60 protein-coding genes and 5 pseudogenes (2 of these 65 only partly in view) are annotated in these 57,080 nt (G+C 46.8%); 52 read left to right on the plus strand and 13 right to left on the minus strand.

Annotated elements, in window-relative coordinates; genetic code table 11:
* From DW739_RS06445 to DW739_RS06510, 12 genes and pseudogenes are all read left to right on the plus strand, one after another.
* Window positions 1-1,119: the 3' portion of an acyl-CoA dehydrogenase family protein gene (locus DW739_RS06445; protein ID WP_107000754.1), read on the plus strand. It extends 795 nt beyond the left edge of the window; only the last 1,119 of its 1,914 coding nucleotides appear in the window; its start codon lies beyond the left edge, outside the window; its stop codon occupies window positions 1,117-1,119.
* Window positions 1,120-1,141: 22 nt separating this feature from the next.
* Window positions 1,142-2,353, plus strand: a complete 1,212-nt coding sequence (locus DW739_RS06450; protein ID WP_107000753.1) for an FprA family A-type flavoprotein — start codon at window positions 1,142-1,144, stop codon at window positions 2,351-2,353.
* Window positions 2,354-2,518: 165 nt separating this feature from the next.
* Window positions 2,519-5,035: a ribonucleoside-diphosphate reductase subunit alpha gene (locus tag DW739_RS06455; RefSeq protein WP_181357201.1), complete on the plus strand. Its 2,517-nt coding sequence runs from the start codon at window positions 2,519-2,521 to the stop codon at window positions 5,033-5,035.
* Window positions 5,036-5,045: 10 nt separating this feature from the next.
* Window positions 5,046-6,089 (plus strand): ribonucleotide-diphosphate reductase subunit beta, encoded by a 1,044-nt coding sequence (locus tag DW739_RS06460; RefSeq protein WP_117796824.1) that lies wholly within the window; start codon window positions 5,046-5,048, stop codon window positions 6,087-6,089.
* 37 nt (window positions 6,090-6,126) lie between these two features.
* The gene (locus tag DW739_RS06465; protein WP_118742809.1) at window positions 6,127-7,308 is read left to right on the plus strand and encodes an MBL fold metallo-hydrolase; all 1,182 of its coding nucleotides are present in this window, start codon (window positions 6,127-6,129) and stop codon (window positions 7,306-7,308) included.
* 161 nt (window positions 7,309-7,469) lie between these two features.
* A complete protein-coding gene (locus DW739_RS06470) occupies window positions 7,470-7,793 on the plus strand; it encodes a thioredoxin family protein (RefSeq protein WP_107000750.1) in 324 nt (107 codons plus the stop codon).
* 14 nt (window positions 7,794-7,807) lie between these two features.
* Complete coding sequence (trxB, locus tag DW739_RS06475) at window positions 7,808-8,737, plus strand: thioredoxin-disulfide reductase (RefSeq protein ID WP_117796825.1); 930 nt, start codon at window positions 7,808-7,810, stop codon at window positions 8,735-8,737.
* 294 nt (window positions 8,738-9,031) lie between these two features.
* Window positions 9,032-9,193 carry a hypothetical protein gene (locus DW739_RS15095; protein ID WP_227589447.1) on the plus strand — a complete coding sequence of 54 codons (162 nt, stop codon included), beginning with the start codon at window positions 9,032-9,034 and terminating at the stop codon, window positions 9,191-9,193.
* A gap of 582 nt (window positions 9,194-9,775) precedes the next feature.
* Entirely contained in the window at window positions 9,776-10,198 is a 423-nt protein-coding gene (locus tag DW739_RS06490) for a type II toxin-antitoxin system PemK/MazF family toxin (RefSeq protein WP_118742810.1), read from the plus strand.
* A complete protein-coding gene (locus DW739_RS06495) occupies window positions 10,191-10,421 on the plus strand; it encodes a DNA-binding protein (protein ID WP_118471502.1) in 231 nt (76 codons plus the stop codon). Before DW739_RS06490 ends, DW739_RS06495 begins: the two co-directional genes overlap by 8 nt.
* A gap of 71 nt (window positions 10,422-10,492) precedes the next feature.
* Window positions 10,493-11,701 (plus strand): annotated as a pseudogene (locus DW739_RS06500) (site-specific integrase).
* 147 nt (window positions 11,702-11,848) lie between these two features.
* Entirely contained in the window at window positions 11,849-13,060 is a 1,212-nt protein-coding gene (locus DW739_RS06510) for a site-specific integrase (protein WP_118742811.1), read from the plus strand.
* Between the two features lie 338 nt (window positions 13,061-13,398).
* Here DW739_RS06510 and DW739_RS06515 read toward each other — a convergent pair whose 3' ends face one another.
* Complete coding sequence (locus DW739_RS06515) at window positions 13,399-14,094, minus strand: site-specific integrase (RefSeq protein WP_243023742.1); 696 nt, start codon at window positions 14,092-14,094, stop codon at window positions 13,399-13,401.
* A 623-nt stretch (window positions 14,095-14,717) separates the two neighbouring features.
* Here DW739_RS06515 and DW739_RS06525 point away from each other — a divergent pair.
* Both DW739_RS06525 and DW739_RS06530 read left to right on the plus strand, forming a co-directional pair.
* On the plus strand, window positions 14,718-16,034 hold the full coding sequence (locus DW739_RS06525) for a hemolysin family protein (protein ID WP_107000749.1): 1,317 nt from the start codon (window positions 14,718-14,720) through the stop codon (window positions 16,032-16,034).
* 211 nt (window positions 16,035-16,245) lie between these two features.
* Window positions 16,246-16,383: a hypothetical protein gene (locus DW739_RS06530; protein ID WP_233430213.1), complete on the plus strand. Its 138-nt coding sequence runs from the start codon at window positions 16,246-16,248 to the stop codon at window positions 16,381-16,383.
* Between the two features lie 336 nt (window positions 16,384-16,719).
* Here the strand turns inward: DW739_RS06530 and DW739_RS06540 are convergent.
* The 4 genes and pseudogenes from DW739_RS06540 to DW739_RS14875 form a co-directional block, all read right to left on the minus strand.
* Window positions 16,720-16,962 (minus strand): annotated as a pseudogene (locus tag DW739_RS06540) (peptide-methionine (R)-S-oxide reductase); the annotation flags it as partial.
* Between the two features lie 89 nt (window positions 16,963-17,051).
* Complete coding sequence (locus DW739_RS06545; protein WP_182427955.1) at window positions 17,052-18,002, minus strand: TlpA disulfide reductase family protein; 951 nt, start codon at window positions 18,000-18,002, stop codon at window positions 17,052-17,054.
* 11 nt (window positions 18,003-18,013) lie between these two features.
* Window positions 18,014-18,907 carry a 4Fe-4S binding protein gene (locus tag DW739_RS06550; protein ID WP_182427956.1) on the minus strand — a complete coding sequence of 298 codons (894 nt, stop codon included), beginning with the start codon at window positions 18,905-18,907 and terminating at the stop codon, window positions 18,014-18,016.
* A gap of 25 nt (window positions 18,908-18,932) precedes the next feature.
* Entirely contained in the window at window positions 18,933-19,079 is a 147-nt protein-coding gene (locus DW739_RS14875; protein WP_182426666.1) for a CD1871A family CXXC motif-containing protein, read from the minus strand.
* Between the two features lie 147 nt (window positions 19,080-19,226).
* Between DW739_RS14875 and DW739_RS06555 the strand changes: the two genes are divergently transcribed.
* The gene (locus DW739_RS06555) at window positions 19,227-19,904 is read left to right on the plus strand and encodes a response regulator transcription factor (protein ID WP_118481845.1); all 678 of its coding nucleotides are present in this window, start codon (window positions 19,227-19,229) and stop codon (window positions 19,902-19,904) included.
* Window positions 19,901-21,052: a HAMP domain-containing sensor histidine kinase gene (locus tag DW739_RS06560; protein ID WP_118742814.1), complete on the plus strand. Its 1,152-nt coding sequence runs from the start codon at window positions 19,901-19,903 to the stop codon at window positions 21,050-21,052. The genes DW739_RS06555 and DW739_RS06560 overlap by 4 nt, the downstream gene beginning before the upstream one ends.
* On the opposite strand, the gene DW739_RS06565 is transcribed toward DW739_RS06560, so the two are convergent.
* Both DW739_RS06565 and DW739_RS06570 read right to left on the minus strand, forming a co-directional pair.
* Entirely contained in the window at window positions 21,038-21,328 is a 291-nt protein-coding gene (locus DW739_RS06565; protein ID WP_182427950.1) for a hypothetical protein, read from the minus strand. The two genes, DW739_RS06560 and DW739_RS06565, sit on opposite strands and share 15 nt — an antisense overlap.
* 370 nt (window positions 21,329-21,698) lie before the next feature.
* A complete protein-coding gene (locus tag DW739_RS06570) occupies window positions 21,699-23,459 on the minus strand; it encodes a diguanylate cyclase (protein ID WP_118742815.1) in 1,761 nt (586 codons plus the stop codon).
* Window positions 23,460-23,783: 324 nt separating this feature from the next.
* On the opposite strand from DW739_RS06570, the gene DW739_RS06575 reads away from it, so the two are divergent.
* Both DW739_RS06575 and DW739_RS06580 read left to right on the plus strand, forming a co-directional pair.
* Entirely contained in the window at window positions 23,784-24,047 is a 264-nt protein-coding gene (locus DW739_RS06575) for a hypothetical protein (RefSeq protein WP_333489792.1), read from the plus strand.
* Window positions 24,048-24,059: 12 nt separating this feature from the next.
* Window positions 24,060-24,374 (plus strand): hypothetical protein, encoded by a 315-nt coding sequence (locus DW739_RS06580; RefSeq protein WP_333489793.1) that lies wholly within the window; start codon window positions 24,060-24,062, stop codon window positions 24,372-24,374.
* 411 nt (window positions 24,375-24,785) lie between these two features.
* On the opposite strand, the gene DW739_RS06585 is transcribed toward DW739_RS06580, so the two are convergent.
* Complete coding sequence (locus DW739_RS06585; RefSeq protein WP_107000743.1) at window positions 24,786-25,124, minus strand: helix-turn-helix domain-containing protein; 339 nt, start codon at window positions 25,122-25,124, stop codon at window positions 24,786-24,788.
* Window positions 25,125-25,243: 119 nt separating this feature from the next.
* Between DW739_RS06585 and DW739_RS06590 the strand changes: the two genes are divergently transcribed.
* From DW739_RS06590 to DW739_RS06600, 3 genes are all read left to right on the plus strand, one after another.
* Complete coding sequence (locus DW739_RS06590) at window positions 25,244-25,639, plus strand: pyridoxamine 5'-phosphate oxidase family protein (protein WP_107000742.1); 396 nt, start codon at window positions 25,244-25,246, stop codon at window positions 25,637-25,639.
* Between the two features lie 142 nt (window positions 25,640-25,781).
* Window positions 25,782-25,892, plus strand: coding sequence for a DUF2200 domain-containing protein (locus tag DW739_RS15100; protein ID WP_147341939.1), 111 nt, complete (start codon window positions 25,782-25,784; stop codon window positions 25,890-25,892).
* Between the two features lie 83 nt (window positions 25,893-25,975).
* Entirely contained in the window at window positions 25,976-26,569 is a 594-nt protein-coding gene (locus DW739_RS06600; protein ID WP_118742863.1) for a sugar O-acetyltransferase, read from the plus strand.
* 126 nt (window positions 26,570-26,695) lie between these two features.
* On the opposite strand, the gene DW739_RS06605 is transcribed toward DW739_RS06600, so the two are convergent.
* The 4 genes from DW739_RS06605 to DW739_RS06620 form a co-directional block, all read right to left on the minus strand.
* Window positions 26,696-27,718, minus strand: a complete 1,023-nt coding sequence (locus DW739_RS06605; protein ID WP_118742816.1) for an AraC family transcriptional regulator — start codon at window positions 27,716-27,718, stop codon at window positions 26,696-26,698.
* The gene (locus DW739_RS06610; protein ID WP_107000740.1) at window positions 27,715-28,101 is read right to left on the minus strand and encodes a metalloregulator ArsR/SmtB family transcription factor; all 387 of its coding nucleotides are present in this window, start codon (window positions 28,099-28,101) and stop codon (window positions 27,715-27,717) included. Before DW739_RS06610 ends, DW739_RS06605 begins: the two co-directional genes overlap by 4 nt.
* 53 nt (window positions 28,102-28,154) lie before the next feature.
* Window positions 28,155-28,517, minus strand: a complete 363-nt coding sequence (locus DW739_RS06615; RefSeq protein WP_107000739.1) for a CGGC domain-containing protein — start codon at window positions 28,515-28,517, stop codon at window positions 28,155-28,157.
* Window positions 28,518-28,761: 244 nt separating this feature from the next.
* Window positions 28,762-29,205: an Rrf2 family transcriptional regulator gene (locus tag DW739_RS06620; RefSeq protein ID WP_118481841.1), complete on the minus strand. Its 444-nt coding sequence runs from the start codon at window positions 29,203-29,205 to the stop codon at window positions 28,762-28,764.
* A gap of 125 nt (window positions 29,206-29,330) precedes the next feature.
* Between DW739_RS06620 and DW739_RS06625 the strand changes: the two genes are divergently transcribed.
* The 7 genes and pseudogenes from DW739_RS06625 to DW739_RS06660 form a co-directional block, all read left to right on the plus strand.
* On the plus strand, window positions 29,331-30,287 hold the full coding sequence (locus DW739_RS06625; RefSeq protein WP_182427951.1) for an NAD-dependent protein deacetylase: 957 nt from the start codon (window positions 29,331-29,333) through the stop codon (window positions 30,285-30,287).
* 60 nt (window positions 30,288-30,347) lie between these two features.
* Window positions 30,348-31,184: an NAD-dependent protein deacetylase, SIR2 family gene (locus DW739_RS06630; RefSeq protein WP_118481839.1), complete on the plus strand. Its 837-nt coding sequence runs from the start codon at window positions 30,348-30,350 to the stop codon at window positions 31,182-31,184.
* A pseudogene (locus DW739_RS06635) lies at window positions 31,178-31,282 on the plus strand (DNA-3-methyladenine glycosylase I); the annotation flags it as partial. The gene DW739_RS06630 and the pseudogene DW739_RS06635, both read left to right, overlap by 7 nt.
* A gap of 247 nt (window positions 31,283-31,529) precedes the next feature.
* Entirely contained in the window at window positions 31,530-31,748 is a 219-nt protein-coding gene (locus DW739_RS06640) for a cation transporter (RefSeq protein ID WP_107000734.1), read from the plus strand.
* Between the two features lie 98 nt (window positions 31,749-31,846).
* Window positions 31,847-33,847 (plus strand): heavy metal translocating P-type ATPase, encoded by a 2,001-nt coding sequence (locus DW739_RS06645; RefSeq protein ID WP_117796834.1) that lies wholly within the window; start codon window positions 31,847-31,849, stop codon window positions 33,845-33,847.
* Between the two features lie 316 nt (window positions 33,848-34,163).
* Window positions 34,164-34,301: pseudogene (locus tag DW739_RS15105) on the plus strand (LysR family transcriptional regulator); the annotation flags it as partial.
* A gap of 127 nt (window positions 34,302-34,428) precedes the next feature.
* Window positions 34,429-34,680: pseudogene (locus DW739_RS06660) on the plus strand (flavodoxin); the annotation flags it as partial.
* A gap of 328 nt (window positions 34,681-35,008) precedes the next feature.
* Here the strand turns inward: DW739_RS06660 and DW739_RS06665 are convergent.
* Complete coding sequence (locus DW739_RS06665) at window positions 35,009-35,245, minus strand: helix-turn-helix transcriptional regulator (RefSeq protein WP_005341369.1); 237 nt, start codon at window positions 35,243-35,245, stop codon at window positions 35,009-35,011.
* A 129-nt stretch (window positions 35,246-35,374) separates the two neighbouring features.
* On the opposite strand from DW739_RS06665, the gene DW739_RS06670 reads away from it, so the two are divergent.
* The 24 genes from DW739_RS06670 to DW739_RS06785 form a co-directional block, all read left to right on the plus strand.
* Complete coding sequence (locus DW739_RS06670; RefSeq protein ID WP_225877015.1) at window positions 35,375-35,767, plus strand: hypothetical protein; 393 nt, start codon at window positions 35,375-35,377, stop codon at window positions 35,765-35,767.
* Between the two features lie 40 nt (window positions 35,768-35,807).
* A complete protein-coding gene (locus tag DW739_RS15110; RefSeq protein ID WP_005341391.1) occupies window positions 35,808-36,140 on the plus strand; it encodes a DUF5720 family protein in 333 nt (110 codons plus the stop codon).
* Between the two features lie 187 nt (window positions 36,141-36,327).
* Complete coding sequence (locus DW739_RS06680; RefSeq protein ID WP_044912250.1) at window positions 36,328-37,236, plus strand: ParM/StbA family protein; 909 nt, start codon at window positions 36,328-36,330, stop codon at window positions 37,234-37,236.
* Window positions 37,233-37,523, plus strand: a complete 291-nt coding sequence (locus tag DW739_RS06685; RefSeq protein ID WP_006426993.1) for a hypothetical protein — start codon at window positions 37,233-37,235, stop codon at window positions 37,521-37,523. The genes DW739_RS06680 and DW739_RS06685 overlap by 4 nt, the downstream gene beginning before the upstream one ends.
* 154 nt (window positions 37,524-37,677) lie before the next feature.
* Window positions 37,678-38,229, plus strand: coding sequence for a hypothetical protein (locus tag DW739_RS06690; protein WP_007884604.1), 552 nt, complete (start codon window positions 37,678-37,680; stop codon window positions 38,227-38,229).
* Between the two features lie 85 nt (window positions 38,230-38,314).
* Window positions 38,315-39,595: a DNA (cytosine-5-)-methyltransferase gene (gene dcm / locus DW739_RS06695; RefSeq protein WP_338126111.1), complete on the plus strand. Its 1,281-nt coding sequence runs from the start codon at window positions 38,315-38,317 to the stop codon at window positions 39,593-39,595.
* A gap of 2 nt (window positions 39,596-39,597) precedes the next feature.
* A complete protein-coding gene (locus DW739_RS06700; RefSeq protein WP_006426990.1) occupies window positions 39,598-40,554 on the plus strand; it encodes an amidoligase family protein in 957 nt (318 codons plus the stop codon).
* A 12-nt stretch (window positions 40,555-40,566) separates the two neighbouring features.
* A complete protein-coding gene (locus tag DW739_RS06705; RefSeq protein WP_006426989.1) occupies window positions 40,567-41,049 on the plus strand; it encodes a gamma-glutamylcyclotransferase family protein in 483 nt (160 codons plus the stop codon).
* A gap of 73 nt (window positions 41,050-41,122) precedes the next feature.
* Window positions 41,123-45,499, plus strand: a complete 4,377-nt coding sequence (locus tag DW739_RS06710) for a SpaA isopeptide-forming pilin-related protein (protein ID WP_055247154.1) — start codon at window positions 41,123-41,125, stop codon at window positions 45,497-45,499.
* An 88-nt stretch (window positions 45,500-45,587) separates the two neighbouring features.
* Entirely contained in the window at window positions 45,588-46,748 is a 1,161-nt protein-coding gene (gene metK, locus DW739_RS06715) for a methionine adenosyltransferase (protein WP_171027942.1), read from the plus strand.
* Window positions 46,748-47,725: a DUF3991 and TOPRIM domain-containing protein gene (locus DW739_RS06720; RefSeq protein WP_110102380.1), complete on the plus strand. Its 978-nt coding sequence runs from the start codon at window positions 46,748-46,750 to the stop codon at window positions 47,723-47,725. The genes metK and DW739_RS06720 overlap by 1 nt, the downstream gene beginning before the upstream one ends.
* A 6-nt stretch (window positions 47,726-47,731) precedes the next feature.
* Window positions 47,732-48,478: a hypothetical protein gene (locus DW739_RS06725; RefSeq protein WP_007884619.1), complete on the plus strand. Its 747-nt coding sequence runs from the start codon at window positions 47,732-47,734 to the stop codon at window positions 48,476-48,478.
* Window positions 48,479-48,489: 11 nt separating this feature from the next.
* Entirely contained in the window at window positions 48,490-49,302 is an 813-nt protein-coding gene (locus tag DW739_RS06730) for a site-specific DNA-methyltransferase (protein WP_007884620.1), read from the plus strand.
* Between the two features lie 81 nt (window positions 49,303-49,383).
* The gene (locus DW739_RS06735) at window positions 49,384-49,707 is read left to right on the plus strand and encodes a hypothetical protein (protein ID WP_015513330.1); all 324 of its coding nucleotides are present in this window, start codon (window positions 49,384-49,386) and stop codon (window positions 49,705-49,707) included.
* A gap of 138 nt (window positions 49,708-49,845) precedes the next feature.
* A complete protein-coding gene (locus DW739_RS06740) occupies window positions 49,846-50,022 on the plus strand; it encodes a DUF3789 domain-containing protein (protein WP_015513331.1) in 177 nt (58 codons plus the stop codon).
* Window positions 50,001-50,309: a plasmid mobilization relaxosome protein MobC gene (gene mobC, locus DW739_RS06745; protein ID WP_015513332.1), complete on the plus strand. Its 309-nt coding sequence runs from the start codon at window positions 50,001-50,003 to the stop codon at window positions 50,307-50,309. The genes DW739_RS06740 and mobC overlap by 22 nt, the downstream gene beginning before the upstream one ends.
* A 6-nt stretch (window positions 50,310-50,315) precedes the next feature.
* Window positions 50,316-51,599, plus strand: coding sequence for a relaxase/mobilization nuclease domain-containing protein (locus DW739_RS06750; protein ID WP_110102386.1), 1,284 nt, complete (start codon window positions 50,316-50,318; stop codon window positions 51,597-51,599).
* A 2-nt stretch (window positions 51,600-51,601) separates the two neighbouring features.
* Window positions 51,602-52,408, plus strand: a complete 807-nt coding sequence (locus tag DW739_RS06755; protein ID WP_004614511.1) for a PcfB family protein — start codon at window positions 51,602-51,604, stop codon at window positions 52,406-52,408.
* A complete protein-coding gene (locus DW739_RS06760; protein WP_110102387.1) occupies window positions 52,408-53,400 on the plus strand; it encodes an ArdC family protein in 993 nt (330 codons plus the stop codon). Before DW739_RS06755 ends, DW739_RS06760 begins: the two co-directional genes overlap by 1 nt.
* Before the next feature lie 83 nt (window positions 53,401-53,483).
* Window positions 53,484-53,795 (plus strand): hypothetical protein, encoded by a 312-nt coding sequence (locus DW739_RS06765; RefSeq protein WP_004614509.1) that lies wholly within the window; start codon window positions 53,484-53,486, stop codon window positions 53,793-53,795.
* Window positions 53,796-53,835: 40 nt separating this feature from the next.
* Window positions 53,836-54,090 (plus strand): DUF4314 domain-containing protein, encoded by a 255-nt coding sequence (locus DW739_RS06770; protein ID WP_227084817.1) that lies wholly within the window; start codon window positions 53,836-53,838, stop codon window positions 54,088-54,090.
* A 24-nt stretch (window positions 54,091-54,114) separates the two neighbouring features.
* Window positions 54,115-55,839, plus strand: a complete 1,725-nt coding sequence (locus DW739_RS06775; protein ID WP_179976722.1) for a VirD4-like conjugal transfer protein, CD1115 family — start codon at window positions 54,115-54,117, stop codon at window positions 55,837-55,839.
* Between the two features lie 87 nt (window positions 55,840-55,926).
* Entirely contained in the window at window positions 55,927-56,244 is a 318-nt protein-coding gene (locus DW739_RS06780; RefSeq protein WP_006426976.1) for a hypothetical protein, read from the plus strand.
* An 87-nt stretch (window positions 56,245-56,331) separates the two neighbouring features.
* A protein-coding gene (locus tag DW739_RS06785) for a hypothetical protein (RefSeq protein WP_171027960.1) crosses the window boundary here: on the plus strand, window positions 56,332-57,080 show its 5' portion. 94 nt of this gene lie beyond the right edge of the window; the window shows 749 of its 843 coding nt (coding positions 1-749); it begins with the start codon at window positions 56,332-56,334; its stop codon lies beyond the right edge, outside the window.

The raw sequence follows: 57,080 nt of genomic DNA on the forward strand, positions 1-57,080 counted from the left end.
AAGGAGCGCGTCCAGTTCGGCAAGCCCATCGCGGCCCAGCAGAGCATCGCCTTCAAGCTGGCGGATATGGCCACCAAGCTGCGCTGCGCCCGGTTCCTCATCTACTCCGCGGCGGAGCTGAAGGAGCAGCACGCGCCTTACGGCATGGAGTCCGCCATGGCGAAGATGTACGCCTCGGACATCGCGCTGGAGGTCACCAACGATGCCTTGCAGATCCACGGCGGCAGTGGCTTCCTCAAGGGCATGGAGGTGGAACGGGCCTACCGCGACGCCAAGATCACCACCATCTACGAGGGCACTAACGAGATCCAGCGGGTGGTCATCGCCTCTCATCTGGTGGGCAGGCTGGGCAAGAGCTCCGGCGGCGAGAGCCGTTCGGCGGCCAAGAAACCCGCGCCCATCACCGGCATTCGCAAAAAGACCATCTTCCGGGAAGGGGATGCTGCCCAGCAGGTGGCCGACCTTGTAGCGGCGCTGAAGAAGGATGGTCACGACTTCTCCGTGGGCATCCCTATGGATACGCCCATCCCGCAGGCGGAGCGGGTGGTCTCCGCGGGCAAGGGCATCGGGGAGAAAAAGAACATGAAACTGGTAGAGTCGCTGGCCAAGGCTGCCGGCGCGGCCATCGGTTCTTCCCGCCCTGTGGCGGAGACTCTCAAATATCTGCCGCTGAACCGCTATGTGGGTATGTCCGGTCAGAAGTTCACCGGCAATCTGTACATCGCCTGTGGCATCTCCGGCGCATCCCAGCACCTTAAGGGCATCAAGGACGCCTCCACCATCGTGGCCATCAATAAGAACGGTAACGCGCCTATCTTCAAGAACTGCGACTACGGCATCGTGGGCGATGTGGAGGAGATCCTGCCCCTGCTCACTGCTGCGCTGGATAGCGGCGAAAAGCTGCCCGCGCCGCCTATGGTAAAGATGAAGCGGCCCACACCGCCGAAGCCCGCCCCCATCGGCGACCGTTACGTCTGCAGCGGCTGCGGCTACGAGTATGTGCCGGAGTTGGGCGACGAGGACGGCGAGATCGCGCCGGGTACGCTCTTTGAGCAGCTTCCCGCCGAGTGGGTGTGCCCGGAGTGCGCGGAGACGAAGGATCAATTTGTAAAGGCTTGAGCCGTGAAGGAGGTAAGATAAGATGTATTGCGTGCGTAAAGTAACAAACGACCTCTACTGGGTGGGCGCCAACGACCATCGCCTGGCCCTGTTTGAAAACTGCTTTCCCATTCCCCGGGGCGTAAGCTACAACGCTTACTGCCTGCTGGATGAAAAGACGGTGCTCTTTGACACGGTGGACTGGTCTGCCTGCCGCCAGCTTTTGGAAAATCTGGCGTATGTGCTGGATGGCCGCGAGCTGGACTACCTGCTGGTCAACCATCTGGAGCCGGATCACGCCGCCTGCATCGAGGAGATCCTGCTGCGCCATCCTAAGGTGAAGCTGATCTCCAACGAGAAGGCATTCATGCTCATGCGGCAGTTCGGCTTCCATGTGGACGGACATGAGTGCATCGAGGTGAAGGAGGGCGACACCTTCTCCTTTGGCAAGCACACCGTCACCTTTGTGGGCGCGCCTATGGTTCACTGGCCGGAGGCCATGGTGACCCTCGACGTCACCGACGGCGTCCTCTTTTCCGCCGACGCCTTCGGCACCTTCGGCGCGCTGGACGGTAAGCTGTTCGCCGACGAGGTGGACTTCGAGCGGGACTGGCTGGACGACGCCCGCCGCTATCTCACCAACATCGTGGGCAAGTACGGCCCCCACATCCAGCTCCTGCTGAAAAAGGCCGGCGGCGTTTTGGATCAGATCCAGTACATCTGCCCGCTCCACGGCCCCGTGTGGCGCAAGGATCTGGGCTGGTTCATCGAAAAGTACGACACATGGAGCCGCTATGCCCCTGAGACCCAGGGCGTGCTCATCGTCTACGCCTCCATGTACGGCAACACGGAGAACGCGGCGCAGGCGCTGGCGGCGTCGCTCTGCGATAAGGGCATGAGCAAGGTGGCGATGTACGATGTGTCCTCCACTCATGTCTCCCAGCTGATTTCCGAGGCGTTTAAGTACAGTCACATTGTCCTGGCCTCTGTGACCTACAATCTCGGCATCTACCCCGCCATGCATGACTTCCTCATGGATATGAAGGCACTGAATCTGCAAAACCGCACCTTTGCCATCATTGAAAACGGCTCATGGGCGGTGAAGTCCGGTGACCTCATGCAGAAATTTGTCAACGATGAGCTTAAGAACATGACGGTGCTCAACGAGCGGCTCAGCCTCGCCTCGTCCATGGGCACGGACAAGCGCACTGAGCTGGAAGCACTGGCGGACGCCATTCTGGAATCTATGAAGTAACTGGCAGGAAAGCCAAAACCAAGACAACAGACAACAAACAGCCCCGCCGTGTCGGCTGCAGAAAAACCGGCTTTCAAAAATAGAGCGGGCAAGCGTGATACTGCGCTTGCCCGCTCTTTGCCCAAAAGGACATGAAAAGTGACCGGAGAAGATGAGAGGATCGAAATGGAGATCAGAAAACGAAACGGGAAGTCTGTTCCTTTTCAACAGGAGAAAATTTTCAACGCCATGAAAAAAGCGTTTGATGGACAGGGAAGGGAGATTGGGGGCGGAGAACTGGAGGAGATCCTCGCCGCCGTTCTCAACAATCTCTCCGTCACAGTACCGCTCACCGTGGAACGTGTGCAGGACGAGGTGGAGCGGACGCTCATGGAGCGCGGACACTATGAGGTGGCCAAGGCGTACATCCTCTATCGCGAAAAGCGGTCTGCGCTGCGCCGCGTCCGGCATACCATCGCGCAGACGGTGGGGGATAACTCGCTTGACGAGGTGCTGCGCCGTATCCAGATGGATTTTACCGAGGAAATCTACTCCCTCGCGGCGCTTCAAATGAAGTTTGAGAGCTTCTGTCGCCCGGGCATGACGGAGGATGAGAGGGCTGAGGCACTGACCAAGGCAGCGGTAGAGCTGACTACGGCAGAGGCACCCAAGTGGGAGTTCATCGCGGCGCGGCTTCTGAACCACTCCTTTCGCTGTCGCAACGCACAGGAATGGGAGGGGCGCGGCGTCGGCGACCTCTATGGCAGGCTTCGCTATCTGACGGATAAGGGACTCTACGGTGACTATATTCTTGCCCACTATACCCACGAGGAGATCGCTATGGCGGAGGACTTTCTCTGCCCGGAACGGGACGAGTTGTTCACCTACTCCGGCCTTGACCTGCTGCTCAAACGCTATGTGATCCAGTCACGCAGCCGCGTGCCGCTGGAAACACCGCAGGAGATGTTTTTGGGTATCGCGCTGCATCTTGCTATGAACGAAGGCTCTGACCGCATGGGGTGGGTAAAACGCTTTTACGATATGCTCAGCCGTATGGAGGTCACGATGGCGACACCTACCATGTCCAACGCACGAAAGCCCTACCATCAGCTTTCAAGCTGCTTTGTGGACACTGTGCCGGACAGTCTGGACGGCATCTACCGCTCGCTGGACAACTTCGCAAAGGTCTCTAAATTTGGCGGTGGAATGGGGATGTACTTCGGTAAGGTGCGCGCTGCAGGCAGCACCATCCGCGGCTTTCAAGGGGCGGCGGGCGGTGTTATCCGCTGGATCCGGTTGGTCAACGACACCGCCGTGGCGGTGGATCAGTTGGGGATGCGGCAGGGCGCTGCGGCGGTTTACTTAGACGCATGGCACCGGGATCTGCCTGAATTCCTTCAACTGCGCACCAACAACGGCGACGACCGCATGAAGGCGCATGATGTGTTTCCCGCCGTGTGCTATCCGGATCTCTTCTGGCGACTGGCGGAGGAGAACATAGACGCGCCGTGGCATCTCATGTGTCCGCATGAGATCCTCACGGTCAAGGGCTACGCACTGGAGGATTACTGGGGTACGGAATGGGAGAAGCGGTATCTGGACTGCGTCAATGACCCGCGCATCGAAAAGCGCAGCGTCACCGTCAAGGACATCGTGCGGCTGGTGCTTCGCTCGGCAGTGGAGACCGGCACGCCCTTCGCCTTCAACCGCGACAGCGTAAATCGTATGAACCCAAACGGCCACACGGGAATGATCTATTGCTCCAATCTCTGCACGGAGATCGCACAGAACATGGCGCCCATCGAGCATATCAGCACTGAGGTGCACACGGAGAACGGCGACACAGTGGTGGTGACGGCCACACTCCCCGGTGAGTTTGTGGTCTGCAACCTGGCGAGTCTGTCTCTCGGTAATCTGGCGGTGGAGGACGAGGCCTATATGGAACGCACGGTGGAAACGGCCATCCGCGCACTGGATAATGTGATCGACCTCAACTTCTACCCGTTGGAATACGCGCGGCTTACCAATCAGAAGTACCGCAGCATCGGCCTGGGCGTCAGCGGCTACCACCACATGCTGGCAAAGCGCGGCATCCGATGGGAGAGCGATGAGCACCTTGCCTTCACCGATGCGGTATTCGAGCATATCAACTACGCCGCCGTCAAGGCGGACACAGCACTGGCACGGGAAAAGGGCCGCTATGCGCTCTTTGAGGGCAGCGACTGGCAGACAGGCGCGTATTTTGAAAAGCGAGGTTATACCTCAGAAAAGTGGCGGGCGCTTGCGGAAACGGTGGCGGTGCAGGGAATGCGCAACGCCTATCTGCTGGCTGTCGCACCCACTTCCAGCACATCCATCCTCTCCGGCACGTCGGCGGGCATCGATCCAATTATGAAGAAATTCTTTTTAGAGGAAAAAAAGGGCAGCATGCTGCCCCGCGTTGCTCCGGAGCTTTCTATGGATACATGGTGGTACTATAAGGCGGCGCATCTGATCGACCAAAGCTGGTCGGTACGCGCCGCGGGCTTTCGCCAGAGACATATTGACCAGGCGCAGAGCATGAATCTCTATATCACCAACGACTATTCCATGCGTCAGGTGCTCAGACTGTATTTGGAGGCGTGGAGGGCCGGCGTCAAGACCATTTATTATGTCCGCAGCAAGGCCCTTGAGGTCGAGGCCTGTGAAAGCTGCTCGTCATAAGGAGGATAGCATGATGGAACTGAAGAAAAAGCCCCTCTTTAACCCGGAGGGCGACCTTGATGTGCGCCTGCGGCGCATGATCGGCGGCAATACCACCAACCTCAACGACTTCAACAATATGAAGTACGCTTGGGTCAGCGACTGGTACCGGCAGGCCATGAACAACTTTTGGATCCCTGAGGAGATCAATCTCTCGCAGGATGTGAAGGACTATCCCCGCCTGCTGTCAGCCGAGCGCAGCGCCTACGATAAAATTCTGAGTTTTCTTGTCTTTTTGGATTCCATTCAGACAGCGAACCTGCCTAATATCGGCGCCTACATTACAGCCAACGAGGTCAATCTCTGCCTGTCCATTCAGGCGTTTCAGGAGTGTGTCCACTCACAGAGCTACAGCTATATGCTCGACACCATCTGTTCCCCCGTGGAGCGCAATGACATCCTCTACCAATGGAAAACGGACGAGCATCTGCTGCGCCGCAACACCTTCATTGGGGACTGCTACAACGAGTTTCAGGAGCGGAAGGACGCTCCCACGCTGCTGCGCGTGATGATGGCGAACTATATTTTGGAGGGCATCTATTTTTATAGCGGCTTTATGTTCTTCTACAATCTCTCCCGAAACGGGAAGATGCCCGGCTCGGCGCAGGAGATCCGCTATATAAACCGCGACGAGAACACGCACTTGTGGCTGTTCCGCAATATCATCACGGAGCTGCAAAAGGAGCAGCCGGAGTTGTTCACCGCCGAGAGCGTACAAGCGCTGCGCGAGATGATGCGTGAGGGCGTGGAGCAGGAGATCGCATGGGGGCATTATGTGATCGGCGACGACATCCCGGGGTTGAACCGGCAGATGATTAGCGATTACATCCGCTATCTCGGGAATCTTCGCTGGACGAGCCTTGGCTATCCGGCATTGTATCCGGGCTTTGAGAGCGAACCGGAGAGCATGGAATGGGTCAGCCAGTACGCTGACGCCAATATGGTCAAGACCGATTTCTTTGAGGCACGCAGTACCGCCTACGCCAAGAGCACCGCACTGATAGACGATTTATAAGAAAACCAAAGACATCAGAATAGGAGGTATTTTTTATATGGATATCCGAACGGTAACAGATGCCATCCGCTATGTAGGGGTGGATGATAACACATTGGCACTCTTTGAAAACCAGTACCCCGTCCAGCCTATGGGAGTGAGCTACAACTCCTATGTCATTCTGGACGAGAAAATCGCCGTGATGGACAGCGTGGACGCACGGGCGGCGGAGGAATGGCTTTCCAATGTAGCGCAGGTGTTGGGGGGGCGCAACCCCGATTATCTTGTGGTCACACACATGGAGCCGGATCATTCCGGCAGCCTCATGCGGATAGCGCAAGAGTACCCGGAGATGAAGATCGTGGGAAACGCGAAAACATTTACCCTGATCAAGCAGTTCTTTGGCACGGGTGCATTGTCGGAAGACCGTATGCTGGAGGTTGGCGAGGGCAGCACGATCTCTCTGGGCTCACACCGGCTGCGCTTCCTGCTGGCACCGATGGTACACTGGCCGGAGGTGATGACGGCGTATGAGGAAACGGAAAAAATCCTGTTCTCGGCGGATGCCTTCGGACGCTTTGGCTCACTGGAACGGACTGCCCGTGCCCCCTGGGTGCCGCAGGCCCGACGGTATTATTACAATATTATCGGGAAATATGGCGCACAGGTGCAGGCTCTGCTGAAAAAGACCTCCGCGCTGGAGACCCAAACGATCTGCCCGCTCCATGGTCCCGTGCTTACAGAAGGGCTGGAGGAGTGTCTGCGGCTCTATGATCTCTGGTCACAATGGGAACCAGAAGAATCGGAGAGCATACTGATTGCCCACGCATCCATCCATGGAAATACTGCCCATGCGGCGAAGACCCTCAAGGGTAAATTAGAGAAAAAAGGCGTGCAGGTCAGCATATGTGATCTCACTGTGACAGATCTTTCCTACGCTGTTGCCAGTGCGTTCTACTGCGGGAAACTGGTGTTGGCCTGCTCCACTTATGACGGAGGACTGTTCCCGCCCATGAAGGCCTTTTTGGATCATTTACAGACAAAGGGATTCCGAAACCGCCGGATCGGCCTCATGGAAAACGGCTCATGGGCCCCTGCTGCCGCGCGGCTGATGCGCGCCGAGTTGGAAAAGATGAAGGAACTCCGACTGTGTGAAACGGAGGTATCGCTGCGCGGCGCACTGAACCAAACCAGCGAAGCGCAGATGGACGCTCTTGTGGCGGAGCTCTGCGCGGAATAAGCTGCAACAAACCGCAGCTATTCTCGTACAGATGATGGTCTTACTCATCTGCTTTATGTCCCAAGGGCAGAGTACCGTCATCTCAGGTTGAGGTCACGATGTGGTGTGGGGCGAGAACGGAGTCTTGAGAATACCCAAACAAAAGAAAGGAGCTGACAGATATGGCAGCTATGAATATGAATCAGGAGCAGTTTGAGCAGGCGACCCGGGGCGAAAAGCCCGTTTTGGTGGATTTCTGGGCGCCCTGGTGCGGCTATTGCCGGAGGATCGGCCCTGCGTATGAGAAGATTGGAGAGGAATACGCGGACAGCCTCGTTGTCAGCAAGATCAATATTGACGAGGAGCCGCGGCTGGCGGGGGCCGAGGGGATCGAGGTCATCCCAACTCTGGTGCTGTACCGGAACGGAAAGGCCGTGGATTCCATCACCGCGCCCGGCTCAAAGGCAGAGATCGACCGCTTCATTCAGGAAGCCTTGGCGAAATAACGGAGGATTCAGATATGAACAACAATCATGTTTATGATATGCTCGTGGTGGGCGGCGGCCCGGGCGGCTACACCGCCGCCCTGTACGCGGCCCGGGCGGGGCTGGACACCGTCGTGCTGGAAAAGCTGTCTGCTGGCGGGCAGATGGCCCTGACCGAGCAGATCGACAACTACCCCGGCTTTGAGAACGGGATCGACGGCTTCTCTCTGGCGGAGAAGATGCAAAAGCAGGCGGAGCGTTTTGGGGCACGCAGCGAATACGCGGAAGTTCTCCGCATGGATCTGACGGCGGTTCCCAAGCTCGTGGAGACCAGCGAGGGGATCTTCCGGGGGAAAACCGTGGTGCTGGCCACCGGCGCAGACCCCAGAACGCTGGGCGTTGCCGGAGAGACGGAGCTGTTGGGCCGGGGCGTGGCCTACTGCGCCGCCTGCGATGGGATGTTTTACAAGGACAAAACGGTGGTCGTGGTGGGCGGCGGCAATTCCGCCGCGGCAGATGCCCTCCTTCTCAGCCGCGTGGCGAAAAAGGTGATCCTCGTCCACCGCAGAGACACCCTGCGGGCCACCAAGATCTATCACGAGCCACTGGAACAGACCGAAAATGTGGAATTCCGCTGGAACAGCACCGTTTCCGCGCTGCTTTCCGGGGACAGGCTGACCGGCGTACGCCTGCGGGACACCGTCACCGGTGAGGAAAGCGTGGTGGACTGCGACGGCGTATTTGTCAGCGTGGGCCGACAGCCCGCCACGGCGCTGGCGGTGGGTCAACTGGCGCTGGACGGCGGCGGCTATATCGTGGCCGGAGAGACCACGGAAACCAGTATTCCCGGCGTTTACGCCGTGGGCGACGTGCGGACGAAGCCCCTCCGTCAGGTGGTCACCGCCGTGGCGGACGGCGCGGTGGCAGTCCACATGGCGGAGAAATATATCGCGGAAAACCGATAAGGAAGGTAGATTGAAAAAGCCATGTTTAAGGTCAGGCCGGATACGACCGCAGTGGGGATGCCGACATATCTGCAAGGAAAACTGCCAGAGTGATGGCAGATAAGATCACCCATGTAAGATCGGGAGATATGTTGTCTCTCCATATCCAGTCCACGCAACAGTGAGCAACTGAACACAAAACACAGCCACAGATGTACTCTGCGGCTGTGCTTTTATGCATAGTACTTACGGAAAGGATTCGATGAGCAGATTTCTGTGATACGGATTTTGGATTCTCGCAGAGAGGAATTTCGATTGAGTAAAGCATATGAGCAGAAAATTGACGTGGTAAATGTCATTACTGCTCCAGAAATTGAAATGCTGATTATTCATGCAGAAGGAGCATATGATCAGTTTAAGCGTTCTGGAAAAAAACAAGCGAATTTTGTAAAAGAAATCTTCGGATGCATGATGTGAAGTCGTATGAGATAGAATCGTCTTCGATGCCTCGTTGGGAAACCAACGAGGTATTTTTTTTGCCCCAATCCGACTGCATAGGACACTGAAAAAATCAAAACAAACCATATGTAGTCCTGCAAGGACAACCAAAGTGCGCCTACGAGGCCAACGCGAAACCGGAGGATTCTTGTTAAACTTACTTTGTAAGGACGAAAGTCCGGATGTCCCTTGAAAACTGAATACTCATTCTTCAGGTACATTCCTGTTTGGTCGAGCCATCGACTGCACGCCATGAAGCCCATCGGGGCGATAGCGGTTTCGCAGAAGCAAATGCCGGATTGCAACCGGCGGCGGTGCTAAAGCCAGACAGGGACAATGATACTTCCGTAATTCGCGGTCCGGCCATAAGGAAGGCGGGATGGTTAAATTCCAATGGAGCAGTGAAGCACACTGCCGCCTGTGAGAAATCCTACATCTCTGGGGTGATAAGAAAAAGTACAGAGAAACCATATTTTCAGAAAGCACTGCTGGGTGCTGTATCAGCATGATACCTGGCAGGCTTTATCCATATCAGTGTATGGAGATTGGAGACAACAGCAAATGAAAGAAAAATGGGTTTATCGGCGAGGTGATTTATATCTCGCCAATCTCGGTGTTCCGGTTGGATCAAAGCAGGGCGGTGTTCGTCCTGTTGTGGTTCTTCAGAACGATGTCGGCAATTATTATGCGCCGACGATCACGATTGCTCCGCTGACATCGAAAATTGAGAAGAAGCGAAAGCAGCCAACGCATTTCTTTCTCCGTAAAGCAAAGGGACTGGCAAAACCTTCTATGGTATTGGCAGAACAGCTCGACACCTGCGACAAGATATGCGTGATTCGCTATCTTGGACGGGTAAGTAAGGGGCAGATGCGTGGGATTGATGAAGCTGTAAGGATTCAGCTTGGTTATTACATTCCGGAACAGGCAGAGAAAAAAAGACAGGGCAAATGCCGAAAGGAAGGCGAAGAAGGCGATGGATAAACTGATTACAAGGAAGGAAGCAGCCAGTATACTGGGAATCAGCGTAAAAACACTGGATGCTGCAAGAACAGACGGTTTGATCTCCTATGTTCAGTATGTGGAAAACGGCTGCGTTTATTTCACGGAAGTGGGGCTTCAGGAGTACATTGCAAAATGTACACACCGTGCAAAACCGATGGAACGTGCTGCGACATATCGCAAACCTCGAAGCTTTCGGCGGTGAAAATCGACATCGTTGAGTATGGACGATGAATCCGCAATAATGAAAGCAACAACAGAATTGGAGGTAATGATATGGCGGCAAGAAGAATGATGATTCCCGATTATGGTACGGTGAGTATGAAGGGAACACAGTATTATCGAACCCGTGTAACAGATCAGCAGGGGCGGCGGGTTTCCTTATATGCAAGAACGAGAGAGGAACTGTACCAGAAGGAACAGGAAGCGATCCAGCAGATTGAGAACAAGACGTATCGCCGCAGTACACCTACAGTGGAGGAGTATTGCGAGAAATGGTTGCTGATGTAGTCGGCACAGATCAGGATGACAACGCTGATTGACTATACATCGAAAGTGAAGAACTACATCATTAAGCCATTGGGCGATATGCATATGGGAGATGTAACAGCAGATGACATTCGCCTGGCACTGCTGGCGGCATCAAAAAAGTCGGCATCCGTGTACAAATCGGTGAGCGTTATATATAAGTGTATTTTTACGGCAGCAATGGAGAGCAAGATCATTGATGAGAATCCGACCATCTATCTGAAGAAGAATGTGGGAGGAATTCCCCAGAAGGAACGCCTCCCGCTTACGGATGAGCAGGTGGATAAGCTGCTGGATGCCATTTACGGCTTGCCGCCGTATGTGTTTGTAATGCTGGGGCTGTACGCAGGATTGCGGAGAGAAGAAATCCTCGGACTTCAATGGGATTCGGTGTATCTTGATTGCGAGGCTCCGTACCTTACCGTTCGGAGAGCCTGGCATACGGAGCATAATCGTCCGGTGATTCTGACAGAGCTGAAAACAAAGGCAGCGCATCGGAATGTCCCTCTGCCGGACAATCTTCTGGAATGTCTGAAAGAGGCGAAGAATACATCGACATCGGATTATGTGGTTGCAAACCGGGATGGAGACCCGTTGTCCTATACGCAATTCAAGAGATTATGGCAGTATATCGTAACCCGTACCACCAAGGAACGCTGCTATTATCGCTATGAAGATGGCAAGAGGGTAAAGCATACGGTGAAGCCGGTTCTGGGGCAAAAGGCGGCACACAATGGAAATGTGGTTTACAGTCTGGACTTTGAGGTGACTCCGCATCAGCTGCGGCACACCTATATTACGAATCTGATTCATGCTTCGGTTGATCCGAAGACAGTTCAGTATCTTGCCGGTCATGAAAGCAGCAAGATCACCATGGATATTTACGCCAAGGTGAAATACAATCGCCCAGAGCAGCTCGCAGGAGTGCTGGAAGATGCTTTTGCATCGTGGGATTAAGAGTAAATCAGAAAAAACTTAGGGCAGGGATGGTCAAAAATCCCTGCCCTTTTTACATACATTCGACATCCTTGAAGGAAGTGGTGTACGCCATGATAATAAAAGTGACAACACGCAATATATGAAGATAGACGAGGAGGAGAACACATGGCTAAAGGAAAAAAGCGTCCTGCTGAACTTCCGGAATACGGAACAGTGATGATGAAAGGGGTACAGTATTATCGTACCCGAATTACAGATGCAGACGGAAAGAGAGTGGCAATCTATGGGCTGACACGCGAAGAATTGTATGACCGGGTGGAAGATGCCCAGAAGAAAATTGCAGAAGTGGTTTTCCACAGAGAGAATCCGACCGTGGAAGAGTACTGCGAAAAATGGCTGCTGATGCGGTCTGGAACGGTAAGAACCAATACGTTGGAGGGATACGAGCGGATGGTGAATCGGTACATCGTGGGTCCAATTGGACAGATGTATATGGACGAGGTAACTACAGATGACCTGCGGCTGCTGATGGTTCCACTATCAAAAGGCTCTTCCGGAATGTATGGTCAGCTCAATATGCTGATTAAGAACATTTTTAATTCGGCAGAAGAGAGCAAGGTGATCAAAGAGAATCCATCCAAAACGATTTGCACAAGAGGAGGAAAGCCTGCGAAACGGCGCGAAGCTTTGACGGATGAACAGACTGCCATTTTGCTGGATAGCATTCGTGAGCTACCACCGTATGTTTTCGTAATGATTGGCTTGTACGCGGGATTGCGTAGAGAAGAGATTCTTGGATTGAAATGGGACTGCGTATTCCTGGATGAAAAAACGCCGTGCATTTCTGTAAGGCGTGCATGGCATGTGGAAGGCGGTGAGCCGGTGGTCAACACACTTTTGAAGACTCCGGCAGCGAAGCGAGATGTTCCGATTCCCAAATGCCTGGTAGCCTGTCTCAAGGAAGCAAGGGAAAAATCAGAATCGGAATATGTGATCTCCAATTCAAAGGGAACTGTTTTGACGGAAGCACAGTTTGTGAGGGTCTGGAAGTACATAACAGTCCGTTCCACCGCAGAACGCTGTTATTACACCTATGTAAATGGGCAGTCCATCAAGCATAGAATAAAGCCAAGGCTTGGTGAGCATCAGCCGAACAATCCCAAGCTGGTGTATACGATGGACTTCAAGGTGACTTCGCACATGCTGCGGCACACCTACATCACCAATCTGATTTACAAAGGTGTTGATCCAAAGACGGTGCAGTATTTGGCAGGCCATGAGAACAGCAAAACGACTATGGACATCTATGCGAAAGTCAAGTATAATAAACCTGAGAAATTAAGCAGCGTTGTGAATGCTGCATTCGGGCTGCGTTAAACGGCACCAAAAATCTCGCGATTTCGTGGGTTTACCTATGGGTTTACTGAGAGAGGGAAGCCCGAAAAAACGCATGAATACTGGACTTTTGGGATCAAGGTCAGGTGAATACGGTCTTAAAGCAGCTCGTCGCGCTCCGCAGTTCAGCAAGCGATAATCTACAGAACTCGAATTTACGTTCAAATTCTTGTTTTACAAGGGTTTGTGGAGTTGTCAGATGTGGTGAAAAGCGGTGGAATTTACTCAGTTCGCAACGCATTTGCAACACGTTTGCAACAAAAATATCTAAAAAATATAGGACACTTTTCGGTGATAGGCACTGGAGAGTGTCCTTTTTGCTATGCAGATTTTGTATTGGCAGTTACGCTGTCCTCATTTTCTAAGGTTTTGTTGATTGCGTCTACAAGAACCTGCATATCTAAGTGAGTATAAACTTTTTCTGTCAAAGTCATAGCACCGGAGTGCCCCACAATTTTCTTGATTGTTGTATCCTGAACACCAGCTTCCGATAACATGGAAATGCAGGTATGTCGAGTATAATGTGGTGTACGGTCAATTCCAATCTGTTCCACAAGAGGAGTCCAATAGCTGTCATAGTAATTGAGATAAAGAAATCTTTTGCCATCCTCTGTATGAAGAAGATATTCGCAATCATGACAAGAATTATACCAGTCTTTATAGTAGGGAAGGAGCTTGTCAGCAATCGGAACTTTTCGGATTCCGTTTTCTGTTTTACTGTCAATTACATCAAAATATTGTTCTTCCAAATGCACATTTTCTTTCTTCAAATCAAGAAATTCAGAGATACGTGTGCCATTATAGAGCAGCATGAGGATAATCTGATAGTATTTATCCTCTTTCATTGTCCAGACTTTTGCGACTTCTTCTTTCGTGAATTTTGTACGTGTATGCTTGTTTGGATTGCGGTCTTTGTACTGGGTGATTTCAACAAAAGTAGAATAATCTTTGTTGCAGATGTCATTCTTCAATGCAAATTCATATAACTGGTTGAACAGGATTTTGATTTTCTTCAATGTGGGAAAATTCTTTCCGCAGGTGTCAATAACCTGTTGTAAAGACGAATTATCATATTCATCTGGTATTTAGTGAACGGAAAATGTTGGAACAACCCGAAGTAAAGGTTGCTACCCGAAATATGTTTTATGATGAGCAGGGAAAGCATAGACGCACAAAGAAAGAGGTTTTAGACGAGAATGAGTGATATACAAGCATGTGCAAGGGAGATTGTGAATAAAGAAATGATTTATCAATAAGGAAGATGATATGGTGGAAAGCAAGTCTGAAAATGGCTTGCTTTTTACTTTAAAATGATGTTAAGTGATGATAAAGAAAATTGAATTTCCCAAAGAAATTAAAAATAATCGGATTTTATGTTTTACATAAATTTAACACACTTTTGCTTTTTTCGAATTGATTATGTTAGGTCTTTTTGTTATACTGTACTACAATACTATTTGAGAGGAGGAATATTTAACATGGACGAAAGTGATAATGATTCTGAAGCGAACCAATTCAATAGAATTTTTATTTATATATCGCAAGGCATGGACTATGTATTCGGAACATAGACCATGTCTTTTGTTGCTTTTAAGTAAGTGTGATATTTAGATAATTTTATTGTAGAAAGGTTTTATTTATGAGTACATCAATTTTTATTCTTTTAGTAGTGCAGATTATTTTAATTATATTAAACGCGATTTTTGCGAGTGCAGAGATCGCTGTTTTATCAATGAATGAAACAAAGCTAGAACGAATGGCAGAACAAGGTAATGGTCGGGCAAAGAGATTAGTACGATTAACGCAAGAGCCGGCACGATTTCTTGCGACAATTCAGGTTGCAATCACATTGTCGGGATTTTTAGGAAGTGCTTTTGCAGCAGATAATTTCTCAGAACCTTTAGTTGATTGGGTTGTTGGGATGGGTGTGAATATTCCACGTTCTACTTTAGATACCATAGCTGTTATATTGATTACATTGATTTTATCATATTTCACGTTGGTTTTTGGCGAATTAGTTCCAAAGAGAATCGCAATGAAAAAATCTGAAGAACTGGCAATGGGGATTTCAGGATTGGTTACGGGAATCTCTATCCTATTTAAGCCAATCGTTTCATTTCTTTCAATATCAACAAATATTGTCTTGAGGATTTGTGGTATTGATCCAAATGAAGCGGAAGATCAAGTGGGTGAAGAAGAAATACGTATGCTTGTTGATGCGGGAAGTGAAAAAGGAACAATAGATCATCAAGAAAAAGAATTTATTCAAAATGTTTTTGAATTTAATGATATTATGGCTGGTACGATTGCTACACATCGAACAGATGTGACAATATTATGGATGTCTGATGATGTGAAGGAGTGGGATGAAACAATCCACAATACACGACATACCCTTTATCCCGTCTGTGGAGATTCGATAGATCATGTTATTGGCATTTTAAATGCAAAAGACTATTTTAGATTAAAAGAAAAAAGTAAGGATATGGTTATAGATTCTGCAATTTCTGCACCATACTTTGTTATGGAAACTACAAAAGCAGATGTGCTTTTTAAAAATATGAAACAATCGAAGCAATCTATGGCGATTGTATTAGATGAGCATGGTGGAGTGGTTGGAATAGTAACTCTTTTTGATTTATTAGAAGAAATTGTTGGCGATTTAAACGATATTGAACCAATATCGTCGGAAGAAGAAACTGTTATTATAAGAATAAGCGATAACAAGTGGGAAGTGAAAGGAAATATACGATTAAGTGATATTGAAGACGCTATAGGTGTTACATTTACAGCAGAAGATTGTGACACATTTACTGGATTTGTATTTCAAAAATTTGGTATGGTACCAAAGGATGGGGATACAAAAATAGAATTAGAAATAGAAAATATGCATATAATCATTGACAAAATAAAAGAACATCAAGTTGAACATGCAATTATAGAAATTTTAGAATAAAATTTTGAAATGCATTTGAAAATTATTTTAGAAACAAGGGGATATATCAGAAGAGTACATATACATTTTCAAATACAACAGGGATAGAATGATGTTGCGATAAAAAAGAGGGAGACACACATTTGTTTAATCCATGAAGTCCAATTTTGCCGTTGACGGACGAACACATGCAGAGTACCGCAAGACCAAATCGGAAATGCAGGATTGGCTTGTGGCGCAGAAGATTATGCAGGAAAACCTGAAAGAGGACGAGCAGAAAAAGAGCAGCTGCATGAGCAGGAAGTGCGGCAGGAAGAAGAAAATAGACAAAGCAGTCGATGATGGAATGTCCGGTGCAGTGTGGGTGTAATGCTCATGCTGCACCGGGCTTTTTTCTTTGAAAATGATTTTTTATAATGTTGATCTTTGACTGCTCTTAACTCAAATATTGTATCTTAACTCAAAAAAAGTTATAATACAGAAAAAGAGTTAAGAATGCAGGTGATGACATGGAATATCTCGATAAAGTTCTTGGAGTCAAGGTTACCTATGAGGACGTAGAGTTTAAGCACGGAGTGACTGTCTTGGATGCGGCATATTTGATTCCATTTAAGGCAAAAGCATGGATGGATTTGACAGATCGTAAGGCCGCAGGAGAACATGTTGATAGCAAAAATATTAAGAAACATAACAGTATTTTGCGAACTCATTCCTCGAACAGATACAGAAGATATCCGTAACCCTCTGCTTTCATCTTTGCGTAAGGCACAAAGCGCAGGGCCGCACTGTTGATACAGTAGCGCACGCCATTGGGGGACTCCGGATCGCCAGTGAACACATGACCAAGGTGAGAATCTCCGGCACGGCTTCTGACCTCTGTACGGCGCATGCCGTGGCTCAGGTCCTCCAGTTCCACCACGGCAGGCTCTTCAATGGGCTTTGTGAAAGCCGCTCAGTAGCAGTACCGCGGTGAGCAGAAGCGGCAATACTCTCCAATACATGGTGTATCCCTCCTTTCGGAGAAGATAAATTCGTTTGTCAGCCCATATCGGCGGCAAGAGCCTGGTCGATGAGCTTTTGCAGCGTCTCCGCCTGCTTCTTTTCCGTGATGGCGCCTACGATGGGTTTACCCACGATATTGCCGCTGCGGTCGACCACATAGGTGGTGGGATAGGCAAAGATGTTGGTGGTAAACTTTCCCGCCTCACCGTCGGAGTCAAAATACACATTCTGATAGGTGGCGCCCTTCTTGGCAAGCACATCCTTCGCCTCGGAAATTGCCGTTTCGTCGCCGTCCAGCGTGAAGGTGTTGACGCCGATGAGGGAGCCGCCCTTCTCCGCCAGTTCCTTGTTCAGCGCATCCAGCTCGGAAAGCTCGCCTACGCAGGGATTGCAGGTGGTGAACCAGAAATTCACCACGGTGACGGCGTTGGCGGAGAACAGCTCGTCGCTCTTCACCGTGTTGCCATCCAGGTCCTTGCCCTCAAAGGCGGGGAATTTCTGCATGCTGCCGTCATCAGGCGGCGTGGTCATGTCGCTGCCCGCGGGCACGCTCATAGCGCCATCCGTAGATTGCTGTGCCGCCTCGGGGTACTTTTTCTCTATCATGGTCAGCTTGTTTTCAATCTCGCGGATCTTCTCTGCCGCCTCCTTGAGCAGCTTCAGCTCATCCTCCGTAAACTGATCTTTGGAACCTTCGATGGTGTCCAACAAGAACTCACCATAGTTTTTGCCGTCCTCCTGCATGGTCATGCCCTTGTCGGCCGCTATGAAAACTTTTTCCCAAAGCGCTGTGTTCTCCGAGAGAATGGCATTTTCCTGCGCCATCAGCTCCTTGTGCATGGCAACCGCTTCCTCGGCATTCTTCGGTTCGCTACTCATTCCGTCCATTTTGTCTCCGCCCTTTGTGGCGCAGGCTGCCAGAGAGAGCACCATCAGTGCAGTAAGCAGCAGAGCCAGAATTCTGCCGGCAGTATTCGTCCTATTCATCTTCATTCGTTTTATTCCTCCCTGTTAGTGTTGTTTGTTTGTAGTGTTTCCGCTGCTTTTGCCTTATCTTTACCGTCTCCGAAGCCGTAGCGGAAGCACACGGCTTTCGTCGGACAGGCGCGGATGCACATTCCGCAGCGGATGCACTCGGTATGGTTGGGCGTTTTCGTCACATCCACATCCATCTTGCAGGCTCTGGCGCATTTCCCGCAGGAAACGCACTTATTCTTATCCACCTTCATCTGGAAGAGGGACACCCGGTTGAACAGCGCGTAGAACGCGCCCAGCGGGCAGAGCCACTTGCAGAACGGTCGGTAGAACAGTACGCTCAGCGCAATCACCGACAGCAGGATGCTGAATTTCCATGTAAACAGCTTGCCCAGCGCCGCCCGGATGCCGGAATTGGCAAGGGACAGCGGGATGGCTCCCTCCAGCACGCCTTGGGGGCAGAGGTATTTGCAGAAGAACGGATCTCCCATGCCAACATCGTTCACAAGGAACGCCGGTAGCAGGAAAACCATCACCAGCAGGACAGCGTATTTCAGGTATGTCAGCGGCTTCAGCCTCTTTATGGAAAGCTTCTTAGTGGGGATTTTGTGCAGCAGCTCCTGAAACCAGCCGAAGGGGCATAGAAAGCCGCAGATAAAGCGCCCCAGCAGCACGCCCAGCAGAATGAGGAAGCCTATGATATAGTAGGAGAAGCTGAACTTGGAAGACCCCACCACCGCCTGAAACGCACCAATGGGGCAGGCCCCGGACGCCGACGGACAGGAGTAGCAGTTCAGCCCCGGCACGCAGACGGTCTTCCCCGCCCCCTGATACAGTCCGCCCTTGAGAAAGTTCGGCAGATGCAGGTTGGTCAGCAGCGTCGCCCCCGCCTGAATCCAGCCCCGGAAGCGGGACATTGTCTGTGAAACGCCTGAAAACTTTTTACCCAATGCCCACACACTCCAGACATAATTTGATTGCTTTGCTCAGCACTGTCGCCGCCTCGCCCCGCCAGACACCGAAGCACAGCATGGCGGCTCCGGCCATCAGCAGCGCGATCTGCGCCGCTGCCTTTTTCTCGCAGCTCATTTTTCATCACCCTTTCCGATTTTCTGTCCCTATCATAGCGCGGGAGAGTTAAAGTCTCTGTTAAGAACGAAAACTTAACACAAACCTTATCTGTTTTTGCTATAATGAAAGCAACACAAAAACGAAGAAATAAAAAGGAGGGCTCTCATGCACCTTTTAGTAATTGAAGATGAACGCGCCCTGTGCGAAACCATCGTCCGCAGCCTGCGGCGGCTGGCCTACAGCGTGGACTACTGCTATGACGGGGAAAAAGCGCTGGCGCTTCTGGGCGTGGAACGATACGATTTGGTGCTTCTTGATCTGAATCTGCCGAAAAAGGACGGCATGACGGTGCTGCGCACCCTGCGGCAGACCGACCGGGAGACGCGGGTGCTGATCCTCTCCGCCCGCAGCGAAGTGGAGGACAAGGTGCAGGGGCTGGACGCCGGGGCGAACGACTATCTGGCGAAGCCCTTCCACCTCGCCGAGCTGGAGGCCCGCATCCGCAGCCTGACATTGCGGCAGTTTACCCAGCAGGATGTGCTGCTAAGCTGCGGAGGCCTGACCTTTGACACCCGCTCCCGTACCGCCACCGTCAACGGGCAGACGCTGACGCTCACCCGGAAGGAAACAGGAATCCTGGAATACCTGATGGTGCATCAAGGAAGGCCAGTAAGTCAGGAGGAGCTGATGGATCACGTTTGGGACAATAGCGTGGACAGCTTCAGCAATTCCATTCGCGTCCACATCTCCGCCCTGCGCAAAAAGCTCCGCGCCGTGCTGGGCTATGACCCCATCCGCAACCGCATCGGCGAGGGCTATCTGATGGGAGGTGAGGCGGAATGAAGCGGCTTTCCCTGCAGTGGCGCATCACGCTGATGTCCGTCCTGCTCATCGGTGTCACCTGCGTGGCCATGAATCTGCTGCTGTGCTCCTCCGGTATGTATTATATGGACACCATTGCGGACAACTTACAAGGCGGCGGCACGGTGATCCTGAATGATGGCGGAGCGGCGAGCTTTGACCCACAGCTCATAGCCCCTGACGAGGATCTGACGATCATTGTCGATGGGGTGCAGGGGCGCTTCCGCACCACCAACTGGTACATCACGGCGGCGATAACGCTGCTCAGCGGCATCCTCGCCTATTTCGTCAGCGGACGCGCTCTCAAGCCCCTGCGCAGCTTTACCTCGCAGGTGGAGCAGGTGCAGCTGAACAATCTTGCCGATATGAGGATCGATGAAGACGCTATTTCGGAGTTCCGGCAGCTGAGCCGCTCGTTCAACCAGATGCTGGAGCGGCTGAACAACGCCTTTTCCGCTCAGCGGCAGTTCACCGGCAACGCCGCCCACGAGCTGCGCACGCCACTGGCACTAATGCAGGCGCAGTTGGAGCTGTTTTCCGCGGAGCATCCTGATGTGCGACCGGAGACGGCGGAGTTCCTCACGCTTTTGCGTGAGCAGACGGAACGGCTGATACAGATGACCAGGACACTGCTGGAGATGAGCAATCTGCAGCAGGTGGCGCGGAACGAGCGGATCCAGCTCGCTCCCATGATCGAGGAGATCTTCACAGATCTTGCGCCGCTCTCAGATAAGCTCGGCGTCACGCTGACGGCGGAGGGCGACGGCATTATGACCGGCAGCGATGCACTGATTTACCGGCTGATCTTCAACCTGACGGAGAATGCTGTCAAGTACAACCGGCCGGGCGGCTCGGTACGGGTTTCTGTCACTCAGGAGTTGGAAAAGCTCCTGCTCCGCGTCTCCGACACCGGCTGCGGCATCCCGGAGGTGTATCAGCGCAGTATTTTCCAGCCCTTCTTCCGGGTGGACAAGTCTCGCAGCCGGGAATACGGTGGCGCAGGACTGGGGCTCTCACTGGTATGGGAGATCGCCGACCTCCACGGCGGCTCCGTTTGGGTGGAGAAAAGTTCGGAGAAGGGCACTACCATTGCGGTGGGGTTGCCAACGCAACAATCAACGAAGCCCTAAAACACTTTTATTCGTTTTTCGCTGCTTCGCTTGCCGCCCTGCGGCGTCCCTCTCCGTATTTTCACGCTCCAATTCCGCCGCACGGAGCTTGCTGTGGACAGACTTATAATCAGAAATTTCCTGTTTCAAACTGTCAATCTCAGCCTTGAGCTTTGCAATTAGCTTGTTTGCCGCATCCACCGCCTTTTGCAGTTTGGATTTCTTTTTCTCTGCTGTAACGTACTTCTTTGCCAGAGTGGAAAGTCGGTCAAAGTCCTCACGCTCCACGGCAACCATGCTCGTCCAGCGCGGGCTTGGAATCCCACTTTTTGCTCATGCTGATCTGCTGTATTTAAATAACCCTATTAACACAATTTTATTAGGCGCAGTATACCTGCTGACGGCGTAGAATCTTGGTGGCTAACTTGGTGGATACCTTGATGGGTGTCATCCTCTAAGTTATCATGGGTTTTGAAGAAGCATTTTATGGGAAAAAGAATCTGGATCCAAAGATGCGGGCATTGCTTAATTCACTGGCGAAAACAGATCATAGCTTGGCAAATCAAATAGAAGCTCCACATGCGATTTAAAAAAAATCCTGTTCAATATATGAATATGAGCAGGATTTTTCTATTTACAACGATATTTTTTACAATATTTCCTTCGATTATCCGGAAAATTTTTCACTGTAATGACTTTTCATATCCTCCCAGTCCATGAACAATACATAAAATACTTTGCCATATTGCTGGCTCTCAACAATTCTCCCATGGTCAAGCACAGACAGATACGATCCATCCGCTCTTCGTAAATGAAAGTGGATATAGTCATTTCCATTGCCATTATCAATCTGTTTCCAAATGCTTGCTTCTATCTTCTTCTTCTCATCTTCCCGTATCAGGTTGCTGAAACTTTTCTTTGTAAGTCTGAATAGTTCATCCATATCTTTATATCCGGCCATATGAAGAAACTCCTGATTTGCATAAAAGAGTTCATCATCTTCTTTGTCTGCTCTGTATATGATAAATGCTCCTGGAAGGTGCTCGGAGATATCCCTAAATGCAAATCCCAGTTGTTTACGAACCCTTAATTCAAGTCCTTCCCTATAAGCCATGCAGCCATTTTTTCCATGAAGTTTTATTTCGTAAAGGGCTGCATCTGCACAGCGCATAAGCTGTGAACGGTTAGACGCAAATGTCGGATATTCCGAATATCCAAGAGAAATATAAAATGGATATTCTTTTCCCTTATATGAAAATGTCTTTGGAGCCATAGTGAATTGCTGTAGCTTCTCTTTTACATCCTCGTAGGAATAATTTTTTAAAAGAATACAGAACTCATCTCCACCATTTCTTCCTAGTAACGCATCAGACGGGAAAAAAGCTTTCATACTGTCTGCCAGACTCCTTAATGCTTTGTCTCCGTAAACATGTCCATAGATATCATTAATAAATTTAAAATCATCAATATCAAGGAGTACAGCCACAAATTTCGCTTTCGGATTTTTATTAATCATCTTTTCTGCCAGTTCATCGAATCCATAGCGATTGTAAATACCTGTAAGAGAATCTGTGTGTGCCAGTATTTGAAATTTGTTTTTATTTTCTTTTGATACCAGCCACATCCGGGTAAGAGTTACCAAAAGCATGGTAATCGCAATAAAGAAAACACTGATTACTGCTATTAATGTATTGTTTCCCCAGCCATTTTCAGGCATTACTTCAAACTTCCAGTTCTCCGTTCCTATCGTAAAGTCATAGGAAACAGGATTCGTTAATTGACGATCTGACTGATAAATAATTTTATAATTATCACTCCATGGATTATCCGTTTTGGAAAGACTATATTCATATCCAAATTTCGAAAGCGCACTTGTCGCATCTGAAAAAATATCCGGAACACGAAGGATAACAATGGTAAATCCCCAAAAATATTCCTGCCCGTTTTCATCTTTCAGATAAATAGGATTGCGGACAGCAATTCCATATCCACCCTGTTTCAATTCAAAAGGTCCCTGTGTAACGATTGTATGATGATCTCTTGCATATATGGAAATTTCACCACGTTCTTTATCATGAATCAGATCAATCTTACCTGCCTCATTTCCATCGGCCGGATAAATATCCGTTACAATACCAGCCGGAGCAAGCTGTACGCTTTCAACAGAATCCGACATAATATTTTTTGCAATTGTGTCAAATTGATTGATTTCTCCAGTTCCGCTGATCAAAAGCTGTTTCAGAACATCTGTAATCTCTATTCCATTTATAATCTCATTCTCTATACGTTCTCCATAGGTTGTTGCATTTAATTGTGCTGTTGTGCGGCTCTGCTCTTTTTCCTGAGTATCTGTGTTGTATACGACTAAACTAACAAGGCATATGCCCATTAAAAAAACGAGAAGAGGCACAAGTGTCTTTTTTTTCACCTGATTCACCTCGTTTTATCTCAGTCGAGAAGACTCCCACCTCTTCAGGTGGTGAGTAATAGCAAATTTGTCTCAGTGGGAGTTGGGTCTCTGACTAATGTTTTTATAATTAAGCATTATATCACGGAAGTAAAAAAATTGAATAAATTTTGCCCAAAAAGTTATAGAACGTTTTTACATTGTACTGATAACGTTTTCCTTGCGTACAATGGAAAAGAGAAGTAGTGCTCCTAAACAAATAAAAAAAGTACAGTTTGATTGTTGGATTGCTTGTTTTTATGGCATCTTTTCTTTTGGAATTCAACATGGCGGTTACGCTTCTTTATGGACAGCCGACTGAACAAGAATGGCGGAACGCTTATTTTCACTACGCATTATCCGGAACTGCTGGATGAATATGACCGAAATGACGGAATTTGTATTGTAAGAAACCGTAATGGCATTACAGCAGAAAATTTGAGCCATATATTGAAACGTAATGATATTAAAAAGAGTGATGCCTACCAGAGCGGTTTCCTTGAGGGAACAACGCCAGCATATGAAGCGTATATGCGCTTGAAGAAAAGCCTGGCTGCTTCAATCAATTAAGGAGGCAGCAGAATGGAATTAGCAAAATATAAGGCGTGTATATGTGAAGGATCTGCCGAAGAAGCTATTATCGACATACTGGTTGATAATGATCTTCTGATTTTCAAAAGAGAAGAAATGTTGGAAGAATGTGTTATCCGTTGCAGAAGTGCTAAACGATTCGAGGAGCGATACTTACGGAAAGGATTTGATGAGCAGATTTCTGTGATACGGATTTTGGATTCTCGCAGAGAGGAATTTCGATTGAGTAAAGCATATGATCAGTTTAAGCGTTCTGGAAAAAAACAAGCGAATTTTGTAAAACAAATCTTCGGATGCATGATGTGAAGTCGTATGATTTTGTGAAGCAGTATTTCAGTAACCCACAGCTCTTGGTGAAAGCCATAAAAGAGTATCGCAGAACAGCAAATATCCCCAAAGGAGAATACAGCTTGTCTGATTTGCTGAGATGAGCTTTGCTTTTTTAATACATTGGCCGTGACTCAAATGGTCACCAGGAGATAAACGGTTACCAGTTTACAGAAAACAGAATAGAATCGTCTTCGATGCCTCGTTGGGAAACCAACGGGGTATTTTTTTGCCCCAATCCGACTGCATAGGACACTAAAAAAGTCAAAACGAACCGTAGGTAGTCCTGCAAGGACAACCAAAGCGCGCCTACGAGGCCAACGCGAAAACGGATGTTCCTTGAAAACTGAATAGCTTATATGCTACCCATATTCGTAGGAGAATATTTCATCATTCTTTATCGTTTAAATATTGAATATACTCGTTTCCCCATATTTCCAACTCCTTCAGTACTTTCCTGAATTTTTCTCCAATATCACTTAATTTGTATTCTACTTTTGGTGGAATCTGCTGATATTCTATGCGTTCAATCAAGCCTTCTTCTTCCAACTTTTTCAGCTGTCTTGATAGCGTTGTATGTGTCATTTCTTCTGGCATTTTTCTTTGTAATTCATTAAACCGGATGGGACCATCTGTTAACAAATACATAATATACATAGACCATTTACCTGTTAAAACTTTTTGCGAAGTCACATATGGGCAAAGCCCAAATAGATTTTTCTTTTCCATATATACGTTCCTTTCTGATACCAGTATCGTAAAATATCGTACTTGTTTGTTTGCTCCTATGATATATAATTATACGCATAAAAAATAAAAATACAATTTGTTTTCAGGAGGATTTTGAAATGAATGACGTAGTAAAATATTTGCAGGAATGCGGAACTTTTTATCTTGCCACGGTAGAAGGAGACCAGCCACATGTACGCCCATTTGGTGCTGTATGTGAATTTGAAGGAAAACTTTATATTGTAACGAATAATAAAAAAGATGTTTACAATCAGATGAAAGTAAATGGAAAAGTTGAAATGTGTGGAATGAACAAAGGTACTTGGATTCGTGTGAAAGGTGCAGTAAAAGAAGATACTCGCCGTGAAGCTCGTGTAGCCATGATGGAAGCAAATAAAAATGCTCTCCAGTCTATGTATACGGTTGATGACAATTTGATGACGGTATTCGTTTTTGAAAGTGGCATCGCAACTATTTATTCATTCACAGAAGAACCGAAGGTTATCAATCTGTAAAATTTTGAGTAATGTACATTACGGTTTGTCAGACTGGAAATTCCCCGGCTGATGTTTGGCGCTGCGGGCGGCGGCACATATTCTTTATTATCCGGAAGCGTGGTATACGCTGCACATAGACGCACCTGAGGGAGGAACGAAAATGGAAACTGAAAAAGTATATGCCATGCCATTTGCAAAAATATATCCCATGCTGGTGGATGAGCTGGCTAAGGGCAAAGTGATGGAGAAGATCAAGCGGAGAAACAAATGAGGGAGGGGAAAGCAGCCTATTACACACCGACAGAGAATGTGGTATAATCCTTGAGGAAACATTGTATGGAAAGGACAAACACGATGAACGCTCTGGATATTATGAAACGCCCTGCCGCCTACGTAAGCGGCTATGAAAACACCCCCACGGAGGAACAGAACCGTGCAAAGCAACTGTGCTGGGAGTACAACCGCACCGCTCCCAACGAACAGGAAAAGCGGCGCAGCATCCTGCAGACCCTGCTGGGCACCTGCTCTCCCATGACCGGCATTCAACCGGATTTCCACTGTGACTATGGCTTCAACATCCATACCCACGGCTTGGCGGTCATCAACTATAACTGTGTCATTCTGGATACCTCTCCGGTAAACATCGGAGCAGGTGCCTTTATTGCCCCCGGCGTATGCCTTGCCTGCTCCGGTCATGCCATCGACCCGGAGCAGCGCAGCCACGGCATTGGAACCTCAGCACTTATTACGCTGGAGGAAAACGTCTGGATCGGTGCAAATTCCACCGTCTGCGGCGGCGTTACCATCGGGGCAGGCTCGGTTATCGGGGCGGGAAGCGTCGTCACCCATGACATTCCCGCCGGTGTCATCGCAGCAGGGGTGCCCTGCAAGGTGATCCGCCCCATTACCGAAAAAGATAAGTTCAAGCCGGAGGATATTCTGTTCTGAGAAATTCAGATCGGAAACGCTGAAAAAACATACGCACAAGCTCTCCGGGGACATTTTTGTTTTTTGCCATGCTTTTCTGCGGGGAGAAGGCATGTTATACTGGGAATGACAATTCGGGATTTTTCATTACAGTGTTTTGCTAAAGGAATCCAATGGAGCTATACCCTGGATTTTTCTGTATTCTCTGGGTGACATTTTGACGATAGACTGAAAAGCGCTTGAAAACTTTCCCTGGGTTTGGTAGCCTACCTGGGAAGCAATATCCGCGATAGTGTCATTTGTTTCTCGTAATAATTTCATAGCCTGACGCACTCGAAATTCCTTCATATAGGTGGCGATAGGCTGACCGTAGACTGCCTTGAATATCTCCTTTAGAGTGGAGGTATTTATCAAATACTGTTTGGAAAGTTCTGCAATCGTAAATCGTTGCTCCAAGTGCTCTGTCAACTGTTGATGAATTTCTTTTATCAATTCGGTTTGCTGGGAAAAGTATTGAGTCAATTCTTTATGCTCCGATTTCATGTTGCTCAAATAAATCAAAATTTCCAGCACCTTCAATTTCAAGAGGGAAATTCGAACGGACACAGGAGCAGAAAAGAGTGGGGCAAAAATATGCTCTAAATCGGAACAAGACGGGATTGCGGATGGCTTTCCGGAGCAAAATCGATTCTGTAACTGGTCTGCTTCCACACCGGCATTCTTTAAAACTTCCGGGCAAATGGAAGAGAGCTGTTTCAGATCCACGGAAATGGAAATTCCCTCTGAATATCCTAGGGGAAACATCATGGCGGAATCCGCGCAGCAGGCCATACTGTGTGCTGTCACATCACCTGTACCTAAATAGACGGCAGTACCGCCGTGCATATTCCAACCCACGCGACCACTGCGACAATAGTAAATTTCTAAAACAGAATCCGAAGCATCATGCCGAAACCTGACCTCTGAAGCAAGAAAAACATTGAAGGATACCTCTATTCCAGGAAAAGTTTCATATGCCTCCATACACCCTTTTCCAGCGGTAACCGCTCGAAACTGTTCTCCAAAGAGTGTAGTACCCGTTCCACCAGCCCGGCAATGCTTCAAGGCGAGGGTGCCGTTTGGGATCTTTTGAAGTTTTTGAGCGATAACTTTGGATTCTTCTTTTTTCATGGCGTTCCTTTTTGTTTTTCTACTTGCGACGGACAGGCGATTTTTACAAGCCACTCAATCATGTGGTGGAAATTTCGGGCCTGCTCGGTATCAGCTGCTTTATAATAGACCTCTTTTCCGTCCCGGCGGTTAACGATCAGACCCGCTGATTTCAACTGCTTGAGATGGTGAGAAACTGCAGGACTGCTCATATTTACCATGGCTGAAAGATTGATAACACATTCCTCACAGTGGCAAAGCAACCAAAAAATGCGAATACGGCTGCCATCTCCCAGCTGCTTGAAAATATCAGCTACGGTTTGAAAGTTTTCTACGCTGGGCATATATTCCAGTTCATGCTCGATAGTTTGTCCGTGGTCGTGGGGTAAGTGGTTCTGAATCATTTAGCACTCCTCCTTGAAGTCTATCTTATCATAGACCGGAGAGAAAAGAAACTTTACTTTTGAGATGTTTCTGGTTCAGGGCCAGCGTCATGGGTGTAATCCAAGATACGGACACCATCGCCTACCTCTTTCTGCACCAGCTCTCGCATACGCTTAGCAAAAGGACAGGGGTAACCAATGGGAGTCCCTTTGCTGATGCAAGAAGCAAAAGCAATGGTGTCAGCGCCCTGTTCTACCAGAGAACGGGCCCGCAGCACCGCTTTTTTTCCGGGGCAGCCGCCGCAGTTGATGAAGCCCACTAACTGAATATCATCCTCTCCCATAAAAGCGCCTTTTCTCTCTCGGATTGTCCGAAAATCCCGGCTTCCGGGGCAGTAATCCTCTGTCTGCATACAACGAATAATGCCAAGTTTCATATTAGTTTCCTCCTTAATTTAGGGCCTGCCATTCAGATTTGGCCGGTCCATTGTCTATTATTATGTAACCAGATTTTCCAACAGCTGGATGGAAACGTCCTCGTAGTAGCGATCCTCTTTAATCATTCACAAAATACGGGGTATAGGTCTCTCCGGTTCTCAGTATAGCTCCGCAAGGAGGTTCTGTATTTCCCGTTCAGAAGAATTTTTCTCCCAAATGGAAGAGTTTCTGAAAATCAATCCGTCATAAACGCTGCAAGAGCGTCCCTTCTAACTTCATGTGATATTGTTCCAGTACATCTTTCAGTGTAATTTCTTGCATTCTTTGTTCCGCTGTTTTTTGAATGTCCAAGTAAAAATCCCGTAGCACCAGTTGGATATTTACACCCACGCCACAAGCGGGGTTGGTGTGGATGTCCTGATGGAGCAGGGGCTTGTTGCCCTCTACTGCCCGATAGGCGTCCAGCAGAGTGATTTTCTCCGGCTCACGAGCCAGAGCAGGTCGGGGATGTCCCTTCACGCTGATCAGCAGTCCACCCTTCCGCAGGGCGGACATGAGCTGGCGCACATAGGCAGGATTCGTCTGAATGCTCTCTGCCAGCTTGTTACTGGTCAGATCGCAGTCTGGGTACAGAGCGATAAAAGCCAGAATATGAACAGCATCGCTAAGGCGGGTTGGATATTTCATGGACGGATCTCCTTTTTGCTTGATGTTATTTTTATTATAACAGCATATTGACAGCGATGCAAGAGGATGCTAAGATGATTTGAAGTAAGAATAAAAATAACACCCACTCGAAAGGAATGGTGAAAATGAACTTCTATGATGATTTGGTCATGCAGACCCAGATGAATTACTCCAGGCACTATCCTATCTATGCTTCCGGCAGTACGCCTTATCAGCTGACTGACAAAAAGCCGCTGCCGTATAGCGAACAGATCCATCGTTTGGTACAGGAGGTAAAGGAAGCTGACTGTGTGGTAGTGGGCGGGGCCTCCGGCCTGTCCGCTGCCGGTGGCGGAGATTTTTACTACGAGGACAGCGACTCCTACCGCAAATACTTCCGACCTTTTGCCGAGAAGTACCACTTCAAAGGTGCTTTTGCAGGGATGATGCACCCATGGAAGACAAGGGAAGAGTATTGGGGGTATCTCGCCACCTTCCTTCACACCACCCAGACCGCACCTGTGCGTCATCCCTATCTGGATCTGGACGCTTTGCTGAAAGGCAAGGACTTCTTCATCCTCACCACTAACCAGGATACCCAGTTTGTCAAACTCTACCCGGAGGAGAAGGTGGCGGAGGTCCAGGGGGATCACCGCTTCCTCCAGTGTGCCGCCTGTTGTACCGATGACACTTGGGATGCGGTAAAGCCGGTGGCTGATATGGTAGCCGCTATGGGGGATGGCACGAAGATTCCTACGGATCTCATTCCCCGGTGCCCCCACTGCGGCGGTGAGGCATTCCCCTGGGTGCGAGGATATGGGAATTTTCTGCAAGGAAAGAAATACGAAGAACAGTACGAAAAAATTTCTCGCTATGTGCTGGAACACAAAGACAGCAAAATTCTGTTTCTGGAACTGGGCGTTGGCCGAATGACTCCCATGTTTATTCAGGAGCCTTTCTGGAACCTGACCCTCAGCTTTCCCCATGCCCGGTATATTGCTGTCAACAACAAGTATGACTTCCTGCCCAAACAGTTGGAGGACAAGGGCATGACCATTGTGGCCGACATTGCTCAAGTGCTACGGGATGCACGAAAACTCTAGCTGCTCTCCGGCAGGCGCGATCCATCGCAGCAACCATAAAATAGAAAGGAGCGAACGAATATGATTGATTGGAAACCCATTGCCGAAAAATTCAGAGAAGCGGACGCTATCCTGATCGGGGCCAGTAACGGCCTGTCCATCACCGAAGGACTGCATTTGTTTGCAGATAATGCAGCCTTTGATGAATTGTTTGGAGATTTCAAACAAAAATACGGCTTACATTGTATTTTGCAGGGAATGATGGCCGGATGGCCCAGCGAGGAGAAAAAATGGGCCTTCTGGGCCCGGCTCATCCATCATTACTGCGGGCAATACCAGCCTACGCCGGTGATGAACGATTTGAAGGCCATTGTGGGAGAGAAGGATTACTTTGTCGTCACATCAAACGGAGAAGGTCACTTTGAACGGTGTGGTTTCGATCCGACGAAAATCTATGAGATTGAGGGCAACTGGTTTACGATGCAGTGTGCCCGCCCCTGCCACGACACCCTCTATTCAAGTTTAGAGGTGGCCGAAAAATTATCGGCTGCCGAACAGGGCGGCCATGTGCCTACAGAGTTGGTGCCGCGTTGTCCCAAGTGCGGAGGTCCCATGGACATCCACATGGGCGCGGGTCAGAGAATGATTCCGGATACCGCTGCCCAGGCACGGTTCCAAAACTTTCTGAAAACCTACCACGGAAAGAAACTGGTGGTTCTAGAGCTGGGCATTGGCTGGCGCAATCAGCTGATCAAGGCCCCGATGATGCGCCTGGTGGCCGGCGAGCCAAACGCCACTTATGTGACCATCAATCTGGGGGAGATCTACATTGCGGACAATATCAAAGAGAAGTCCTTCGGACTGGACGGGCGGCTGGATGAGCTGCTGCCTGCTCTCCGGGAGGCGTGTGAGGCATGAAGTTTGTGGGGACCATAATCATCTATGCCTATTTGCAGGCGGTGGGAGCTATCAACTCTCATGAATCAATTTGCTTTCTGAATCCTTTGCAGCAGTAGAAAATGCAGAAAATAAAACGCCGGGAAGTTGACTCAAATTGTCAATGCCTCCCGGCTTTTTACCGGGTACTGGAATGTGCCGATAAAAGCTGCATTTTGCCCAAACAGAAGAACCCTTTTCCCGAATAGCAGGATATGGGTTCAAAGCGTTGACGAGGACGGTTTTCCTGCGTATGATGAAGATACAATTAAACAATGATTTAATTGTTCTGACAACAGGAACAAATTAAGAGAGGAGATTTTCAAAATGAAAAAGACTTACAAAATCGATGTGGATTGCGCTAACTGCGCCAACCTGATGGAAGATGCCGCCCGCAAGACCAGCGGCGTACAGAGTGCTACGGTGAACTTTATGACCCTCAAGATGAACGTGGAGTTCGAGGAAGATCAGGATCCCAAGGCTGTTATGCAGGAGGTTCGCAAAGCCTGCAAGAAGGTGGAACCCGACTGCGAGATATTTCTGTAAGCCAGCGAAACGAAATGCCCTGTCGAGCGGCAGCTTGCAGGGCATTTTTTCTCTTAGATAAATAAACGAATAAGCAATTGTGAAAGGGGTAAAACGAAATGCAGGAGTATATCATCAACGGTCTGCTGATCGTGGTGGCTCTGCTGGCCGTGATCCTTCAGATCATCGGCATGCGGCCCTCCGCCGGTATGACCAAAAAACAAAAAGTGATGTTGTGGCGGATTCTGACTGCTACGGTTCTACTGTTAATTTTGCAGGTCCTGGGCGCAGGCGCATTTGAAGTGTTTGGCTCGGCAGGCCGCTGGGTACGTCTGGCTGTGTTCCTGGTGGATTATCTGGTTATTGGCTACGACATTCTGAAAAAAGCCGGAAAAGGTATCCGTAACGGTCAGGTGTTCGATGAGCACTTTCTGATGGCGGTGGCTACGCTGGGGGCTCTGGCACTGGCTGTATATGAAAACGGCGACTATCTGGAGGCCATTGCGGTGATGCTGTTCTACCAGGTGGGCGAATGGTTCCAGTCCTACGCTGTGGGCAAGAGCCGCCGGAACATCAGTGATCTGATGGACATCCGTCCTGATTATGCCAATATCGAACGGGAGGGAAAACTGGAACAGGTAGACCCGGACGAAGTGGGTATCGGCACCATTATTGTGGTACAGCCCGGTGAGAAAGTTCCTATTGACGGTACCGTAGTGCAGGGAGAATCCACTTTGAACACTGCCGCTCTCACTGGTGAAAGTTTGCCCCGTGAGGTCAAGACTGGCGATGAGATCATCTCCGGTTGTATCAACATGACAGGTTTGCTCCATATTCAGACAACCAAGGAATTTGGCGAGTCCACTGTCTCCAAGATTCTGGATCTGGTGGAGAACGCCTCCTCCCGGAAGTCCAAGTCGGAGGACTTCATTTCCCGCTTTGCCAAGATCTACACTCCTGCGGTGTGCTATGCCGCGCTGGCGCTGGCTGTATTGCCGCCGCTGGTACGGATGTTTGCCATGGGGCTGGATGCAGGCTGGGAGACCTGGATCTATCGTGCGCTGACCTTCCTCGTTGCCAGTTGCCCCTGCGCTTTGGTCATTTCCATTCCTTTGTCCTTCTTTGCAGGAATTGGCGGAGCCAGTAAGGCGGGCGTTCTGGTGAAGGGGTCCAACTATCTGGAGACCCTGTCACAGGCTAAGATCGTGGTCTTTGACAAGACCGGTACTCTGACCCAGGGCGTGTTCGAGGTCAACGCCATCCACCACAACGAGATGGACGAACGCAAGCTGGTGGAGTACGCGGCCCTGGCAGAGAGCGCTTCCAGTCATCCCATCAGCAAGAGCTTACAGAAAGCCTATGGCATGGAAATTGACCGCAGCCGTGTAACCAATATTCAGGAGCTCAGCGGCAACGGTGTCATCGCCACAGTGGATGATCATCAGGTCGCGGCTGGAAACGACAAGCTCATGAATCGTCTGGGGGTCCAGGCTATTCCGTGCCACAGCGTAGGCACCATTATTCACATGGCGATTGACGGGAAATATGCCGGGCACATTGTTATTTCCGATATCGTGAAGCCTCACTCCAAGGAAGCCATTCAGACATTAAAGTCGGCTGGGGTTCGCAAGACTGTGATGCTTACTGGTGACGCCAAGAAGGTGGCTGATAGTGTAGCCTCCGCACTGGGGCTGGATGAGGTTTACAGTGAACTGCTTCCTGCCGACAAGGTGGAGAAAGTGGAGCAGTTGATTCAGAACAAGCCGGAGAAAGAAAAACTGGCTTTTGTGGGAGATGGCATCAACGATGCCCCGGTGCTTCGCCGGGCAGACATCGGCATTGCTATGGGCGCTATGGGTTCTGACGCTGCCATTGAAGCTGCGGATGTAGTACTGATGGATGACGATCCAATGCAAATTTCCAAAGCAATCAAAATCTCACGCAAGTGCCTTGGCATCGTCTATCAGAACATCGTGGTGGCCATCGGCGTAAAACTGGTCTGCCTCGTGCTGGTCGCTCTGGGCTTCGCCAATATGTGGCTGGCCGTGTTTGCGGATGTGGGCGTGATGATTATAGCCGTCCTCAACGCTATCCGGGCACTGTTTGTGAAAAATCTTTAAAGTTCAGAAATAAACAAAAACAAAAGGGGGGACCCTTCCCGCATGAAGGCTTTATTTTAAATTGGTCCCTCAGAAGCATGTGTCAGTGAAGTTGCAGACAAACTGAATAGGTCAGAGTCCGCTGTTTCTCACCATATCCGTATTTTACGCATGAAAGGTTTGGTTCGCTGGCGCAGGAGTGGAAAGGCTATTTACTATGTTCTAAAACGCTTATTTTCACTACGCATTATCCGGAACTGCTGGATGAATATGACCGAAATGACGGAATTTGTATTGTAAGAAATCGTAATGGCATTACAGCATAAAATTTGAGCTATGCGGTGAATTTGCGGCAGTAGAGACCTTGGTAAGGATATGTAAAACGTATAAAGAAAAATACCCACTGATTCAGATTGCACTTCATACCGCAACAGCAGATACGGTTTATGAGATGATGAAAAAAGGACTTGTAGATAGAATAGAATTCAATATAAGCATTAGACATAATAAAATAATGGGTATAAAATAGATGTATAAGAGAAATTCAAATCTTATACATCTATTTTTATACAAGAAATTTGCAAAGAAAGGGGCTTTTTATTATGAGTAAAAAATTAGTAGCATTTTTCAGTGCAAGCGGAACAACAAAAAAAGTAGCAGAGATGGTTGCAGAGGAAGCAAAAGCTGATTTATTTGAGATTGAGCCAAAAGTTCCATATACAAAGGCTGATCTTGACTGGATGGATAAAAAATCCCGGAGCAGTGTGGAAATGAGTGATAAGAAATACAGACCGGAGATCATGAAGAAAGAGATAGATATGAGCTCTTATGATGAAATCCTTCTGGGATTCCCTAAAATGGAGTACAGTTTATAGTAGTGTATAGCGTGTACCAAGTTATAATTATGGGGTTGAAAATAACAGTATACACAGATAATGTGGAAAAATGTGTATGACGTTTATATAGAAAATAACATTGAAAAAGAAATTCAAGAATGGGTAAATTCATTAAATTTAAAATAGAATAATAATTACATGAGTGACAGAAGATAAGAATCTGAATTCCCTGTCACTTTTATATTATTTGATAAGAAAAAAGAACTGGTTTATATCCGATAAGAATATAGACTGGTTCTTATTTTTTATATGCTATTATATACACAGGGAGTCGGGGAATGTCGAACTATAGCAAGCCGGAAAAGAAAGCATTGATATCGGTATGAAAGAGTTTTGCAAGTGCAACTAATTCAGATGCCTTAATGTTCATGCGATTTGTTTCCAGTTTGGCATAGGTACTTTTGGTGATGGAGATACCCATAAGATTTAATTTTGCAACTACTTGGTCTTGAGTCATATTGTTTTTATATCGAATTGCTTGGATATTTTTACCAATATCCATATCTGGTCTAATCTTTTGCATAATGATGAACTCCCCTTATAAAATAAAAAGTTTCGTAATACAGAAACATATATATTGATTCTAAAGAATTTAAATTTTATAATGTTTCGTAATAAGGAATTATTTTTAACAGGAAGAGGTAAAAGTATAATGGATGTGGAGATGGAAAAGAGAAAATTTTTAAATCTATGTGGCAAAAGAGATCGAGCATTATTGTCAGATGAAAAAAGAATGACATTGGGGGATATGGAACGATTGACATATCTGACAGAATTTTTTGAACTGGAGAACTATGGAATCGCCTTATGGAAAGAATTTGGTGATGATGTAAAAGAGCCATTTGAAGCGATGATGAAAATGTTAGATGAGCCGGAGTGCATAGAAGATCGATGGCTTGATGACGAAGCAAAAGGGGAAAAGTGGTTGTTAGAATTTCAGGAACTGGCATTAACGGAAGAATACAGGGAATGGATTCGAAATTATATCGATAAAAAATATGAAGAAAGAGGATTACCATATCCGACAGGAGCAGACTTCGATTAAGAGGTCTGCTTTTTTCTGGTCTTTTGGGAGGTGATAAGAGGTGGAAGTAAGTATTTATGAACTCTTGGCGGCAGCAAGAGAATCGGCTAAATCTGATTATATAAAAGGGGACAGCATTTTGTGTGAGAAGAGATTTCATCCAGATACCCATTACATGGTAGAAATAGAACTGCTGAAAAATGATAACAAGCTGGGAAAAAAGGGCAATTATATACGGAAGTTTTTGACAGAACCGGAGTATCTTCCCATTTTACAAAAGCAGGAAAAACATCTCATAAAAATAAAAAGACAGGCAATTGTTCAAAAAGGAAACTTGCGATATATCCCTCCCCCGGACAGGCTGGACCGCCGCCGGGAGAGGGATCTTTTATAACCGGCTGGGAAGGAACAGTAGTGTTCCTCTGGCGATAGTGGTATAAAAAAGCCAGATTTTCCGCAGGTTTTGGGACGCTGGAACATAGAAAAGTGTTCACGAATGGCACTTTTGCAACGATCCGTTGCAGCAGTGACAACATTTTTGACCTTACGTTAAACAGAAAAAATGAAAGGATGTGATTGCGATAATCATAGGAATTGATCATGGCTATTATGCCATTAAAACAAGACAAGTGTCTTTCCCAAGTGGAATTATTGGGTATGATTACGAGCCGTATACCATGCAGAATGTTCTGCAATATCAAGGAAAGTATTATGTCTGCGGTACGGGAAGACAGACGCTGGTAAAAAATAAAACGTCCAATGATAATTATTATCTGCTGACGTTGGCAGCCATTGCAGAAGAAATCAAGCATCGGAAAGCGGAACGAAAGACAGAGGTAATTCTGGCTGTTGGACTTCCGCTTTCAAGTTTTGGAAGAGAGAAACAGGGATTCAGGGAGTATCTGTTGCGGAAAGAGCAGCCAGTGCGATTTTTATATGAAAGTGAGTTATATGAGATAACAATAAAAGATGTGAAACTGTTCCCACAGGGATACTCTGCGCTTGCTCTGCATCCAGAGTATCTGAAGAATGAACCGTCTGTTCTGCTTGTTGATATTGGTGGCTGGACCGTTGACCTTATGAGGCTGGACAATGCTGTTCCGAATGCAGCAACGTGCAGAAGTCTGGAACTTGGAGTAATCCGATGTATTGATGAGACAGCAGAACAAGTGCGTAGAAATACCGGACTGTCTGTGACAGAAACTCAAATTGAGCGTGTGCTTCGGAGGGAATCTTGCAGTATGGCAGAGGAGGCCAGACGGATCATACAGGAAAACGGACGGAAATATATAGAAAGAATACTGTCTGCGGTGACAGAATCCGGGTTTGATCTCCGGGCAGTACCCACCGTATTTATGGGGGGAGGCTCCGCAATTTTAAAACGCCACGTGACCGCACAGGACGCGATTTGCCGCCCCGTTTTTATAGAGGACGTCCATGCCAACGCAACAGGGTATGAACGGATTGTAGAGCAGATGTGGACGAGATGACACGCCCGGTATATTCGTTCCGCCCGAACCTGAAAAATCCAGAACACCAGAGGGCATGGGAGAAATTTCAAAGTGTTCCAGAAGGGCAGAAAAGCCAGTATCTGGTTCAGGCAATTCTGGAAAAAGAGGATCGGAAATGGATGGAAGAAGTCATTCAAAAGACGATAAAAGAAAGTGTTCGGGAATTAGGAATATGTGGCACTACGGAACAATTGAAAACGAAACCATCATCGGAAGAAATACCAGATCAGATGATGGATTTTCTATCTCAAATGGAAAATTTGTAAAGGGGGTGAGGCCTATGATTGCACGATACATACATTGTTGGATCTGCTAGGGGTAAGGCAAGAAATGCATCGATATCTTTGGTGGGTATTGTGAATAGCTTTCCATGCGGCTTTGGAGTATGTTGTGTGTAGCAAAAGTGAAAGGAGAAAGGTTATGGCAGAGATGAAAAATATCTGCGGAAAGATCCCGATGGACTTACATGAGAAAGTAAGAGAAGAGATTGAACTCACAGAAAGCAGCACACAAAAATTTTTACAACAGGTCATTGAAGAACATTTCAACAGAGTGGAAGGAAAAGGAGAAATAAGCATGGGAGCAGTAAGAACAGTAGCAGTACAGGTATCAGAGGAATTATTCCAGAGATTAAAAGTAGTCATCGGAAAGAAACACATGAAACAGAAAGACTTCTTAATTCAGATTATAGAAGAAGCACTGGAAAAGGTAGAGGTCGAATGGCAAAGCAAAGAGCAGCCTGAAGAATCCGAACAGACAACTGGAGAATTGGGAACAGAAGAAACTCAACCGGAAGAAAGAACTGAGCCGGAAAGGGAAAGTGAACCAGAAGAGGAAGCCGAACCGGATGGAGAAAGTGAACCGAAAGAGGAAAACAAACCAGAAGGGGAAAGTGAACCGGAAGAGGAAACTGAACCAGAAGGAGAGACTGATCCGGAAGAATCCAAAGCAGAAGAACCAACAGAATGGTAACCAATTGATACAGAATAACGAAGGGCGGTATGAGAGATCATGCCGCCTGTTTTTATCAGCAAAAAGGAGGTTGATAGCCGCAACCATTCAATTTTTTGATCTCTTTAGCGGAATCGGGGGATTTCGTGAAGGCTTAAGACGGGCAGGAAACTTTGTCTGTGTCGGACATTGCGAGGTGGATACTTATGCGGATAAGAACTACCGATTGCTGTTTGATACGGAAGGGGAGTGGTATTGTAATGACGCAAGAACAATCGAACCAGAACGAATGCCAGATTTTGATTTACTCTGTGCAGGATTTCCTTGCCAGGCATTCTCTATCGCCGGAAAGCGAGAAGGATTTGCAGATGCAAGAGGAACTCTCTTTTTTGAAATTGCCCGGATTCTTGAAGCTAAAAGACCCTCGTATTTTATCCTTGAAAATGTTCCCGGTTTGTTATCGCATGACAAAGGCCGGACGTTTTGCACCATCCTCAGTACGCTTTCTGAACTGGGGTACCATGTCGAATGGAAAGTGCTTAACAGCAAGGATTTCGGAGTCCCCCAAGCAAGAAAACGGGTGTATATTGTCGGATATTTTGATTTCCGATGTGCCGGAAAAGTATTACCTGAACCAGAAACAAATGGAGCAGCTCTTGTTCAAGTCCGGGCAGGAAGTCAGGGGAAAAGAGTCTACAGTCCCAAAGGACTAAGCTGTACCCTGACATCACAGGCAGGTGGAATGGGCGGCAAGACAGGATTATATGATGTAGGTGTTCCAATCAAAGAGAATACAAAGCTCGGCTACAAACTTGCAAGAGAAGGGGACAGCATCGATCTGGGTTATGCGAATCTCAACAGCAGGAGAGGAAGAGTCGGACACCAGATCGCACATACCCTGACAACAGGTGTTCAACAGGGAACGCTGCACTTTGTCGATCTTTCACCTCCGCCGGTGGTAACGGAAGAATGCAGAAGCCTGAATACCAGACAATGCGGTGTCCACAAATACAAAGGAGAATGTTCTGGTGTATTAGCAGAGGATGGAGCAAGAGCAGTCTTAACACCAGCAAAAGAGAATGTTCGTCAGAACGGCAGACGTATGAAAGAACCCGAAGAACCGATGTTTACAATTACTGCAACCGATCGTCATGGCATCTTGTATCACGGCAGAATAAGAAGGTTAGTTCCGAGGGAATGTCTGCGACTGCAGGGTTATTACGACTGGCAGATTGATAAGATCATAGACAGCACTTCTGACGCACAGCTTTATAAACAGGCTGGAAACGGAGTAACTGTCAATGTTATCGAGGCAATTGGCAGATTGTTACAAAAGGCAGACTCCGAACTTAACACACAGAAAGTGTCTGAGAAAGGAATCCATTAGGCATGATCGGAATAAAAGACCAATACTTTGGCACAGAAATCGAAATGACAGGGATTACCAGACAACGTGCTGCAGAAGTTGTTGCTGAAATGTTTGGAACAGAAGCATATTATGACGGCACTACTTATGGAGTCTGGTCAGTGATAGATCTGGAAGGAAAAAAGTGGAAATTTATGTCTGATGGGAGCATTTATACACAACGGAAAGTATACGGTCGAATTGTAGACGCAGGTGGAGAATATTCAACAGAAATGGTATCACCGAAATTATCCTATGATGAAATGGGAAAGTTACAGGAAGTAGTACGATGTCTGCGACAGCATGGAGGTTTTGTAAATGAGTCCTGTGGTCAGCATGTTCATGTAGATGCATCGAATCATACACCGCAGAGTCTGAAAAATGCACTGACAATTATGTATGCAAAGGAAGATATCCTGTTCAAAGCACTGAAAGTGCAGGAGAGAAGAGCAAATAGTTATTGTCAGAGGGTGCGACCGGAGGTATTGGAGAAAATCCGAAAAATACCAAATAAATCAATCACAATGGACCGAGTAAGAAATGTCTGGTATGGAGGCAGGGATGGAAGTCATACCCATTATGATCATACCCGTTATTATGCTCTGAATCTTCATGCTGTGTTTTCCAAGGGAACTTTGGAATGGCGTTGTTTTGAAAGCACACTACATGCAGGAAAGGTGAGAGCAAATATTACACTGGCATTAGCCATTTCCGCACAGGCAATCAATCAGAGATCGACACAGATGAAAAAGACACTGATATCAGAAAACCCGGCATTTACATTTCGTACATTTTTATTGAGACTTGGGTTAATTGGAGACGAATATAAAAATGTTCGAAAACATCTGCTGGCAAATCTGGATGGTGATCTTGCGTGGAGATATGATAAAAGCACGTATGAGTGTCTGAAGAAAAATCAAAGGACAGAAGGAGTCAGATAGAGGTGAGAAAAAATGAAAGATAGATATTACTTCGCTTATGGCAGCAACATGAATCTGGAGCAGATGAAGTACAGGTGTCCGGCTGCGGAAGTTGTGGAAAACGTCCGGCTTGAAAATTATCGGCTGGCATTTCGGGGAAGGGCTCCGGGCAATGGGGTAGCAACGGTTCTGCCGGAAAAAGGAAGCTATGTCGAAGGAGTCTTATGGAAAATCACAGAAGCGTGTGAGAAGAGTCTGGATTTTTATGAAGGATTCCCAAGTTTTTATGGGAAAGAATCGATTCGGGTAAAAAATCAGGATGGTGTGGAGAAAGAAGTGTTTGTATATATGATGAACGCTCCGCACAAAGATGTTCCGGCAAAGCCATCGAAATTTTATCTGGATGGAATTCTGGAAGGATGTAAGGATAACCAGATTCCAACGGAGTCTGTCATGGAAGCGGTAAAACGTACCAGACAGGAAGTAAAAAAAGAAAAAAATCGATATGCAAGATAAAACGTACCGCAGAGGAAACATCTTCTGCGGTATTTTACTGAAAAAATCTATTTATAATAGGAAGGAAAAGCACATGAAGGTTAGAAAATTAAAGACCAGAATTGCTGCTTTTGGACTGGCTGTCCTGATGGGCATCAGTACCTTGAGCAGTGCGAATGCGTTTGCGGCCGAACAGACAGGCTCGGAACAGCAGACGGAAGTACAGGCATCTGAACAGGCGGTAACAAGCCAGAAAGATACATCAGTTACAGCAGATGATATCACAAAAGCAGTTTCAGATGATACATTTGCAGTGGAAACCAGTATGGAAGGAATCCATTATGATGCAGAAAAAGAAGATGTTACGCTTGTAAGTATCAAAGATGAGAATGGTGGAGAGTATCATTCAGACAAAGCAGGAACATATATTGCCACTTATATGGTCGTTCCAAAAGATAAGAGTGACAGCTATACCATCACCCGTAAAGTGACTCTGACGGATACCGAAGGACAGGCACATTCCGAAGAAAATGGTGGAGAGAAACAGAAGTCAGATACAGAATCTGAAGATGATTCGGATTCGCCTGTGCAGAACTACACAGATGTAGAAATTGAAACATCCGAAGAAGATGCATCTGCACAGGCAATCAAAGAACTGAAAGAGGACATCGAAGAGGGAAATGTGATGGTATTGTCTGCGGCTGAAAGAGCTACAAGCAGCGGTTCCACAGTTACATTGACAAAGGGGAGAACTATTTATTATCCAAGTTATATTGGAAATTATCTTACTTGCCTGTTTACAGTCAATGGAAAAATTGCATACTGCCTTCAGTCCCAGAAAGCATCCCCACCGAGTGGAAGTTATGTAGCACAGGTACTGGACAGCAATAAAAATCTGCAGAAAGTCCTTTATTATGGTTATGGCGGGGCAGGAGATCTGACAGGAAGTTATCTGTCTGGAAAAACGGAAGATGAAAAGTATGTGTATACACACATTGCAGCCAGCTATGCTTATGCAGGAGAAGCCGGATTTACAGGGTGTAATTATAATGACCTTGTAAATGCAGGGGTTATCGCATATATCAATTATCTGTTTGGACAGGAAGAACCGCCAAAAGGTGAACTGAGCCTTTCAAGCACAAAGCTGAATGCAGTACGGGATGGAAACATCCAGAAAACACCAAATATCACACTGTCTGGAGATCACAGAAACTATGTGACACTGAGTGTACCAGAAAATGTGACAGCACATAATCTTTCCAAAGGAACAAGTGTTACAAATGGAAAAATCCAGATTTATGGTGGAGATACATTCTATCTGTCCGCAGATTTATTACTGACAGGCAGTTATGCTTCCGGCAACTTATATGGTTCTGTCGGAAAGACATGGAGAACACTGGTGTTGACAACCGGAGATTCCAAGCAGGATATCGGTGTATTTGAAAGCGAAACAGCAGCGCCGGTAAGCTTCAGTGTACAGTGGCTGAATATGACACGCATTGAACTTATGAAGAAAGATGTCAATACACAGAATCCACTGTCAGGAGCAGTTTATGGTATTTATACTGATAAGAAGTGTGAAAATCTGCTGATGACAATGTCAGCAACCGGAACAGACGGAAAAGCAGTCAGCGATTATTTTGATTCTGCACTGAAAACAGTGTACGTGAAAGAGATCACTGCTCCGACAGGATACAAACTGAATACAGAAGTATATAAAGTGGCTGTTACTGCCGGAAAGACAATGACTGTAACAGCAACAGATGAGAGAGTCACCGGAAAGGTGAAAATCGCAAAGATCGATAAAGAAACACTTGCATTTAAAGCGCAGGGGGACAGTGTTCTTCGTGGTGCTGTGTATGGTCTGTATGCAAAAGAGGACATCGTGCATCCGGATGGCACAACAGGGGTTCTGTATAAACAGGACAGCCTGATTGCACAGGGAGTCATCGGAGATGACGGAACACTGGAATTTTCAGAATTATACCTTGGAGAAATGTATGTAAAAGAGATCACTCCACCGGAAGGATATACACTGGATACTACCAAATACGAGGTATCAGTAACTTATGAAGGTCAGGATGTTGCCGAAGTGACAAGAGACCTTACGGTAAAAGAGCAGGTAAAGAAACAGGCATTCCAGTTAATCAAAATCAGTGAAGATGGAGAGCAGACAGAAACAGACCTGGTTGCAGGAGCAGGATTTAAGGTATATCTGATCAGCGACCTGACACAGGTAAAAAATGGAAAACTGAAGCCAGCCAATGGAGAAAGCTATACAGCAAGCGATTTCAAAAATTATGACTTCAGCAAAGAGCAGGTTGCAGTTACTTACGAGAATGGAACAGCCGTACCAGTACCAGAACTGATCACTGATACAAAAGGATATGCAGTCAGCCCGGAACTGCCGTATGGAAGTTATGTTGTAGTGGAAAGTACTACCCCTGAGAATTTGAAAACCATTGATCCATTTGTTGTAAATGTGGAAAATGACAGCAGAGAGCCAATGCAGTGGAGAGTATTTGATGACCGCCCGTTTGAATTTTTGCTGAAAATTGTAAAGAAGGATGCACAGACTGGAAATACTGTTTTAAAGGCTGGTGCTTCTTATAAGATTTACGATGTGACAAATAAGAAATATGTGGAACAGGTTGTTCAGTATCCGAAGAAAGAAAAGATCAGTGTATTCGAAACAAACGAGGAAGGATATCTGATCACACCGCAGGAACTGAAGTGCTCTACCTACCGAATCGAAGAAGTGAAAGCACCGGAAGGATTTGTAAGACAGGGAAGCGAGGAGTCCCTGTATGATGGAACAACGATTATTTCACCATTAGAACAGACTACAAAAGGAACATATAAAGAAAATCCACAGAGTGGTATTGTAATTACAGTATCCTCAAACACTGCACATCAGATTGATCCAGATACAGGAGCTGCGATTGTAGAGGTAGAACAGAAAAACGATGAACAGGTAGGAAGCCTGCTCCTGACGAAAAAGGGAGAACAGCTTACCGAAGTAACCGGAGATTCTGTTCTGGCAAAAGTAAAAGCACTGGTTTCAAAAGTAAGAAATGCCGTATCTGGAAAAGAAGAAACAGGTATTTATAAAGGCTTTAAATATGAAGAAACCGGAGTAGAAGGCGCTGAATTCGAAATATATGCCAAAGATACCATCTATTCACCGGACGGAGCAAAGGACGAAGCAGGAAATCCAGTTGTCCGATATGAGAAAGATGACCTGGTAGCCAAACTGACTACAGATGAAAATGGAACAGCAGTTATCAACAATCTGCCACTGGGAACGTATTATCTGAAAGAAGTTGTAGCAGGAGAGAATTTTGTCCTAAATACAGAACAGAAAGAATTTACCCTGACAGCAGAGGATGATACACAGGCAGTTGTTTATGAAGGCGTTACCTATAAAAATGAAAGACAGAAAGTTTTCGTATCAGTAGAAAAGAAAGATTCTGTCACAGGCGAAAAGCTGGAAGGTGTTATTTTTGGACTGTATGCTGCAGAAGATATTCTTTCTAATCAGGGAGAGGTTCTCGTAGAGAAAGATACCTTGCTGGAAAAGAAAGCAACGGATGCAAAGGGAACACTTACTTTCGACAGTGATCTTCCACATGGAAAATACTATGTCAAAGAGGAAGTCAGAAAAGCTGGATATCTTCCAAATGAGGAAGTATGGAATGTAGATGCAACTTACGAAAATCAGAATCTTGCAAAGATTGAACTGAACAAAGAAGTTGAGAATCAGCCGACAGAAACACGCATTACAAAAACAGATGCAACTACCGGAAATGAGCTGGAAGGAGCCAAACTGCAGGTCATTGATAAAGACGGAAATGTTGTGGAAGAATGGGTAAGCAGTAAGGAAGAACATGTCATTTACGGACTGCCGGAAGGAAGTTATACCTTACATGAGGAACTGGCTCCTTATGAAGATGGCTATGTGTCTGCCAGCGATGTGATGTTTGAAGTCAAAGAAGATGGCAGTGTGACAAAGGTTGAGATGAAAGATGAATATTCCAAAGTGGAAATTTCAAAAACAGACCTTACAACCGGAAAAGAACTGGAAGGGGCAAAGCTTCAGATTATCCGCAAAGACGGAACTGTTCTGGAAGAGTGGATTACAGATGGAAAACCACATTCCGTTGAAAAACTCCCAGTCAATGAAGAACTTACTCTGCGTGAGATCACAGCACCGGATGGTTACGAGATTGCGGAAGATGTCACATTTACATTGAAAGATACAATGGAAGTCCAGAAAGTAGAAATGAAAGATGCCAGAACACCGGAGAAAACAACAGAAAAAACAAATGCACCAAAAACAGGTGATAACCAGAAAATATGGGCGTTTGTTCTGCTTGCACTGGCATCTGCTGGAACAGCTACAGGAGTGACTGTATACCGCAGAAAGAAGTCAAAAATGACAGACAACAAAAAAGAAACAGAAGAAAAATAAAATAAGAATTACAGGATAAACCAATCTGACAGGGCAGGAGATGTGCATAAAGCAGCTTCTGCCCTGTCTGTATATAAGGAGAAGAATGATGAGACGTTTTTATACAGCAGAATCAGTAACAGAAGGACACCCAGACAAAGTATGCGATCAGATAGCAGATGCAATCTTAGATGAATGTCTGCGTTACGATCCATCTTCGAGAGTGGCGTGTGAAGTCCTTGCTACAAGAGGAAATGTGTTTGTAGCAGGAGAAATCACCAGCGGATATGAACCACCAGTGTTTGATGTGATCCGAAAAGTTTTAGAAGAGTGTGGATATTGTACAGATGGGATAGAAATGGATACGTTTGTACACCAGCAGAGTCCAGATATTGCGAAAGCAGTGAGTGTGTCGAAAGAATTTCGGGATAATATCGGCGCAAAATTAAGAGATAGAAGCAGGGGAGCTGGAGATCAGGGTGTTATGGTCGGATATGCGTGTGATGATACTCCGCAGCTTATGCCAATGCCGACTGTTCTGGCACACCGGATCACACGTGAACTTTCGGCTTGCAGAAGAAGCGGATATATCAAAGATATCTTTTCGGATGGAAAAGCACAGGTAACCGTAGAATATGAAGATGGAAAACCAGTGAGACTGGAAAGTGTTGTTGTTTCCTGCCAGCATGGTGCAGAAAAGAGCCTGAAGAAGTTAGATGCCGAGATTAGAGAGAAAGTGCTTCGCTCAGCACTCAGATTACTGCCGCCGGATGAGGATACGAAGATTCTGATTAATCCGTCAGGAAAATTTGTGTGTGGAGGGTTTGATGCAGATACCGGACTGACGGGGAGAAAGCTGATGGTGGATACTTATGGCAGTATGATTCCGCATGGCGGCGGTGCATTTTCGGGAAAGGACTGTTCGAAAGTAGACCGTTCGGCGGCTTATATGGCAAGGTATATCGCCAAAAATATAGTAGCTGCTGAGTTTGCAAGCAAGTGTCAGGTGTCTCTGGCTTATGCAATCGGAGTAGCAGAACCGGTTATGATTGAGGTAGATACCTTTGGTACAGGAAAAGTGTGTGCAGATGATTGTCTGGCGGCAGCAATCCCACTGGTGTTTGGAGTGACACCCGTTCAGATCATGGAATCCCTTCGATTGAATCGTCCGATTTTCCGGCAGACGGCAGTTTTTGGTCATTTTGGAAGAAAGGAGTTTCCTTGGGAGCGGACAGATAAGGTACTGGCTCTTCAGGATACGATTCTGTAATGCCTTGGGTAACAGAAGAAGAGATTCAGGCAGCAAAAAATATGACTGCGTATGAGTATTTGCGAACACATCAGGCACAGAGACTGCAAAAGACAAGAACCAGAAATGAATGGCAGTTGACGGACCATGACAGTTTTAAAATCAATGAATTGTCGAGTAAATGGCATTGGAAATCCAGAGATATCGGGGGAGTGTCTGCACTGCGGTTCCTGATTGAAGTGGATGGAATGAAATTTACAGATGCTGTAAAACTGCTGTGCGAAGAGAGTCCGTCTTTTATTCCGACACAGTCTGCCGAAAAGGAAAAACCACTATTTAAACTGCCGGAGAGATATTGTAATTGCAGACGAATCAGGGCTTATTTAAACCACAGAGGAATCAGCGATGAAGTGATCACATATTGTATTTCACATGAAATCCTTTATGAAAGTGTCCCGTACCATAACGCAGTTTTTGTTGGGAAAGATGAATCCAGAAAAGCAAGATATGCATTCCTGCGAGGAATCTATGAAAAAAACGGGAAGGGATTCAAGATGGAGCAGACCGGGAGTGAAAAAAAGTACAGCTTTTGCATTCCACCTGAAAGAGAAACAAAGCGAGTTGCCGTATATGAAGCGTGTATTGATGCATTGGCACACATGACACTGGAAGAAGGAAAGAGGGATAAATATCGTCTTTCCCTTGGGGGAATCGCTGCTCCGAAAGAAAACGCACTGATACAGAGTGAACGTTTTAAAAAGCCGCCGGACGCACTGGAAGAGTTTCTGAAGAACCATCCGGAAATCAAAGAAATTGAAATATGCACCGATAATGACTTTGCCGGGAGATGGGCGAAAGAACAGATGAAAAAACATTACGAGGGAACGTATCAGATTATCTGCAATCTGCCGGAAAAAGAAGGGGAAGATTATGCAGACCTTGCGAAAGAAAAAAAGCAGGCAAATAAATGCAGGGACAGACCATTGGAAAGAAGGTGATAGAGAATGGAAGAAAAAGGAACGATGCACGTACATCTGTTGACGGAGCTGACTGGAAATCTTTATTCAGAAGAATCCGAATGGGAAGAAGAGTGGTCGGAGAGTGATGAATATGGAATGCCATTAGATGGAACAGAACTTGCCGATTATGAAGAAGTCATCCGAGAAGAACTGGAACGCTATGGGGAAGATGATCTCATGCAGTATTTTGACGGAAGTGAGTCCATTCAGGAAAAGATACAAAGTGCAGTTGTTACGATAGAAAACAAAGACGGAATCCTGTACGGCTGTACCAAACTGGAATTAAATGAATTTTTAAGTCAGGAAGAACTACAGGAATTCACCGAATACATTACAGGGCAGTACAGTGACGGGTGGGGTGAAGGATTTGAACAGAGGGATATCAAGGTAGATGGTGGAACGATGAATGTGCATTTTTGGCATCCTAATATGGAACAGCCGAAAATGTATGAAAAGAAAACAGAGCAGATTCCGACAAAGCCTGAGAAACAACGTCCCAAGTTACAGCTCCTTGGACATGATGGGAATATTTTTTCCATTATGGGCGATGCCTCAACTCTTTTGAAAAAGAATAAACAGACAGCAGAAGCAAAAGAAATGCGTAAAAGGGTATTGGAAAGTGGGGACTATTACAAAGCACTTTTGATTATCAGCGAATATGTAGAAACTGAGTTGAGTCCGCCGCCCAAAGAAAATAAAAAGACAAAGAAGAAAAATCAGCCGGAACGCTGAGAAAAGAAAGGATGATGCCTATGACAAATGGCCTGAGTTTGGAAGAACTTATGAAAGAGGGAACATACCCGGAGGAATATACTGAAGGGGAAAACTGGAAAATATTACATGGAGATACATTAAAACTGGTCAAAGCATTCCAGCCGGGAATCTTTGATGCAGTTATTACCGATCCGCCGTATGCATCCGGTGGAACAAAACAGAATGAAAGAAATCGTACTACAAATCAGAAATACAGCAGTATGAGTGCTGCCAATGCACTTCCGGATTTCGATGGGGATAACAAAGACCAGAGATCTTGGACGCACTGGATGGCTGAATGGCTCTATGATGTGCGGAAAGCCTGCAAGAAAGGTGCTCCGATCTGTCTGTTCATTGACTGGCGTCAGTATCCATCGATTACCGATGCATTGCAGTGGGCAGGATGGATCTGGCGAGGAACAGCGGTGTGGGATAAGGGAAACTCCCGTCCACAGAAAGGCCGTTTCCGCCAGCAGGCTGAATATATTGTGTGGGGCAGTAACGGACCGATGCCGATCAACCGTCCGGTATCTTGTCTGCCGGGCGTCTTCCGATATGGCAATCCGCAGAACCGGATTCATGTGACAGAGAAACCGTTGCAGCTTATGAAAGATGTTATCCAGATTTGTGAACCGAGAGGGCTGATCCTGGACCCGTTTGTCGGAGCAGGAACAACTGTCCTTGCAGCGGTTATGACAGGTTATCGTGCAGTGGGAATTGAGGTAACAGATGCCTACTACAAACTGGGAAGTGACAGAGTGAAAATTGCATTAGAAGCAGAGCAGAAAGAGGATGAAAAGTAGCCGGGATGTCCAATTGGACATCTTGTTTTTTATAGAGAAAATGAGTGGCATCCAACTGGATGCAGGAAGGAGATGGAGCGTATGGAACAGGCGCTGGCTTATGTGTGCTGTTCAGCAGAAGAAAGCCGGGTAAAAGTGCAGAAATATTGCAGAAAAATCTATGAACTTGGGTATGTACCAATCTGTCCGAGATTTGTATTCTCACCATTCTTGGAAGAGTCTGATGCAGAAGATATGCAGGGATATGGAAGAATGTCCCATATCCTTTTACGGAGATGCCGGATGGTAGTCGTATGTGGGAAAGAAGTGACAGGAACAATGAATACCGAAATCAGTATGGCAGACAGACTCCATATCATTTGTACGACACTTGATGGACTGGTACAGATAAAAGAATCAAAATAAATCAGAATCGAGTCAATCCGGTGCTACAGAAACTGGCGGTACTCGTTTTGCAAGCATAGCGTTTGGATATCCAAACGCACTTTGGGGAGAACCCCAATCCCCCGGACACAGACGGAAATGGAAAGGAAGGATCAAGTCATGTTAAGAAATGGAGTAATGATTGTAATCGCATTGATGAGCGGAGGATTTATAGGAGTGATAGTGACCTGTTGCATGGTTGCAGCGAAAAAATCCGATGAGGATCTTGGCGGTATGATGAAAGAGGAAGAGAAAAAAGAAGGGACGGTGATGCAATGCGAAAACGAAACCATGTGATCCCGGTACGGCTTAATGCAAGGGAAGTCAGGGAACTGAATGAGCAGGTCGAAAGAAGCGGTCTGAGCCGGGAAGAGTTTATGCGTTCGTTGATTTTAGGAGCGCAGGTTCATGCAAAACCCTGTGAGCATCATCCCGAATTGCTCCGAAAGATTGCAGGCTTATGCAACAATGCCAATCAGCTTGCACATGTTGCCAATGCTTCTGGTATGGCAAGCGAGCAGAGTATTCAGGAAATGCTGCGGCTTACCAAAGAGACATGGCATCTGGTAAAGGAAGAGTGGTAATGACCGATGGCTTATACAAGTGTTATCCCCGTCCACCGCCTGGACCGTTCCATCGAATATGTGAAAGACAAAGAAAAAACCACACAGAAAGCAGACTCTTTGGAGGCTGCCATTGATTATGCCATGAACCGGACAAAGACGGAACAGGCGGTCTTCGAAGATACCATCGGATGTACCAATGAAAATGCGTATGCAGATATGGTGGCAACAAAAAAGAGATTCCATAAGATGGGCGGTGTGGAAGGATACCATCTGGTACAGAGTTTTGCAGAAGGTGAGGTGACACCGGAACTGGCACATCTCATCGGACAGGAACTGGCAGACCGGCTCTTAAAGGGACAGTATGAAGTCGTTATCACAACGCATCTGAATACCAGACATTATCATAACCACATTGTCTGGAACTCTGTGAGCATGGCAGACGGGCGTAAGTACCACAGCAATGCAAAGAGTTATTATACGGAGATCCGGAAGATCTCCGATGAGCTGTGCAGAAAATATGGTCTGTCTATCATTGAATCCAATCAGAAAAAATCAATCCCTTATGTACAGTGGAAAGCAGAACAGGAAGGAAAGCCGACATGGAGAACGGCGATCCGTTTGGATATCAGGGAATCGGTACAGGAAAGCTACTCCTGGTCACAATTCCTAAAAGAGATGGAAAAGCGGGGTTATACATGGAAACTGAACAGGAAATACATTTCTTTAAAAGCTCCGGGAATGGAGCGGTATATTCGTCTGCGTTCCCTTGGAAAAAATTATTCTGAAGAGGAAATACGTGGGCAGATACTACAGCCCAAGGTGAAACGAGTCTATCAAAAGGCAGTACAGATTCATCCCAAAAAGAAACTGACCGGGATTCAGGCACTGTATTATTCCTATTTATATCAAATGGGGGTACTGCCAAAAAGACCGAAAAGGAGTCCATACGCTGTCAGAGAGGATATCCGGAAACTGGATCAGAGGATTGAACAGATTGAGTTTTTAATGAAGCATGACATTACGACCAGAGAACAGCTTGCCACATACCGTGAGCCGTTACAAAAGCAGATTTCAGAACTGATGAAGGAACGCAGAAAGCTCTATCGGAATGACAGTGAAGACAGTGGAAAAGCACGGCTGTCTGAAATCAATGAGGAATTAAAAAATCTCGGAAAAGAAGTCCGTATGACCGTCCGGATTGAAAAGCATTCATTGGAAATCGAAGAAAGACTTCGAAAGGCAGAAGAACAAAACCAGAATGAGAAACGTGTGGAACACAAAGAAAAAGAGAGTCAGGAGGTGAGATAAGTATGAATTACGGAGCAGAACCGGCAGATCAGGTGGTGCGGTACAGTCTGGAAGGAATGGAATACTCTTTGAAGATTACCGGAAATGTGGCAAAGCATGTGGCAATCTTTATTGCGGCCGCCCTGAAAGATCAGAAAAAGACAAGAGGGAAAACAAGGCTTACCAGAATGTTAAAGGAACAGCGCCCGATGAAATTTTTTACCGTTCCGGGTGACCGCTTAAAAGAATTTGCGAAAGAAGCCAAAGCGAGAGGTATCTTATATGTTGTCATCAAAGATAAGGTGAATCCGGATCAGACAGAGGTCATGGTATTTGCAGATGATGCAGCAAAGATGAACCGGGTATTAGACCGGATGAATCTGGATTTTGTAAAAGCAGAATCAGGCTCTATGGTTACAGAAGCAGTGGAAAAAGAGAATGCACCGGAAAAGGCAGAGAACCAGATGGAAAAAGAAACCGGGGAGAATGTACGGACAGAGACTGTTGTCCTGCCGGAAGGCAAGATAGAATTTGAACTGGATGATGCGGAAGAAATGTTCCAGATCGGGGATGAGGCTTTCCCGGAAGGAAATTTTACACATGCGCAGGAGGGGAAAGCAAAGAATCCGTCCGAACCTTTCTCGCGCAACAAAAATATTTCTTCCGGTCGGGAAACTAGCTGGGAAGAAAAGAATGAAAAACCATCTGTGCGGAAAGAACTCGGAGATATCCGTAAGGAACAGGAAGAGAAACGTAAGAGGCCGGACAGACGGAAAAATGCCAGAGAGAGCAGGAAGAAACGTAAGAATATGAAAACGAAAGGCAGGTAATGTATATGGATTTAACAGACATGATTTCAGGTGGAACGGAAGAACAGCAGATTCCTGAACAGAAATTGACCAAGGAAGAATATGCAGCCAAGAAGCAGCAGGAAAGAGAAGAGGTATGGGCTGAAGTAGATTCACAGGCACAGGGAGTTTTTCAGGATGGAGAAAAACTGAAAGGCTTTCTGGATTTTATGGCAGAGTGTAATACACAGAGAACTCCGAATCTGCTTTTGATCTACGGACAGCATCCGGATTTTAAGGTGGTAAGGTCTTATGAACGCTGGAGAGAAGAACACCGTTCAGTAAAAGCAGGGGAGCATGGCATTACTTATATGATTTCCACTGAATACGAAAAAGACGGAGAAATGCGGAGAGGATATACGATCGGAAAAGGATTTGACATCAGTCAGATGTCAGGAAAGCCATTAGAAGAACGCCCACAGCGAAGTCTGACAGAACTGGTAGGAGTTGTCTTAAAAGACCAGTCGGTGCGTGTACAGATTGAGGATAATCTGCCAGACAAAGTGCAGGCCCAGTACAATCCGAGATACCGTACCATTTATATCCGCAACGGAATGAGTGAAGTAACGACATTCCATGCACTGAACAGAGAACTGGCATGTGCAGCACTGGACCAGCATACCGGAACCTACAGCCGACAGAAAGTCAGCGCACAGGCATATTGTGCGGCCTATGTGATTGCAAAACGTTATGGTGTGGATGTTACCGGATTCAATCTGGAGTATATTGCACAGAGAAATGAATGTGGAAAGAAAGATCCGCAGGAACTGAGAGACTTTTTAAATGATGTCCGTCAGGCTTCCTACAGTATACGAAACCATATCGAACGCAATTTTGGTGCAAAGGAACAGGAGTATATAACCGATGAGTTCGCAATCGGAGACCCTGTAAAAATACCGGAAACCAAGGATGAAAAACCATCTGAACAAGTATCCGGAAAAGAGAAAAAAGCAAAGAGCCAGCCGGAACGATAAAAGTGAAAAAGTTGGACGGTTGGAGTAGCTATTACGGAGGTCTTGTGATATGGTTGGTGTAATAAAAAAAGGAGGTCAGCCAGATGACAAAATACTATTTGAAGATGGATAACATTATGAAAAATATGTTCGTGGTGGCACTGAATGATGAGCTGCAGGCACAGAGTGAGCAGGATGAATGTTTGGAAGAAACGAAAGCTCTTCTGAAAAAAGTAAGTGAATACGACCTCGCCCAGAAACGGCTGCAGATTACAGCCGGGGAACAAAGGCAGATCCGTAAGGCACTGAACAGGCTTAGAAGTAAATATCTTGCAGCCGGAAGATATAGTGATGGAATAGATAAAATCATTATTCAGGTTGCAAAACCAAATACCACCAGACACATGTTCTGGTAGAGAAAGGAGTGGTTGATTGGTCATTTATTCAAGAGAAAAAGTGGCACGACTTAGAGAACAATATCCGGCAGGAACAAGAATCTGTCTGGATTCGATGGACGGAGAAGCGGGTATGCCGCAGGGACTGGAAGGAACTGTGCAGTATGTGGATGATGCAGGTCAGCTCGGCATCAGTTGGGACAACGGCAGAAGTCTCTCACTGATACCGGGAGTGGATTCCTTTCATAAGAAAGAAGGACAGGAACATCCAGAAGAAAAGCCACGCAAGAAAAGAGAATCTGACTTGCAGAGATAAGTAAAAAAAAAGCAGGACTTGGTTCTGTGTCTTGTCTTTCTGCCATTTGTCTGGTGGGCGGCAGCGATTACCGCTTGTGCCATTGCACCGGATAAGAATTTTATTCAAATCTTAGAAACGCTGAGCGAAAAACTCGAACAGCCGTTTTTTATCACGTATACACCGTATACGTTCAAATGTATTCTGATATTCACAGCAGCCTATTTCTTAGGCATTGGTATTTATGAATCCCAAAAAAGAAATTATAGAAGAGGTGTGGAACATGGTTCCGCAAAATGGGGCAACGTGTCCGAAATCTGCAGACGTTACTGCGAAAAACGATACACGCAAAATCTGCTTTTAACACAGCATTTCCGTATGGGACTGGACGGCTATAAGCACAAACGAAACCTAAATGTGCTGGTAGTCGGAGGTTCAGGAGCTGGAAAGAGCCGGACGTATGCAATCCCAAACATCATGCAGTGCAACTGTTCGATGGTGATTACTGATCCCAAGGCAGAACTTTTGCGTAAAACCGGAGGTGTTCTGGAACGGAATGGATATGAAGTCCGGGTTTTTGATTTGATCAATCCGGAGACTTCCTGGTGTTATAATCCGTTTGCGTATGTCTGGGATGATAAGGATGTACTGAAGCTGATCAATAACCTGATCCGCAACACAACACCGAAGGGAGCGCAGAGTTCAGACCCGTTCTGGGAGAAGTCCGAGACTGCACTTTTACAGGCACTTATGCTGTATTTGCTGCATGAGGCTCCACCGGAAGAACAGAACTTTCCGATGATCATGGAAATGCTTGGAAGCGCTCAGGTCAAAGAAGATGATGAGGATTACCAGTCCCCATTGGACATTTTGTTTGAAAGACTGGAAATGCGGGACCCGGAGAGTATTGCGGTCAAGCAGTATGCCATTTATAAGCAGGCAGCCGGAAAGACTGCAAAGTCTATTTTGATCTCGGTTGGTGTCCGTCTGGCAGCTTTTAACCTGAAACAGATTGCAAATCTGACCTGTACAGACGAACTGGACTTATACAGTATCGGGGAGAAAAAAGTAGCACTGTTTTGCTGTATTCCGGATGCCGACACCAGCATGAATTATCTGGTCGGCATGATTTACAGTAATCTGTTTCAGACACTGTATTATGTGGCAGACCGGAAGTACGGAGGAAGGCTTCCAATTCCGGTACACTGCATTATGGATGAATGGCCAAACGTAGCCTTGCCGGATGATTTTGACAAGATTCTGGCAACCATGCGTTCCAGAGGGATTTCCTGCAGTATCATCATCCAGAATATCGCACAGATGAAAGCCTTATTTAAAGACTCGTATGAGAGTCTGATCGGCAACTGCGATGAATTTTTATATCTGGGTGGAAATGAAAAAGAAGGACATAAGTATGTCTCGGAATTATTGGGAAAAGAAACATTGGATACCAATACCTACGGACAGACAAAAGGGCGTAGCGGCAGCTATTCGGTGAATTATCAGCAGACTGGAAGGGAACTTTTAACACCGGATGAAATACGGCTTTTAGATAACCGCAAAGCGATTTTGTTTATTCGTGGGGAGCGTCCGATCATGGACGATAAATATGATTTAAAAAAGCATGTGAATTTCAGATACACAGAGGACGGTGGTGCATCGCCTTATGATTATGCGAAAACACCACTGGCTCACGACGACCTAAAGATTGACATTAACAGATTAGACGACTACGAACTGCTGTCTACCGAAGACATCCTTGGTGAATAGCAGTTTTTTGATGGATTGGAGTGATGTGTATTGAAGAAATTTCTCACAGGAGAAAAGAATAGAACAAAAAAGAATACAACTGAAAAAATGACAACCCCGATGCCGATGGGGAGAAAACAGAAAAAGTGGATGAGCCTTTACATGGCACTGGTACTGACCGTAACGGTTGGAGCAACGACCGCATTCGCAGCCGGTGATCCGTTGTCCGTTATCAATAACCTGTCTACTTTTATTTTTTCCCTGATTCGTGCAATCGGTTTGATTTTGCTTGGATTTGGTGTTGTGCAGGTTGGTCTGTCTTTAAAAAGCCATGATCCAAGCCAGAGGGCAAATGGATTTCTGACACTGGCCGGAGGAGTAATTATTACGTTCGCCAAAGAAATCCTGGATCTGATTATGGCGTAAGCCTCTTTGAAAAAGTATATCAGGAAACAGCAGGAGTGCCGGAAGGTACTCCTGCATTCAAAAGTATGTTCAGGGAGGTGAAAGTTTTTGAGCGATAACTGGATTGTACAGAATCTGAACTCTGCGTTGTCTACATGGAGTGAAAAGATGGCAGAACTGTGGACACTGCTTACTGAAAATCCGGCAACTTTTAAAGGCGGCGGCATCTGGCGGATTATGACCAATATCAATGATGCACTGACAGCTATTGCCTATGGATTACTGGTGTTGTTTTTTGCAGCCGGAATCATTAAAACGTGTGGCAGTTTTACAGATCTGAAAAAGCCGGAACATGTGCTAAAAGCATTTATCCGGTTTGCACTTGCTCAGGGAGCAATCACGTATGGAATGGAACTTATGCAGGCACTGTTTTCCATTGTGCAAGGAATCGTGACAACCGTAATGAGTGGCTCCAGTATGGCAGGAAGCGTGACGGAACTGCCAACGGAGATTGTAGATAAGATCGAGAGTGTGGGAATGCTGGAATCCATTCCATTGTGGATTGTCACACTGCTTGGCAGTCTGCTGATCACCGTATTGTCATTTGTGATGATCCTGACAGTGTATGGCAGAATGTTCAAAATCTATATGTATACGGCAATCGCCCCGATTCCGATTTCCTCGTTTGCAGGAGAACCCACGCAGTCTATTGGAAAGAACTTTATCCGTTCTTATATAGGCGTGTGTCTGGAAGGGGCAATTATTGCACTGGCGTGTATTATCTTTTCTGCTTATGCGGCAAGTCCTCCGGCAGTGGGAGATACGGAGCTGAGTGCAGTTACAATCGTGTGGAACTA

This window comes from Clostridium sp. AM28-20LB (assembly GCF_003480665.1).
Taxonomy (GTDB): domain Bacteria; phylum Bacillota; class Clostridia; order Lachnospirales; family Lachnospiraceae; genus Otoolea; species Otoolea fessa.

Excerpts from the sequence above, each read along its gene's own strand:
- DW739_RS06450 (WP_107000753.1), top strand. The coding sequence starts at position 1,142 with ATGTATTGCGTGCGTAAAGTAACAAACGACCTCTACTGGGTGGGCGCC.
- DW739_RS06455 (WP_181357201.1), top strand. The coding sequence starts at position 2,519 with ATGGAGATCAGAAAACGAAACGGGAAGTCTGTTCCTTTTCAACAGGAG.
- DW739_RS06460 (WP_117796824.1), top strand. The coding sequence starts at position 5,046 with ATGATGGAACTGAAGAAAAAGCCCCTCTTTAACCCGGAGGGCGACCTT.
- DW739_RS06465 (WP_118742809.1), top strand. The coding sequence starts at position 6,127 with ATGGATATCCGAACGGTAACAGATGCCATCCGCTATGTAGGGGTGGAT.
- DW739_RS06470 (WP_107000750.1), top strand. The coding sequence starts at position 7,470 with ATGGCAGCTATGAATATGAATCAGGAGCAGTTTGAGCAGGCGACCCGG.
- trxB (WP_117796825.1), top strand. The coding sequence starts at position 7,808 with ATGAACAACAATCATGTTTATGATATGCTCGTGGTGGGCGGCGGCCCG.
- DW739_RS06490 (WP_118742810.1), top strand. The coding sequence starts at position 9,776 with ATGAAAGAAAAATGGGTTTATCGGCGAGGTGATTTATATCTCGCCAAT.
- DW739_RS06495 (WP_118471502.1), top strand. The coding sequence starts at position 10,191 with ATGGATAAACTGATTACAAGGAAGGAAGCAGCCAGTATACTGGGAATC.
- DW739_RS06510 (WP_118742811.1), top strand. The coding sequence starts at position 11,849 with ATGGCTAAAGGAAAAAAGCGTCCTGCTGAACTTCCGGAATACGGAACA.
- DW739_RS06525 (WP_107000749.1), top strand. The coding sequence starts at position 14,718 with ATGAGTACATCAATTTTTATTCTTTTAGTAGTGCAGATTATTTTAATT.
- DW739_RS06545 (WP_182427955.1), bottom strand. The coding sequence starts at position 18,002 with ATGAATAGGACGAATACTGCCGGCAGAATTCTGGCTCTGCTGCTTACT.
- DW739_RS06550 (WP_182427956.1), bottom strand. The coding sequence starts at position 18,907 with ATGTCCCGCTTCCGGGGCTGGATTCAGGCGGGGGCGACGCTGCTGACC.
- DW739_RS14875 (WP_182426666.1), bottom strand. The coding sequence starts at position 19,079 with ATGAGCTGCGAGAAAAAGGCAGCGGCGCAGATCGCGCTGCTGATGGCC.
- DW739_RS06555 (WP_118481845.1), top strand. The coding sequence starts at position 19,227 with ATGCACCTTTTAGTAATTGAAGATGAACGCGCCCTGTGCGAAACCATC.
- DW739_RS06560 (WP_118742814.1), top strand. The coding sequence starts at position 19,901 with ATGAAGCGGCTTTCCCTGCAGTGGCGCATCACGCTGATGTCCGTCCTG.
- DW739_RS06565 (WP_182427950.1), bottom strand. The coding sequence starts at position 21,328 with ATGGTTGCCGTGGAGCGTGAGGACTTTGACCGACTTTCCACTCTGGCA.
- DW739_RS06575 (WP_333489792.1), top strand. The coding sequence starts at position 23,784 with ATGGACAGCCGACTGAACAAGAATGGCGGAACGCTTATTTTCACTACG.
- DW739_RS06580 (WP_333489793.1), top strand. The coding sequence starts at position 24,060 with ATGGAATTAGCAAAATATAAGGCGTGTATATGTGAAGGATCTGCCGAA.
- DW739_RS06585 (WP_107000743.1), bottom strand. The coding sequence starts at position 25,124 with ATGGAAAAGAAAAATCTATTTGGGCTTTGCCCATATGTGACTTCGCAA.
- DW739_RS06590 (WP_107000742.1), top strand. The coding sequence starts at position 25,244 with ATGAATGACGTAGTAAAATATTTGCAGGAATGCGGAACTTTTTATCTT.
- DW739_RS15100 (WP_147341939.1), top strand. The coding sequence starts at position 25,782 with ATGGAAACTGAAAAAGTATATGCCATGCCATTTGCAAAAATATATCCC.
- DW739_RS06600 (WP_118742863.1), top strand. The coding sequence starts at position 25,976 with ATGAACGCTCTGGATATTATGAAACGCCCTGCCGCCTACGTAAGCGGC.
- DW739_RS06605 (WP_118742816.1), bottom strand. The coding sequence starts at position 27,718 with ATGAAAAAAGAAGAATCCAAAGTTATCGCTCAAAAACTTCAAAAGATC.
- DW739_RS06610 (WP_107000740.1), bottom strand. The coding sequence starts at position 28,101 with ATGATTCAGAACCACTTACCCCACGACCACGGACAAACTATCGAGCAT.
- DW739_RS06615 (WP_107000739.1), bottom strand. The coding sequence starts at position 28,517 with ATGAAACTTGGCATTATTCGTTGTATGCAGACAGAGGATTACTGCCCC.
- DW739_RS06620 (WP_118481841.1), bottom strand. The coding sequence starts at position 29,205 with ATGAAATATCCAACCCGCCTTAGCGATGCTGTTCATATTCTGGCTTTT.
- DW739_RS06625 (WP_182427951.1), top strand. The coding sequence starts at position 29,331 with ATGAACTTCTATGATGATTTGGTCATGCAGACCCAGATGAATTACTCC.
- DW739_RS06630 (WP_118481839.1), top strand. The coding sequence starts at position 30,348 with ATGATTGATTGGAAACCCATTGCCGAAAAATTCAGAGAAGCGGACGCT.
- DW739_RS06640 (WP_107000734.1), top strand. The coding sequence starts at position 31,530 with ATGAAAAAGACTTACAAAATCGATGTGGATTGCGCTAACTGCGCCAAC.
- DW739_RS06645 (WP_117796834.1), top strand. The coding sequence starts at position 31,847 with ATGCAGGAGTATATCATCAACGGTCTGCTGATCGTGGTGGCTCTGCTG.
- DW739_RS06665 (WP_005341369.1), bottom strand. The coding sequence starts at position 35,245 with ATGCAAAAGATTAGACCAGATATGGATATTGGTAAAAATATCCAAGCA.
- DW739_RS06670 (WP_225877015.1), top strand. The coding sequence starts at position 35,375 with ATGGATGTGGAGATGGAAAAGAGAAAATTTTTAAATCTATGTGGCAAA.
- DW739_RS06685 (WP_006426993.1), top strand. The coding sequence starts at position 37,233 with ATGACACGCCCGGTATATTCGTTCCGCCCGAACCTGAAAAATCCAGAA.
- DW739_RS06690 (WP_007884604.1), top strand. The coding sequence starts at position 37,678 with ATGGCAGAGATGAAAAATATCTGCGGAAAGATCCCGATGGACTTACAT.
- DW739_RS06700 (WP_006426990.1), top strand. The coding sequence starts at position 39,598 with ATGATCGGAATAAAAGACCAATACTTTGGCACAGAAATCGAAATGACA.
- DW739_RS06705 (WP_006426989.1), top strand. The coding sequence starts at position 40,567 with ATGAAAGATAGATATTACTTCGCTTATGGCAGCAACATGAATCTGGAG.
- DW739_RS06710 (WP_055247154.1), top strand. The coding sequence starts at position 41,123 with ATGAAGGTTAGAAAATTAAAGACCAGAATTGCTGCTTTTGGACTGGCT.
- metK (WP_171027942.1), top strand. The coding sequence starts at position 45,588 with ATGAGACGTTTTTATACAGCAGAATCAGTAACAGAAGGACACCCAGAC.
- DW739_RS06720 (WP_110102380.1), top strand. The coding sequence starts at position 46,748 with ATGCCTTGGGTAACAGAAGAAGAGATTCAGGCAGCAAAAAATATGACT.
- DW739_RS06725 (WP_007884619.1), top strand. The coding sequence starts at position 47,732 with ATGGAAGAAAAAGGAACGATGCACGTACATCTGTTGACGGAGCTGACT.
- DW739_RS06730 (WP_007884620.1), top strand. The coding sequence starts at position 48,490 with ATGATGCCTATGACAAATGGCCTGAGTTTGGAAGAACTTATGAAAGAG.
- DW739_RS06735 (WP_015513330.1), top strand. The coding sequence starts at position 49,384 with ATGGAACAGGCGCTGGCTTATGTGTGCTGTTCAGCAGAAGAAAGCCGG.
- DW739_RS06740 (WP_015513331.1), top strand. The coding sequence starts at position 49,846 with ATGTTAAGAAATGGAGTAATGATTGTAATCGCATTGATGAGCGGAGGA.
- mobC (WP_015513332.1), top strand. The coding sequence starts at position 50,001 with ATGCGAAAACGAAACCATGTGATCCCGGTACGGCTTAATGCAAGGGAA.
- DW739_RS06750 (WP_110102386.1), top strand. The coding sequence starts at position 50,316 with ATGGCTTATACAAGTGTTATCCCCGTCCACCGCCTGGACCGTTCCATC.
- DW739_RS06755 (WP_004614511.1), top strand. The coding sequence starts at position 51,602 with ATGAATTACGGAGCAGAACCGGCAGATCAGGTGGTGCGGTACAGTCTG.
- DW739_RS06760 (WP_110102387.1), top strand. The coding sequence starts at position 52,408 with ATGTATATGGATTTAACAGACATGATTTCAGGTGGAACGGAAGAACAG.
- DW739_RS06765 (WP_004614509.1), top strand. The coding sequence starts at position 53,484 with ATGACAAAATACTATTTGAAGATGGATAACATTATGAAAAATATGTTC.
- DW739_RS06780 (WP_006426976.1), top strand. The coding sequence starts at position 55,927 with ATGACAACCCCGATGCCGATGGGGAGAAAACAGAAAAAGTGGATGAGC.